The 57671-nt window shown below is 51.6% G+C and carries 53 protein-coding genes, 1 riboswitch and 1 other annotated feature (2 of these 55 running past the window's edge); of the genes, 46 read left to right on the top strand and 7 right to left on the bottom strand.

Annotated features, from left to right (window positions below):
- Positions 1-1035 carry the final stretch of an efflux RND transporter permease subunit gene (locus tag AC1DF0_RS20015; RefSeq protein ID WP_477575099.1) on the top strand. 1995 nt of this gene lie to the left of the window's left edge, so 1035 of the gene's 3030 nt are visible here — the last part of the coding sequence; its start codon lies beyond the left edge, outside the window; the stop codon is at positions 1033-1035.
- A gap of 91 nt (positions 1036-1126) precedes the next feature.
- Here AC1DF0_RS20015 and AC1DF0_RS20010 read toward each other — a convergent pair whose 3' ends face one another.
- On the bottom strand, positions 1127-1531 hold the full coding sequence (locus tag AC1DF0_RS20010) for a cupredoxin domain-containing protein (RefSeq protein WP_442050859.1): 405 nt from the start codon (positions 1529-1531) through the stop codon (positions 1127-1129).
- Between the two features lie 222 nt (positions 1532-1753).
- Between AC1DF0_RS20010 and AC1DF0_RS20005 the strand changes: the two genes are divergently transcribed.
- The 15 genes from AC1DF0_RS20005 to AC1DF0_RS19935 all read left to right on the top strand — a co-directional run bounded on the left by AC1DF0_RS20005 (position 1754) and on the right by AC1DF0_RS19935 (position 22479).
- Positions 1754-2581 (top strand): VanW family protein, encoded by an 828-nt coding sequence (locus AC1DF0_RS20005; RefSeq protein ID WP_442050858.1) that lies wholly within the window; start codon positions 1754-1756, stop codon positions 2579-2581.
- Between the two features lie 84 nt (positions 2582-2665).
- The gene (locus tag AC1DF0_RS20000) at positions 2666-3001 is read left to right on the top strand and encodes a DUF3889 domain-containing protein (protein ID WP_442050857.1); all 336 of its coding nucleotides are present in this window, start codon (positions 2666-2668) and stop codon (positions 2999-3001) included.
- 97 nt (positions 3002-3098) lie between these two features.
- Complete coding sequence (locus AC1DF0_RS19995) at positions 3099-3410, top strand: heavy metal-binding domain-containing protein (protein ID WP_442050856.1); 312 nt, start codon at positions 3099-3101, stop codon at positions 3408-3410.
- A 228-nt stretch (positions 3411-3638) separates the two neighbouring features.
- Positions 3639-6032 (top strand): DUF4350 domain-containing protein, encoded by a 2394-nt coding sequence (locus AC1DF0_RS19990; RefSeq protein ID WP_477575098.1) that lies wholly within the window; start codon positions 3639-3641, stop codon positions 6030-6032.
- A 56-nt stretch (positions 6033-6088) separates the two neighbouring features.
- The gene (locus AC1DF0_RS19985; RefSeq protein ID WP_442050896.1) at positions 6089-7021 is read left to right on the top strand and encodes an ABC transporter ATP-binding protein; all 933 of its coding nucleotides are present in this window, start codon (positions 6089-6091) and stop codon (positions 7019-7021) included.
- Entirely contained in the window at positions 7018-7914 is an 897-nt protein-coding gene (locus tag AC1DF0_RS19980) for an ABC transporter permease (RefSeq protein WP_477575097.1), read from the top strand. Before AC1DF0_RS19985 ends, AC1DF0_RS19980 begins: the two co-directional genes overlap by 4 nt.
- Before the next feature lie 82 nt (positions 7915-7996).
- Positions 7997-9754 (top strand): hypothetical protein, encoded by a 1758-nt coding sequence (locus AC1DF0_RS19975; protein WP_477575096.1) that lies wholly within the window; start codon positions 7997-7999, stop codon positions 9752-9754.
- 12 nt (positions 9755-9766) lie between these two features.
- Entirely contained in the window at positions 9767-10756 is a 990-nt protein-coding gene (locus AC1DF0_RS19970; RefSeq protein WP_477575095.1) for an AAA family ATPase, read from the top strand.
- Positions 10753-11736, top strand: a complete 984-nt coding sequence (locus AC1DF0_RS19965) for a DUF58 domain-containing protein (RefSeq protein WP_477575094.1) — start codon at positions 10753-10755, stop codon at positions 11734-11736. The genes AC1DF0_RS19970 and AC1DF0_RS19965 overlap by 4 nt, the downstream gene beginning before the upstream one ends.
- Before the next feature lie 43 nt (positions 11737-11779).
- A complete protein-coding gene (locus tag AC1DF0_RS19960) occupies positions 11780-13762 on the top strand; it encodes a VWA domain-containing protein (protein WP_477575093.1) in 1983 nt (660 codons plus the stop codon).
- Positions 13746-16634 carry a VWA domain-containing protein gene (locus AC1DF0_RS19955; protein ID WP_477575092.1) on the top strand — a complete coding sequence of 963 codons (2889 nt, stop codon included), beginning with the start codon at positions 13746-13748 and terminating at the stop codon, positions 16632-16634. Before AC1DF0_RS19960 ends, AC1DF0_RS19955 begins: the two co-directional genes overlap by 17 nt.
- A gap of 117 nt (positions 16635-16751) precedes the next feature.
- Complete coding sequence (locus tag AC1DF0_RS19950) at positions 16752-17063, top strand: rhodanese-like domain-containing protein (protein WP_442050848.1); 312 nt, start codon at positions 16752-16754, stop codon at positions 17061-17063.
- A gap of 127 nt (positions 17064-17190) precedes the next feature.
- Positions 17191-17454, top strand: a binding site (T-box leader).
- Between the two features lie 68 nt (positions 17455-17522).
- Positions 17523-19445, top strand: coding sequence for an arginine--tRNA ligase (locus AC1DF0_RS19945; protein ID WP_477575091.1), 1923 nt, complete (start codon positions 17523-17525; stop codon positions 19443-19445).
- 101 nt (positions 19446-19546) lie between these two features.
- Positions 19547-21796, top strand: coding sequence for a heavy metal translocating P-type ATPase (locus AC1DF0_RS19940; protein WP_477575090.1), 2250 nt, complete (start codon positions 19547-19549; stop codon positions 21794-21796).
- Positions 21793-22479, top strand: a complete 687-nt coding sequence (locus tag AC1DF0_RS19935) for a sulfite exporter TauE/SafE family protein (protein WP_442050845.1) — start codon at positions 21793-21795, stop codon at positions 22477-22479. Before AC1DF0_RS19940 ends, AC1DF0_RS19935 begins: the two co-directional genes overlap by 4 nt.
- Before the next feature lie 6 nt (positions 22480-22485).
- On the opposite strand, the gene AC1DF0_RS19930 is transcribed toward AC1DF0_RS19935, so the two are convergent.
- Positions 22486-22947 carry a hypothetical protein gene (locus tag AC1DF0_RS19930; protein ID WP_477575089.1) on the bottom strand — a complete coding sequence of 154 codons (462 nt, stop codon included), beginning with the start codon at positions 22945-22947 and terminating at the stop codon, positions 22486-22488.
- 182 nt (positions 22948-23129) lie between these two features.
- A riboswitch (cobalamin riboswitch) is annotated at positions 23130-23371 on the top strand.
- A gap of 413 nt (positions 23372-23784) precedes the next feature.
- Here AC1DF0_RS19930 and AC1DF0_RS19925 point away from each other — a divergent pair.
- The 23 genes from AC1DF0_RS19925 to AC1DF0_RS19815 all read left to right on the top strand — a co-directional run bounded on the left by AC1DF0_RS19925 (position 23785) and on the right by AC1DF0_RS19815 (position 46455).
- Positions 23785-24777 (top strand): ABC transporter substrate-binding protein, encoded by a 993-nt coding sequence (locus AC1DF0_RS19925; RefSeq protein WP_477575088.1) that lies wholly within the window; start codon positions 23785-23787, stop codon positions 24775-24777.
- A gap of 3 nt (positions 24778-24780) precedes the next feature.
- Positions 24781-25818: a FecCD family ABC transporter permease gene (locus tag AC1DF0_RS19920; protein ID WP_477575087.1), complete on the top strand. Its 1038-nt coding sequence runs from the start codon at positions 24781-24783 to the stop codon at positions 25816-25818.
- Positions 25819-25823: 5 nt separating this feature from the next.
- Entirely contained in the window at positions 25824-26603 is a 780-nt protein-coding gene (locus AC1DF0_RS19915) for an ABC transporter ATP-binding protein (RefSeq protein ID WP_477575086.1), read from the top strand.
- A 42-nt stretch (positions 26604-26645) separates the two neighbouring features.
- Entirely contained in the window at positions 26646-27710 is a 1065-nt protein-coding gene (gene cobT / locus AC1DF0_RS19910; RefSeq protein ID WP_477575085.1) for a nicotinate-nucleotide--dimethylbenzimidazole phosphoribosyltransferase, read from the top strand.
- A 9-nt stretch (positions 27711-27719) separates the two neighbouring features.
- A complete protein-coding gene (cobU, locus tag AC1DF0_RS19905) occupies positions 27720-28313 on the top strand; it encodes a bifunctional adenosylcobinamide kinase/adenosylcobinamide-phosphate guanylyltransferase (protein WP_477575084.1) in 594 nt (197 codons plus the stop codon).
- Entirely contained in the window at positions 28310-29290 is a 981-nt protein-coding gene (gene cbiB, locus AC1DF0_RS19900; protein WP_477575083.1) for an adenosylcobinamide-phosphate synthase CbiB, read from the top strand. Before cobU ends, cbiB begins: the two co-directional genes overlap by 4 nt.
- Entirely contained in the window at positions 29272-30099 is an 828-nt protein-coding gene (cobS, locus tag AC1DF0_RS19895; RefSeq protein WP_477575082.1) for an adenosylcobinamide-GDP ribazoletransferase, read from the top strand. The genes cbiB and cobS overlap by 19 nt, the downstream gene beginning before the upstream one ends.
- Before the next feature lie 25 nt (positions 30100-30124).
- Positions 30125-31216 carry a threonine-phosphate decarboxylase CobD gene (gene cobD, locus AC1DF0_RS19890; protein ID WP_477575081.1) on the top strand — a complete coding sequence of 364 codons (1092 nt, stop codon included), beginning with the start codon at positions 30125-30127 and terminating at the stop codon, positions 31214-31216.
- Positions 31213-31926, top strand: coding sequence for an adenosylcobinamide amidohydrolase (locus tag AC1DF0_RS19885; RefSeq protein WP_477575080.1), 714 nt, complete (start codon positions 31213-31215; stop codon positions 31924-31926). The genes cobD and AC1DF0_RS19885 overlap by 4 nt, the downstream gene beginning before the upstream one ends.
- Positions 31927-32397: 471 nt before the next feature.
- Positions 32398-32937 carry a cysteine hydrolase family protein gene (locus AC1DF0_RS19880; RefSeq protein ID WP_477575079.1) on the top strand — a complete coding sequence of 180 codons (540 nt, stop codon included), beginning with the start codon at positions 32398-32400 and terminating at the stop codon, positions 32935-32937.
- Between the two features lie 124 nt (positions 32938-33061).
- Positions 33062-33322 carry a hypothetical protein gene (locus AC1DF0_RS19875; protein ID WP_477575078.1) on the top strand — a complete coding sequence of 87 codons (261 nt, stop codon included), beginning with the start codon at positions 33062-33064 and terminating at the stop codon, positions 33320-33322.
- A gap of 44 nt (positions 33323-33366) precedes the next feature.
- The gene (locus tag AC1DF0_RS19870) at positions 33367-33678 is read left to right on the top strand and encodes a hypothetical protein (RefSeq protein ID WP_442049132.1); all 312 of its coding nucleotides are present in this window, start codon (positions 33367-33369) and stop codon (positions 33676-33678) included.
- Between the two features lie 132 nt (positions 33679-33810).
- The gene (gene corA, locus AC1DF0_RS19865) at positions 33811-34764 is read left to right on the top strand and encodes a magnesium/cobalt transporter CorA (protein WP_442049131.1); all 954 of its coding nucleotides are present in this window, start codon (positions 33811-33813) and stop codon (positions 34762-34764) included.
- 22 nt (positions 34765-34786) lie between these two features.
- Positions 34787-35617: a hypothetical protein gene (locus AC1DF0_RS19860; RefSeq protein ID WP_477575077.1), complete on the top strand. Its 831-nt coding sequence runs from the start codon at positions 34787-34789 to the stop codon at positions 35615-35617.
- Between the two features lie 82 nt (positions 35618-35699).
- The gene (gene hrpB, locus AC1DF0_RS19855; protein ID WP_477575076.1) at positions 35700-38240 is read left to right on the top strand and encodes an ATP-dependent helicase HrpB; all 2541 of its coding nucleotides are present in this window, start codon (positions 35700-35702) and stop codon (positions 38238-38240) included.
- Between the two features lie 37 nt (positions 38241-38277).
- Complete coding sequence (locus tag AC1DF0_RS19850; RefSeq protein WP_477575075.1) at positions 38278-38559, top strand: DUF1294 domain-containing protein; 282 nt, start codon at positions 38278-38280, stop codon at positions 38557-38559.
- 91 nt (positions 38560-38650) lie between these two features.
- Positions 38651-40732, top strand: a complete 2082-nt coding sequence (locus tag AC1DF0_RS19845; RefSeq protein WP_442049127.1) for a HelD family protein — start codon at positions 38651-38653, stop codon at positions 40730-40732.
- A gap of 52 nt (positions 40733-40784) precedes the next feature.
- Positions 40785-41447: a molybdate ABC transporter permease subunit gene (gene modB, locus AC1DF0_RS19840; protein ID WP_442049126.1), complete on the top strand. Its 663-nt coding sequence runs from the start codon at positions 40785-40787 to the stop codon at positions 41445-41447.
- 66 nt (positions 41448-41513) lie between these two features.
- Complete coding sequence (locus tag AC1DF0_RS19835; protein WP_477575074.1) at positions 41514-42374, top strand: EcsC family protein; 861 nt, start codon at positions 41514-41516, stop codon at positions 42372-42374.
- Entirely contained in the window at positions 42371-43465 is a 1095-nt protein-coding gene (locus AC1DF0_RS19830) for a nitric oxide synthase oxygenase (RefSeq protein ID WP_477575073.1), read from the top strand. The genes AC1DF0_RS19835 and AC1DF0_RS19830 overlap by 4 nt, the downstream gene beginning before the upstream one ends.
- Positions 43466-43542: 77 nt before the next feature.
- On the top strand, positions 43543-44700 hold the full coding sequence (locus AC1DF0_RS19825) for a DUF3900 domain-containing protein (RefSeq protein ID WP_477575072.1): 1158 nt from the start codon (positions 43543-43545) through the stop codon (positions 44698-44700).
- 53 nt (positions 44701-44753) lie between these two features.
- Positions 44754-45113, top strand: a complete 360-nt coding sequence (locus AC1DF0_RS19820; protein ID WP_477575071.1) for a Lin0512 family protein — start codon at positions 44754-44756, stop codon at positions 45111-45113.
- Positions 45114-45141: 28 nt separating this feature from the next.
- Positions 45142-46455 (top strand): hemolysin family protein, encoded by a 1314-nt coding sequence (locus AC1DF0_RS19815; protein ID WP_442049121.1) that lies wholly within the window; start codon positions 45142-45144, stop codon positions 46453-46455.
- Between the two features lie 77 nt (positions 46456-46532).
- Here the strand turns inward: AC1DF0_RS19815 and AC1DF0_RS19810 are convergent, their stop codons facing one another.
- Together AC1DF0_RS19810 and AC1DF0_RS19805 are read right to left on the bottom strand one after the other, a co-directional pair.
- Positions 46533-46826 (bottom strand): DUF3817 domain-containing protein, encoded by a 294-nt coding sequence (locus AC1DF0_RS19810; RefSeq protein ID WP_477575070.1) that lies wholly within the window; start codon positions 46824-46826, stop codon positions 46533-46535.
- 51 nt (positions 46827-46877) lie between these two features.
- Positions 46878-47495 (bottom strand): TetR/AcrR family transcriptional regulator, encoded by a 618-nt coding sequence (locus AC1DF0_RS19805; protein WP_477575069.1) that lies wholly within the window; start codon positions 47493-47495, stop codon positions 46878-46880.
- Positions 47496-47627: 132 nt separating this feature from the next.
- Between AC1DF0_RS19805 and AC1DF0_RS19800 the strand changes: the two genes are divergently transcribed.
- Together AC1DF0_RS19800 and AC1DF0_RS19795 are read left to right on the top strand one after the other, a co-directional pair.
- Positions 47628-49862, top strand: a complete 2235-nt coding sequence (locus AC1DF0_RS19800; protein ID WP_477575068.1) for an MMPL family transporter — start codon at positions 47628-47630, stop codon at positions 49860-49862.
- A gap of 160 nt (positions 49863-50022) precedes the next feature.
- Positions 50023-50619, top strand: a complete 597-nt coding sequence (locus AC1DF0_RS19795) for a hypothetical protein (RefSeq protein ID WP_477575067.1) — start codon at positions 50023-50025, stop codon at positions 50617-50619.
- Here the strand turns inward: AC1DF0_RS19795 and AC1DF0_RS19790 are convergent.
- Positions 50588-52000, bottom strand: coding sequence for a hypothetical protein (locus tag AC1DF0_RS19790; protein WP_477575066.1), 1413 nt, complete (start codon positions 51998-52000; stop codon positions 50588-50590). The genes AC1DF0_RS19795 and AC1DF0_RS19790 overlap by 32 nt on opposite strands.
- Before the next feature lie 167 nt (positions 52001-52167).
- On the opposite strand from AC1DF0_RS19790, the gene AC1DF0_RS19785 reads away from it, so the two are divergent.
- Together AC1DF0_RS19785 and AC1DF0_RS19780 are read left to right on the top strand one after the other, a co-directional pair.
- A complete protein-coding gene (locus AC1DF0_RS19785; protein ID WP_477575065.1) occupies positions 52168-52611 on the top strand; it encodes a DUF6376 family protein in 444 nt (147 codons plus the stop codon).
- A gap of 35 nt (positions 52612-52646) precedes the next feature.
- Positions 52647-52916, top strand: a complete 270-nt coding sequence (locus AC1DF0_RS19780; protein ID WP_477575064.1) for a hypothetical protein — start codon at positions 52647-52649, stop codon at positions 52914-52916.
- Positions 52917-52974: 58 nt separating this feature from the next.
- Here AC1DF0_RS19780 and AC1DF0_RS19775 read toward each other — a convergent pair whose 3' ends face one another.
- Both AC1DF0_RS19775 and AC1DF0_RS19770 read right to left on the bottom strand, forming a co-directional pair.
- A complete protein-coding gene (locus AC1DF0_RS19775; protein WP_442049113.1) occupies positions 52975-54426 on the bottom strand; it encodes a SulP family inorganic anion transporter in 1452 nt (483 codons plus the stop codon).
- 239 nt (positions 54427-54665) lie between these two features.
- Entirely contained in the window at positions 54666-55292 is a 627-nt protein-coding gene (locus tag AC1DF0_RS19770) for a DedA family protein (RefSeq protein ID WP_442049112.1), read from the bottom strand.
- Between the two features lie 220 nt (positions 55293-55512).
- On the opposite strand from AC1DF0_RS19770, the gene AC1DF0_RS19765 reads away from it, so the two are divergent.
- The 3 genes from AC1DF0_RS19765 to AC1DF0_RS19755 all read left to right on the top strand — a co-directional run.
- A complete protein-coding gene (locus AC1DF0_RS19765) occupies positions 55513-55758 on the top strand; it encodes a hypothetical protein (RefSeq protein ID WP_477575063.1) in 246 nt (81 codons plus the stop codon).
- An 81-nt stretch (positions 55759-55839) separates the two neighbouring features.
- The gene (locus AC1DF0_RS19760; RefSeq protein WP_442049110.1) at positions 55840-57243 is read left to right on the top strand and encodes an MDR family MFS transporter; all 1404 of its coding nucleotides are present in this window, start codon (positions 55840-55842) and stop codon (positions 57241-57243) included.
- Between the two features lie 18 nt (positions 57244-57261).
- Positions 57262-57671 carry the beginning of a serine hydrolase domain-containing protein gene (locus AC1DF0_RS19755; protein WP_442049109.1) on the top strand. It continues 550 nt past the right edge of the window, so 410 of the gene's 960 nt are visible here — the first part of the coding sequence; it begins with the start codon at positions 57262-57264; the stop codon falls past the right edge of the window.

Below are 57671 nucleotides of genomic sequence, written 5' to 3'. Positions count from 1 at the left end.
ATCACGCCGGTCGTTGCTGACTTAACGGCGAAGCTGAAAGAAAACCCGGATTTGAAAAAAATCGACTCCAGCTTATCGGAGACTTATGAGCAGTACCGAATTGTTGCCGATCAATCGAAGCTAAGCCAATACGGCTTAACTGCAGGCCAGATCGCGATGGCGCTGAGCCCGGTACGCGAGACGCCGCTGCTCACGACGATTGAGAAGGACGGCGAAGATGTTAACGTTTATGTGAAGGTCGAGCAGAAGACTTACAAAGAGAAGGCTGACCTTGAGAACGTGATGTTGAAATCGCCTCTGGGTACTGAAGTTGCCCTGAAAGATGTCGTTACGATCGAAGAAGGCGAATCGCCAAATACGATTACAAGCCGTGACGACCGCATTTATGCGGAAGTGTCCGCTGAACCGACAGGATCCGACATCGGCGCAGCGTCGGCTGAACTGCAAACGATGATTGATGAAATGGAGCTGCCTGCCGGTGTTAACATTGAGATGGGCGGCGTAACGGAGCAAATCAACGAGTCGTTCACACAACTCGGATTGGCGATGCTTGCAGCCATTGCAGTTGTTTACCTCGTACTCGTTATTACGTTCGGCGGCGCATTAACGCCATTCGCAATACTGTTCTCGTTGCCGTTCACCGTTATCGGTGCACTCGTCGGCTTGTTCTTGGCTGGCGAGACCTTAAGTGTTACCGCAATGATTGGCGCATTGATGCTGATMGGTATCGTCGTCACGAACGCGATCGTACTCATCGACCGCGTTATCCAGAAGGAGAAAGAAGGCTTGTCCGTTCGCGAAGCGTTGCTTGAAGCAGCAGGAACAAGACTTCGTCCGATTCTGATGACTGCAATTGCTACAATCGGTGCTTTGCTGCCGCTTGCACTCGGATTCGAATCCGGCGGCATGATTTCCAAAGGCATGGCGGTTACCGTAATCGGCGGTTTGACTAGTTCAACGCTGCTTACGCTGATCTTCGTACCGATGGTATATGAATTGGTAAACCGTAAGAAGAAAAAACAAGCTCAAGCGTAATGGAAAGACATCGCTTATAGCATAATCAACAAAAAAGCTGATCCTAGCCCTTGCGGCAGATGGATCAGCTTTTTTTGCTTGTATATGACCGCTAGGAAACCGTTAATTTGCCTACCATATCCGCATGGCCGGAGCCGCATTGGATGGAACAGTGGAAGTCGTAAGAGCCGGCTTTGTCGACCGTAAAGGTAGCGCTCTCGCCGTTTTTCAAATTAACGTTGAAATCCGGAATTTCCAGGCCATGGTTGCCGGTGTCGTTCTTTAGCGTAATCGTTACTTTATCGCCTGCGTTCAACTTGACGTCAGGCGGGTCAAATTCAAAGTTGGTAGCGTTCACGGTAATCGCTTTTGCTTCGCCGCCGCCATTACCGCCATTTCCAGCGGGAGGCGTTGTACTGCCGTTATTATTGTTGGCGTTGTTGTTGCCGCAGCCGCTTAATGCCATAACCGCTGCCAATGCAGTGACCGTGAATGTCAATGCGAGCTTCTTCTTCATGCTGTAATCCTCCTCGAATGGTGCTGATGCGTTGGCTGGTTAGCCAATTCTGTCTTCCATTAACGTTCCCTACAATACCTGCTTTTAAACGTAAAATCTCGCTTTATCGATACTGTAATGGTCGGTTGAGACCGTTCTATCGTGCAACTATTTTCGTAGCGCATTCGTTCGATATTACAACAAGCTGTATGGTATCCGAATCCATAAGGGGGAAGTCATTTTATGATTGAAGCTTCAATGCATCATCGCCCGGTTAAGCGATCGAAGGCTAGATTATTAGTCGGAAAATGGTGGTTCACAATCAAACGATATGCGACTTGGCTGTCGCCAAAGGTGAAGATGGCAAGGGAACGTTCTGAAAGCGATCTTGTCTACAATATTTTTTCTCATCGGACGCCATTATTCCGGCAGCTTAAGGAAGTTGATCGTTGGCTGCATACCAATAAGGCGATTAACTTAAAGCTGGCCGCGAACAAGCTCGACGGTTTAACGCTTAAGCCTGGCGAGACGTTCTCCTATTGGCGGACGATCGGCAAGCCTACACGTAGCAAAGGGTATGTAGAGGGAATGGTGTTATTTTATGGCGGTTTTAAGACAGGTGTTGGTGGCGGACTATGTCAAATGTCGAATTTGATTTACTGGATGACGCTGCATACGCCGCTGACCGTAACGGAGAGGCACCGTCACAGCTACGACGTATTTCCCGATGTCAATCGTACGCAGCCGTTCGGGAGCGGGGCAACATGCGCGTATAACTATCTAGATCTGCAAATTAAAAATACGACTGAAGCAACTTACCAATTACGGGTATGGGTAAGCGAAAACGAGCTTTTTGGCGAATGGCGATCTGATTTGCCTCATTATAATCGCTACGAAGTGTACGAAAAAGAACATATCATGGCATCGCAGCCATGGGGCGGTTATATTCGAAGCAATGTCATTCATCGCAAAACATTTAATCGTGAGCAACAGTTGCTTAATGATGAATATATCTCATCCAACAATGCCTTAATGATGTATGCGCCGCTGCTGGATCAGCCGGTCCGTTAACGTATAGAATATGGATGGAGAGGTGAACCTATTTCTATTGTTATGGATTTTAGACAAAGGAAATAGGAAGGTGTTGTCATACCTATGCTCCGTCATATCGTTATGAAGGCGGTATTCGTACTCTTAAGCTTTACCAATTCGGATGTGATGTCCGGAGAAGAAGCATCAGCGCTGCATGCAGAACCCAGCTATGCGAAGTGGGGAAAGCTAGCCATGGAGGAGACAGCCAAGGCGTATCGTGACGCTTCTATAATTGATTACAAATATGAAGGCAGGCACGCGATGGGCCGAGACGAAGCCGAGGAAAGTTTCCTGCTATGGGTTAAGCAAGGCGGCCGAGAATTCGGCGTTCGCGTTACGATAAAGGTCGAAGCTGCCGCCGATAAGCTTAAAGGTGTCAGTTTGGTGGAAGTAAAGTAAAATAATTGAAACAGAATCGAACGCTTGAACGTATTAGCGCTTAACAGACGACATTGCCGCAAGCGTCTAATACAAGGAAGATGAGAGGAGCAGTTTAATGTTAATCACAACAACACCGACCATAGAAGGACGTCCGATTTTGGATTATACAGGTGTAGTGACCGGAGAGGCGATCATGGGGGCCAACGTCGTACGTGACTTCTTCGCATCGATAACCGATATTGTCGGCGGTCGTTCGGGGGCCTATGAGAGCAAGCTGAAGGAGGCTCGCGATGTTGCCTTCGAAGAAATGAGGATGCAAGCGTCAAGGATCGGCGCGAATGCGATTGTTGGCATCGACATCGATTATGAGGTCATTCGGGACGGCATGCTGATGGTAGCTGTCAGCGGAACGGCAGTTCGAATCTAATTGGCGCACTCGTTCCAATAGTCATATAATTACAAAGAAAGCGACAATGCTGCGACCCTCGTAGAGTAGTTGTTGCTTTCTTTTTTGTGTGCTTTAGGATTGTACTTAGCCGTCTTTAGCATAATCTATCATTTGCAACTAAATGATTCGCTTATTCGTTATGATAGAGATGTTGATAGAGATGTGCTGCTTAGGATGAGGGGCTTATACAAAGAGAGGAGTCAGAATGTGAACCAATTGAACAAAAGGTTGATGCGATTTACGATGTTTGTCGTCGTATGCGGCTTGCTTGCCGCAATGGCATTGCAGACAGGAAGCACTGCGATTGCTGCGCCTCAGACTGAGGGAATAGCGATTCAAGCAAGCGTTGGTTATCAAGGGACGGTGAAGCAAAACGAATGGTATCCGGTCCGATTCAAGCTGATCAACCAGACGGGAGAGGACGTAAAGGGCGAGCTCGTCCTGACGGCGGTATCGTCGATGAGCAATACGTCTGTCGACTATGTAGCGTCAGCTGAGCTTCCTATGAATACGGAGGTAGAGCTGACGATACCCGTTCCGGGTGATTCGCTTTCGAAAAATACGAGCAAAATTCGGTTTTTTAAAGGTTCAGTAAAAGATGGTAAAACCATTCCGATACTCGGTAACGATTACATAGAGACAAGAGTTAGTTCAAGCTATACGATCGGTGTCATTTCCCGTGATCCCGATACGTTTAATTTCATGCCTTCGCTCAATCAGCGCGGCTACGATATTACCGTCATTCCCATCGCGGAAGACGAGCTTCCGCGGGAAGGTATTTTGCTAGAAACCTTAAATACGATCGTTATTAACGATATGGCAACGAGCAATTGGAAGCCAGAGCAAGTGGACGCTATTAATGACTGGGTCATTCAAGGAGGAACACTCGTATTGTCCGGCGGTGCAGGCTATAGCAAAACATCGCAAGCGTTCCAGGATATTGCACCGGTTATTGCCGGCGGTACAACCGAGCTAACGAGTACAACAGCGTTAACCTCGTATAGCGGAACAGCGCTCGAGAACGCCGATTCGATAACGGTTTCTACGGGACAACTAAATGAGGCACAGTCACTGCTAGAAGAGAGCGGCATAGAGCTTGCTGCATCTCGCAAGGTCGGTCTAGGCACGGTTATCTATGTGGCCTTTGATCCTTCGCTTGCCCCGCTTGCGACATGGGCGGGAAGCGCATCTTTATGGTCGAAGCTGCTTCAAGGTTCGTTATCGCCGCTCACGCAAGGGATGGTCAACGTATCCGATAATATGTTTTGGGAGTACAGCAATCTAATCGATCAGTTTCCTTCCGTTAAAGCGCCTGAATTCCTATTATTGCTCGTCATGTTCGTTATTTATATGATTATCGTTGCACCGGTACTATATATCATTTTAGCGAAATCGGACCGCAGAGAATGGGCATGGTGGCTCATTCCTTCCGTATCCATCGTAACAGGCATCATCATCTTCTATTTCGGTGCTGCCGATAAGCGGGAGATGAATGCTCATACGATTGAGATTGTAGAGCTGACCGGTCAAGGCGATGCGGTCAAGTCGGGAGCAACGGGGATTTTTGTGCCGAACGGCGGTAATATGAAGCTTGCCTACGACGAGGAACGGCATATGATCCCATACCCTTCAGACAATCAATCCAGTATGGGCGGCAATCTTGCATTGAACAACAATACTCAGCTTCAGATTGCGGAAGGTTCGTCATCTGTCCTGTGGCGATCTGTTCCCTATTGGTCGACGCGCAAAACGTTGCTTGATAAGCAGACGATTCGAAACGAAGCCGGGCAGCTGGAGCTTGCTTATTCCAATCCGAACGGAAAGGTTGAAGTCAAAGTTACTAACAAAACGGCTACGGATCTGACGAGCGTCTCTTTAATTATGAATGGCAGCGTCCAGCGGATTGGAGACTTGAAAATAGGCGAGAGCGGTTCCGTTGCACTGCCTAGTACAGCGAATAGCCAGCTCGGCTATTATCCGTACGGCGATATGGTCTTCCCTGGCACATCCGGTTATAACGGCACCGACATCGAGTATTCGCGCGAGCGCGAGCTCGTCAATATGTATATGAATCGTAACAATAGCGGACTTGCGATGGGTTCGCCGCTAATTGTAGGCTTCAGTATCAACCATGATCCGCTCTATACGGTGAACGGCGATAAAGTGAAGGCCGATAATTTGACCATGTGGGTGCAGCAGCTTGGCGAGGTGACGCTTGCGGGCAACCGGATCCAAGTGCCTGTTGGTATTATTCAGCCTATCATTACCGATAATGGCCTGCAGCGTATGGATCACTATGGCAACGGAATTATGGGTGTCGGAAGTGGCGAGCTCCAATTCGAATACACCGTTCCCAATGCAAAAGGGGTTAAATACGATAAGCTCGAAATCAGTTACAACTCGCAATATGCATCTTCTAATGGTGTGTGGAGCATATGGAATGAAGTCAGCCAGCAATGGGAGGATGCTACAATGCTTGCTTCCGATGTAGCGGAATACATGGTTAACGAGCAGTCGATTCGTATGAAGCTGACCGTCACATCGGACATGGAGACGGCATTGCCGCAAATCGCATTGGAAGGAGTGACGATTTCCAAATGACTACGAGTAATAGAGTAGATAACGATGCAATTGATGATAACGCCACTGCTGTTCCGATGATAGAAATTAAGCAGTTGGCTAAGCATTTCGGAAATTTTCATGCACTCAAAGGAATAGATCTAACGATTGCCAAAGGAACCGTATTCGGCTTCGTGGGGCCGAATGGCGCAGGCAAGTCAACGACGATGTCGATCTTAGCTACGCTGATGGCTCCGTCGTCGGGATATGCGAAGGTTGACGGCATCGACGTKACGAAGCACCCGCATGAGGTGCGTAAGCGCATCGGCTATATGCCGGATTTCTTCGGTGTATACGATCAATTCAAGACCGTAGAATATTTGCATTTCTACGGTGCGAGCTACGGCATTCCGAAGGCGGAGCGTGAGCAATTGATTCCGCAGCTGCTGGAGCTTGTTAATCTAAGCGATAAGAAGGATGCCTACGTCGACACGCTATCACGCGGTATGAAGCAGCGTCTCTGCCTCGCGCGATGCCTTGTTCATGATCCGGAGCTGCTCATTCTTGATGAGCCGGCATCGGGGCTTGATCCGCGTGCCCGCATCGAGATGCGCGAAATACTGCGAGAGCTCAAGTCAATGGGGAAGACGATCATTATTTCTTCGCATATATTGCCGGAGCTAGCGGAAATGGTCGATGAAATCGGCGTTATCGAGCATGGGCAGATGATCGCGCAAGGCAATGTCGCCGACATTCAAAATCGGATGCGCGTCAAACGGTTTCTTCATATTCGATTGCTTGAACGCGAGGACGAAGCGGAAGCTTTTCTGCGCGATCGTCCGCATGTGAACCGGTTGCTGCGCGATGAACGGGGCATACAGGTGCATTTCAGCGGACAGGACGAGGAGCAGTCGGCTCTTCTGCATGATCTAATTCATGCTGGATTTAAGCTTGTCTCCTATAGTGAAGCACAAACGAATTTGGAGGATGTGTTTCTCGAAATTACGAAAGGAGGCGACGGCGACCAATGAGAGAGCAAACGGCAGGAAAAAACGGATTAAGCTGGCGGGCCAAACTCATTAATCCGGTGCTGAACAAGGAGTTCCGGCTTCGGATGCGAACGCCCCGTTCGATGTGGACGTTGTTTTTCTATTTGTTCGCGATCGGCTTAATGGCGCTTAGCGCGATCTATTTGACGCAGGTCATATCGGGCAGCGGGCGCTCGTTCGATCCTGAAGCGAGCAAAGTTTTATTCTACTTCTTAAGTATGGCGCAGCTTGGTCTTATAGCGTTTATGGCGCCAGGCCTGACAGCAGGTGTCGTTAGCGGAGAACGGGAGAAGCAGACGCTTAATCTGCTGCTGACGACGCAGCAAAGCTCGACGACGATTATTTTGAGCAAGCTCGTGTCGTCGCTAAGCTTCATGGTGCTCATCGTTATAAGCACGATACCGATATACAGCATGGTTTTCCTATATGGCGGCATATCGCCGAAGCAATTGCTGCTTGTGTTTCTGTTTTATATTTTCATGATGCTTGTACTGGGCTCGTTCGGCATTATGTTCTCGACACTATTCAAGCGAACGATGATTTCGGTCATTGTGACGTACGGTATAACGTTGTTTATGTTCGCGGGCACGGCGTTGTTGTTCTTCGTCATGGTAGGAGTGACGGAAGGATTTTCTCAGAACGGTTCCCAAACCTGGGTCGGACATATTATAGCCTGGAATCCAGCAGCTGCGCTGTACAGCATATTGGATCCGGAAATATCGCAGCAGGTATACAATTACGGAAGCTACAGCGGTGTTGCGCCTAAGAAACCATGGCTCGCATTATGGCAGGAGTTTATCCTAATTTATTCGATTCTGTCCGCTCTAGCGCTATGGACGGCGATTGGGAAGCTGCGGCCGAGATTGAAACGCTAATCATGATCGATAGATACGGAAACCAAGAAGGTATTTAACCACATTAATGATGAACAATAACTTGAAAATAGGAGGGGCGGATATGAAGGGAAATGTGCTGTTAGAGCTGTTAAGACCGGTTAGGCGAAGGCTGACGACATTCATCGTTATCCGCTACTCGCTGCTTGGTTTGTTAAGCGGGAGCCTCGCAGGTTTACTGTTCCTGATTGCCAGCCGGATTTGGCCAATTCTCCATGTGCGCGACTATGCTGCCGCTGCAGTTGGACTTGGCCTATGCGTTGGTTTCGCTATCGGCTTGTGGAAGCGTGCTTCCACAAGAGAGGCGGCGCGGACGATGGATAAGTCGGGCACAGAGGACGCGATTCGTACGGCGCTCGATGGACTCGAGCGTCCGGATGGTGAAGTGCAGCCGATTGTGCGGCTGCAGAGGGAAGAGGCAACCGCAGCGGCGCAGCGTTATGTCGGAGAGCTGCATACGCAGTTGCCTTGGCCGGCTTGGAGCAGATGGCGCAAGCCGGTGTATGGGGTGGCAGCCGTCTGGTTCGTGACGGCTGCTTTGCTGTTATGGCCCAATCCGCAGGATGATCGGGCACAGGCGCTGGCGCAAGCGAGAGATCAGCTTGCGCAGCTGGAGCGCGAGGCGGAGAAGCTCGCCTCGCAGGCCGAGGAAGCTTCGCTGCCTGAGGCGGCGAAGCAGGAGCTGTTGCAGCCGCTTGAGCAGCTGCGAAGCAAGCTGGACGCGTTAAGCGGCGACCCGCTTGCGGCGCTCGAGCAGCTCGAGGCTGCGATGCGCGAGCTGCAAAAAGCTGCCGACCTTGCGAAGCAGGCGGCGGAGCTGCTGGAGGCTGCCGCGAGCGAGATGAGCGGCGACAGCAACTTGCGGCAATTGGCTGAAGCGATGCAGGACCGCGATGCGGAAGGCGTGAGCAAGGCGATCGACAGCTTGCGTTCGGAGCTGCAGCGGTTAACGGAGGAGCAGCGTGAAGCAATCGCGCAGATGATGGAGAAGCTCGCTGCTGAGCAGTCGAATCAGGAGGGCGAAGGCAGCGAGGGTCTGGCATCGGCGCTGAAGAAAGCGGCGGAGCAGGCACGTGAAGGCGGCGAGTCTGCAGGTGAGAAGGATGGATTAAGCGAACTTGAACAAGCGCTTAAGGAACAATTGTCACAGGAGCAGCTGGAGCAATTGGCAAGATCAATGGCGGAGCAGCTTGGGCAAGAGGGCGAGGCGCTGGCCAGCCAAGCAGCTGCCGCCGGAGCTAATGTCCCTTCCGCATGGGCTGGGGGAGCGGCAGGCAGCGGCGGCGCTTCCGGAGAGCAAAGTCCATCAGGCGGAGGTTCCAGCGGACCATCGTCAGGCCAAGGCAGCGGGTCGAATCCGAGCGGAGGCTCTAGCGCTTCACCAAGCTCGGGACAAGGAGAAGGTTCAGGGGCCGGTACCGGGCAGGGCAACGGCTCGGGGGCTGGCTCTGGGCAAGGAAGCGGGTCAGGCTCCGGCTCCGGAACGGGCCAAGGAAACGGTTCGGGTTCGGGTCAGGGTTCTGGTTCCGGCTCCGGTCAAGGAAACGGGGCAGGTGTCGGAACGGGCGGACGAACGCTCATCACGACGCCGCGCAATATGGCCGGGTCAGGCAATACGCAGCAGGACGGGGGACCATCTACAGGCGGTCAGACGGAAACGGGCGGCAAGTCGCCGATGATTGACGGCATGACACGTCCTTACGAGGAAGTGTACAACGAATACGCAGCCGAGGCGAAGGAGTCGCTAGGCAGATCGCAGCTACCGGCCAGCATGCAGGATAAGGTGAAGCAATATTTTGATCAAATTCAACCGAACCGATAATAGGAGGCTTCTATGATAGAGTCGAAATCGCAATTGGAAGAGGCAGCCTCGCGAATCTCCCAGCTGAGAGATGAGATTGGAAGAGTGATCGTCGGCCAGCAAAATGTAGTCGAGCAGCTGCTTTGGTGCTTGCTGGCAGGCGGACATGCGCTGCTTGAAGGCATTCCAGGACTCGGCAAGACGATGCTCGTAAGAACGGTAGCTGACTGCGTATCGCTGCAGTTCTCGCGAATCCAGTTCACGCCTGATCTGATGCCCTCGGATATTACAGGAACGACATTAATTGATTTCTCTGCGCAAGGAGCAGCTGTTCAGCGGTTCCAGCCGGGGCCATTGTTCGGCAATCTGGTGCTGGCCGATGAGATCAATCGCGCAACGCCGAAGACGCAGAGCGCGCTGCTCGAAGCGATGCAGGAGGGAACGGTGACGGCCGGCGGTGAAACTCATGTGCTGCCTAAACCGTTTTTCGTGCTGGCAACCCAAAATCCGATCGAGCAGGAAGGCACCTATCCGCTGCCGGAAGCGCAGCTTGACCGCTTTCTACTGAAGATCGGCGTGGACTATCCGAGCAGGGAAGAACTAAAGCAGATTGTACTGCGCACGTCATCAGTGGAGCAGCATAAGGCGTCCGTCGTCATGGACGGTGAATCGTTGTCTGCCATTCAGCTAATGGCGAAGCAAATATTGCTCGCTGACGAGCTGCTCGATGCAGCCGTGAAGATGATTATGATGACGCATCCCGGCGAGGCGGATGCGCCAGACGATGTTAAACGGTATGTCCGTTTCGGAGCCGGCCCGCGGGCGCTTCAAGCGATCGTCGGGGTAAGCAAGGTCCGGGCCTTATGCGCCGGGCGATTGCATGTTAGCTGGAACGATATCCGCGAAACGGCATTTCCGGTTCTGAGACATCGGATTGTGCTTGGTTACGAGGCGCAGGCAATGGGGCTGTCCAGCGATCGCATGACCGAGGCGATCTTACAATCGATCGAGGCAGAGCGATGAGTGAAGCTCAGAATCACTCACCGATACAAAAGCTAAACGCTGAAGAAGCTTTGAGGCTGCTATTCCCGGATATGTCGCTGCTAGGTCGTATTGAGCAGCTGCGGATTGCTTCCCGAAGCAAAGTGAAGGGGACGTTGGCAGGCAAGCGAAGATCGGTTTCCTTAGGCGGCTCTCAGGAGTTCGCCGATTACCGGCCCTATGCGCCAGGTGATGATATTAGACGAATCGATTGGAGTGTCTATGGCAGGACAAGGCGAGCTTATGTCCGTCAATATTGGGACGAGCAAGAATTAATCGTCCATATGTATGTCGATATTTCGCGTTCGATGTCGTTCGGCGAGCAGGAAACGAACAAGCTGCAGTACGCTTTAAGGCTCGCGGCGAGCGTAGGTTATGCCGCGCTATGCGGTGATGATCGAGTAGCTATGAAGCTGTTCACTGACCGCATTGTGCAGGAGCTTCCGCCCGTACACGGCAGAGCCTCATCGCCAAAATGGTTTCAGTTCATTGCGGATGCAACGCGTAGCATCGATTACGAGCAATCATCCGAGAGCGTTTTGTCTAAGCTTGATCTTTCTGCTGTGTTTCGGGCGCCAGGAGTACTTCCACGCCGAAGCGGCGTATCCTGGCTATTGACCGATGCGATGTTCGAAGAAGGAATCGAAGCGGCGATCGTATCGCTTCAAGCGGCGAAGCAGCAGGTTGTTCTATGCCATCTGTTATCGCCTTCCGAGCTGGACCCGGAGCTAAGCGGAGAGCTTAAGCTCATAGACAGCGAGCTCAAAACCGGCAAAGATATAGCGGTCGGTCACCGGCTACTCTCCGACTATCGCAAAGCTGTATCGGAATACATAGAGCGATTGAAGCACCTTTGCGCCGAACGGGGAGTAATCTATGTATTCGTGAATACAGGTATTTCACTCAACGACACGATCCATCATATTTTGCTGCCTGAACAGGCACTAGCGGGCAAGTCGTAATTAATCTTAAGCCCGGGCAACGGCTTTGGAGAGGAGGTCCAATATGCAGTTTTTGTCGCTTCCGTCGGCATGGTTTGCGATTCTGTTGCCGTTGATTGCGGCTATGTATATTTTGAAGAGAACGTACTTAGAGCAGGAAATCGCAAGTCATATGCTGTGGCGCAGAGTGCTGAACGAACAGGAAGCGAACAGGCCTTGGCAAAAGCTGCGGAGCAGACTGCTGCTGCTTCTGCAATTGTTGGCAGCGCTGCTGCTCATTTTTGCGCTTCTGCAGCCGGTTATTATGAGACCATCTACAGCTAGCGGGCATGCAGTCATCGTCATCGATCGATCAGCGTCCATGACGGCCCGCTCGGCTGACGATGGAGACGGAAGCGGAACCAAGCTGGAGCAAGCCGTATCCGAAGCGGAGCAGTGGCTGTCGGGCCAGCCTGCCAATCGGCCGATTACGTTGGTTGTGACGGGACAGCAGCCTGAAGTTCTGCTGTCGCGTACGAAGGACCGCGGAGCATTGAAGGAGAAGCTCCAGTCGATTGCGCCTGTCTATGGCAGGACAGACAATTCGGCTGCATTGTCGCTAGCACATTCTTTGCTGCTGGATGAGCGTGACGGAGAGATGGCCATATTCACTGACGGATTATGGCCAGACGCTGCGGAGGCGAATGCGATACAGCTAAATCATAATGTGTCGCTTAACATTACCGGAAATCCAAAGCAGCGTAATAATCAAGCGATTTTATATTTCGGGATTAAGGCTGATGCGAACAATGATGGGAGTTATTCAGCGGTCGTCACGATCAATAATGACAGTCAGGCTGTACGGAAAGCACAGCTCGACATTTGGGCTCAGGATGCTCAAGGCAAGTTGACGCTTGCCGCCGAGAAATCCGTCGATATTGCTGCGGGGGAATGGGAGAGCGTACAGTTGTCAGGTTTGCCGGCAGCCTCTTATTATAAAGCTGAGCTTCGTCATTCGACGGACGCTATATCGATCGATAATAGCGCCTATCAATTCCCTGATACGCCGCGTGCAAAGGAAGCGCTTCTCGTAACGGATGGCAATCTATTTCTGGAGAAGGCGCTGCAGTTGGCAGGCATTCTAACGGTTAGAGTCAGTCCCGATAGCGTTGTGCCGAGCGGAGAAATCTCCCAAAATATAGATTGGATCGTACTTGATGGCAACGATCCGCGTCTATATGGCGAGCCTGGCTGGGCATCGCTGCTGGAAGCGAAGCCGCTTTGGTTAATCGACCATCCAACGGAAGAGGATGGGCAGAGCGCAGTCCCATCGAACGCACAAACGATCGTTCAAGAGCACCCGGTAACCTCCTACATCACGTTCGCTGACACGCATATTGGAAGGCTTCTTAAGCCGCCGGCAGAGGAGCTTGGCTGGGGGAAGCCGGTATTGACCTATGGCGGCATACCAGCAATCTATGCTGGAGATGCGGGAGGTAAGCCGAAGCTGAGGTTCACCTTTAACCTTCAGGATACCGATCTGCCGCTCAGATCCGAGTTTCCGGTGCTGATCGTTCAAGCAGCCGAGTGGATGAGCGGAGGCTCGCAGCTTGAGCTTGGCATAACCTCGGCAGATCAGCTTATGGAACTATCTCTTCATTCGAATTCAATCACTGCGCAATGGGAAACCATGGAACTGCTGGACAACAGCCTGAAGCCTGAGCAATCGGTTGGAAACAGTCCCGTCATGCTCGAACGACAGGCTAAGGACATCTATGAAGCGCCTTCCGTGCCAGGCCTTTATCGGCTGGTTGAAGTCGATGCCGAAGGAGAGGTAGTCGGGAGCCGTATGCTTGCTGTTCATGCGGATGCTGCAGAGCTCGCGTCTTCACCTGAATCATCGCCTGAGCTCCGACTCACCCAAACGAACCAAGCGAATGAACCTAATCAAGCTGTCGCGCACCGGACGAATGAAACGGCTCTATCTCTTGTTGTGTGGGCTGCAGCGCTATTGCTGTTCTTGATGGCGGCGGAATGGGAGGTGTACCGACGTGGGCATTCAAGCTGAAACGCCTTGGGCACTTCTGCTGCTGTTGCCTTGGCTGCTGTATATGATTTGGATTATACGTTCCATGATTCGATTGAAGGGCGGTCGCAAGGCAGCGGCGATTACAATAAGAGGCATGATTACGCTGTTGCTCATTGCCGTCATAGCACAAGTACAACCTTACGTTATTAATCAGCAGCGAAGTATTGTCTTCGTAGCAGACCGCTCTGCCAGTATGCAGGCCGATGAGCGTATAGGTGAATGGATCACAGGCGCATGGGCTGCCAGAAACGAGGACGATAAGGCAGGCGTCGTATCGGTGGGACTGAATGCAGCTGTCGAAAGGACGATATCGAACGAGCTCATAGGTGATTCTGCTGACTTCACCTTCCGAACAACGGTTAATAATCGGTTCACCGATCTGTCCGGGGGCGTGCAGCTGGCTGCCGCAATGCTCTTGAAGGAAGGTGGAGGGAGAGTTGTTCTGCTCTCCGATGGAGCGGAAAATGCAGGCGATGTGAGGCGACAAGCGAGATTGCTCGCAGGCGCGGGGATTGCCGTTGATGTTGTTGAGATCCATACAGAGTCTATTAATGACGCTGCAATCGAATCGCTTGATTTACCTGCCACGCTTACGCAAGGGGAAACCTTCACTTTCGAGATTTCGGTATCGAGTACGACATCTCAGCAAGCCGAGCTGCGCTTATTCGCTGATAACGAGGAAATATCGGTCACTCAGGTGCAACTGGAGAAAGGGGATAATCGTTTCGTTCTGAATAGTATTGCAGTTGAACCAGGCTATCACCGCTTCAGAGCTGAATTGTATACAACTAGTGATGAGCAGGCAGCTAATAATACGGCATACGCCTTCAGCCGGGTTGCGGGACCGCCGCATGTATTGATTGTAGAAGGACAACCGCAATCGTCGGCCAATGTTGAAGCTGCACTGTCTGCTTCATTCATCGGTCATACGACGATTATGCCGGAGCAGCTCTCTGTTGAGCTGGCAGAGTATGCAAGCTACGACAGCATTATTTTAAACAATGTGCCAGCTACTCGAATTGCGGAGAAGCCGATGGAATGGCTGGGCAAAGCCGTCAGCGATTACGGTGTCGGTCTCGTCATGCTCGGCGGAGAAGACAGCTTCGGCTTAGGCGGTTATTTCAAGACGCCTGTCGAGCGGGCGCTGCCCGTCTATATGGATTTGCAAGGCAAACGCCAGATACCTTCTCTAGGTCTCGTGCTCGTGATCGACCGCTCCGGAAGTATGTCGGACGGCAAGCTGGAGCTGGCGAAGGAAGCGGCAATCAGGACKGTCGAGCTGATGAGAGACGTAGATACGGTAGGGGTTATTGCCTTCGATTCCGCACCATGGTGGGTGGTAGAGCCTGAGAAGCTGTCGAACCGCGATTCGATTATTGAGCGCATTCAAGGTATTCAATCCGAAGGCGGAACCGAAATCTATAATGCGCTCCAAGCCGGTTATGAAGGGCTTCTAGAAGTGGATGCGCAGCGCAAACATTTGATTTTGCTTACGGACGGTCAGTCGGCGACGAATCCTGGTTATGAGGCGTTAACCGATGCCATTGTAGAGGATCAAATGACGCTCTCTACGGTCGCGGTAGGCGATGGAGCAGATCAAGCGTTGCTTGAACGGTTGGCGAAGGCTGCCAAAGGGCGATTTTACTTCACCAAAGACCAAAGCACGCTTCCTGCCATCTTCAGTCGCGAGACGGTAATGATGTCTCGTACTTATATTGTGGAGCAGTCGTTTACGCCAGCAGTCGCTAGGGCCGCTGATTGGGGGAAGCTGTGGAACGGCGGCGTGCCAAAGATTAACGCTTATATCGCCGCAACAGCGAAAGAAGCGGCGGAAGTCGCTCTATTGACGCCGGATGGCGATCCGCTGCTAGCCCGCTGGCAATACGGCTCTGGACGATCCGTCGCATGGACAAGCGACGTTACGGGCAAGTGGGCACGCGAATGGGTGCAGTGGCCTGCATTTCCAACCGTGCTTACCGAATTGGTGAAGTGGACGTTCCCTCAGTTTGTGAACAATCCGTATTCGATAACGACCGAGCAAGACGGCGGCCAAGCCACTTTGAAGGTACGCTCAGAAGCTGATGCGGGCTCATTCGACAGTGCGCTGTCCGCGGGGATTGAGGACGAATCAGGCAGCTATTCCGTTCGCCGCTTAATGCCGATCGGGCCGGGAGAGTATGAAACGACCTTGCCTGCGACAGAACCTGGCGTTTATTTGGCTCAAATCGGACAGAAGTCGAACGGAAACGCAATTGAAGGCGGTACGACATCGGCTTTCGTCATTCCTTATTCGCCTGAATACCGATTATCGAACACGGGCGGTCCAGAGACGATGGCTCAGATCGCCGCCACGACCGGCGGGCGCAAATTGCTTTTGGACGATCCTCAATCGGCATTTGATTTCAAGCCGCTGGAGGCTCGCAAGCCGATCGATTTGACGAATAAACTGCTCGTCGCCGCTTTGCTCCTTTGGTTGCTGGATATCGCGCTGCGTAGGCTGTCATTGCCTTACGGACGGATGCTCGAATGGGCGGGAACTTTGTTACGGCAACGCAATGGACGTAATAGCAGTCATACGAATGAAGTTTTAGAGTCAACCAATGCGGTATCGAGGCTAAAGAGAAGGACAACCGAAGCGAGCCGCTTCTACGGCGGCGTGTCTGGAATATCTCCATTCAAAGAGAGCGACAATCGAACAAAGCCGAGTGAATTGTCACCTTCAGCGAATGCGACTGCATCTGTGACGAACACGAATCAACCCGGCCCGAGCGCTGCTCGGCTAGAGCGGGATACTGCAATGGACGGAACGATCAACCGTCTGCTCGCAGCCAAAAACAAAAAGCGGAGATAGCCGYAGATATGGCTTCCAATAGCAACCGTTCTCCTTCATATGGACACGAGCGATAGGACGCGATACAATTCATATCAACGACTATAATAAGCAGCTACGCTTGAAGGAGATGTCTATATGGCTCAAGAACTGACGACGCAGGAACTGGAACAAAAGCTTAAAAACGGCGAGACTATCAATTTGATTGACGTTCGCGAGGTCGATGAATGGGAAGCCGGCCATATTAAAGAGGCACGCAACATTCCATTATCGGAAATCGTTCAGCGTGTTGACGAGTTCCCGCAGGAAGAGATGGAGATCGTCATCATCTGCCGCAGCGGCGGACGAAGCGGCAAAGCATGCGACTATTTGGGCGCGCTGGGCCATACCGTTATTAACGTGTCGGGCGGTATGCTTGCTTGGAACGGCGAAGTTGTAACCGGCGAATAATCGCATAATGAGGAATATGGCGGCACTAGGCTTCTTAGCTTAGTGCCGCTATTTATTATCCCCCTTGACAATGCTAAGCGGCATCGTGTATAAATACGTTTAAGATATATTCAGAATTTTCACAAATCTAACATTAACGAACGGGACAGTAATCTTAGGACGGATAGTCGCAGCGAGCCGGGACAGTGGAAGCCGGTACGGATGTCTATGATGAAGCGGGCCCGGGAAATGGTTTGTCGAAGCGATTCCGCGCAGTCAAGGTCAATGCAAAGGCGGCTATCAGAGTAGACAAATCCGGTCAATGACCGTTATCAAATCGAGTGATTGAACCTCATTGCAGGTTCAATACTTAGAGTGGTACCGCGGGAATCAGCAAGCTCTCGTCTCTTTATTATAGGAGACGAGGGCTTTTTTGGCGTTCGGACTCGATTTGACGATAACAAGGAGGAGGAATATAAAGTGTTGAAAGAAAAATTATTAACCGCATTAACTAATGTCGTAAATCAGATCGCAACGGAAGAAGGGTTGGTGCTCCAGGACAAAGTCAATGTCGTAGTGGAACATCCGGCTAACGAGGCAAACGGCGAGTTCAGCAGCGGCATAGCGATGCAATTGGCAAAGCATCTAAAGCGTGCTCCTCTCGTTATTGCAGCTCAGGTTAAAGAAAAGCTGCAATCTAATAACGCGATTAATCAGCTATTCGCAACCATCGATATCGCTCCGCCAGGCTTTATTAATTTCTATGTCAATTGGGAGCAGTGGGCGAAGCTAAATGAGGATGGAGCAGCAATAAAAGCCAAGAAGCAGCAAAAGCATAAGCACAAGGTACTCATTGAACATACGTCGATTAACCCGAACAAGTCTGCCCATATCGGTCATTTAAGAAATTCTTGTATCGGTGATACGCTAGCAAGATTGATGAAGCAAGCCGGACATCTTGTAGAGGTGCATAATTACATCGACGACCTTGGCAATCAATTAGCCGATACGGTCGTTGGCATTCTGAACACGTGGGCCGCTMAGTCGCATGCGAGATTTGGCGATTTCTGTTGGGAGACGTATGCGAAGGTGAATCAAGCGTATAAGGAACAGCCCGAATTGCTGCAAGAGCGTTCACGCGTACTTGCTCACTTGGAAGAAGGGGGCAACAACATTGCTTGGATGGGGCTGCTTATCGCTGAGCGCATCGTAAGCGAACATGTCGAGGAGATGAAGCAGTTCGGGATCGATTATGATGTGCTCGTATGGGAAAGCAGTATCGTTAGCGGAGGATTCTGGGAGCGCACCTTCGAGCTGCTGCAGCAAACGAACGTCTTCAGACAGGAGCAGCAGGGGAAGCTTGCAGGCTGTTGGGTGCTTGGAAGCGGGCAGCCGGCACATGAAGCTGACAACCTGTCAGAGCCTTTAGAAGCCGAACAATCCGAGCAGCAGCAAGGCGAACATCAAGCAGACAAGGTGCTTGTTCGCTCGAATGGAATTTTGACGTATACGGCTAAGGATATCGCTTATCATCTGTGGAAGTTCGGCTTGCTGGACAAAGATTTTCGTTATCGCAAGTTCGGCAGCGGTCTATGGTCTACGCAAGCAGGAGACGTGAAGAAGAAGATCGGCAAGGCAGATGCCGTTATTAATGTGATCGACCAGAGGCAGCAGTACCCGCAGGCCATGGTGAAGCAAGCGCTGTTAGCGTTAGGTTACACAAGTCAAGCCGAGCAGCTCAAGCATGTCAGCTATGGGGTCGTGTCATTAAGCCCATCTACAGCTGCCGGACTAGGCGTAGACACCACAGCTGGCAAACATGCTTATCCGATGTCCGGCCGCCAAGGTATCGGGATCAAAGTGTCGGAACTGCTCGACAGAATGGAGGGCATTATCGATGCCAAACGTTCAAGAAAGCAAGGTCTTACGAGTCGAACAATAGCGGCTGCTTCCATTCGTTACTACTTGCTGCGCTTCCATCTGCAGACAGAGATTGTGTTCGATCTGGAGCAGGCGACCGAAATATCGGGCAATACAGGCGTGTATCTGCTTTATGCCTACGCTCGGGCTTGCAGCATTATGGAGAAAGCCGCGCAAGCAGGCGTTCATGTGTCGGAGGTCCAGGTCGATCAGTCGCTCGACAAGCAGGAGCATGCCGTTCTAAGACAGCTATGCTACTGGCCGGAGGTATTGCAGGCGGCGGAGCTCGAGCTTGCGCCGAACATCATCTGCAATTACACCTATGAGCTGGCAACGTTGTTTAATCATTTTTATGCGACATGTCCAATACTGAAGGCATCTCCTGCTCAGCGCCAGCTGCGCTTATGGCTTACGCAACGTTACAAGCAGACGCTTGGCGAGGCGCTCGATATTCTTGGATTACCTGCTCCCGAAAGCATGTAACCTCACATTCCATTCATGCAAACGACTGGTCCCACATATAAATGAACCCAGATGGGTACAGGCATCGGTCGTTTAATGCGGAATGGAAGGAGGCGGGTTCAATGAATTCGCCGGATAACGGAATAATGATCGACTTTGCCGTGCAGGGAATGAGCTGTTCCGCTTGCGCGGCACGAATAGAGAAGTCGGTAGGGAAGATGGAAGGCGTCTATGAAGCGGCAGTAAGCTTCCCGCTGCGCACCGCTTGGGTGCAATTCTCGCCAGAGCGGGTAAGTCCCGAGCAAATCGCCGAGCGCGTAAGCCAGCTTGGCTTCACGGCTTCATTAAGCGAGCATGGCGATACGGGTCTGCGCAAGGAGCATGCGATACTAAAGCTTCGATTAATCGTCTCGCTCCTGCTGACACTGCCTCTGCTGCTTACTATGGTTCACCATTTGCCAATCTTATCGCCGCTTGCTGCTTATATACCTGCATGGCTGACATTGCCTTGGCTGCAGCTGGTGCTAGCGACGGTGCTTCAATTCGTTATCGGCATGCCCTTCTACTTCGGCGCTTATTATGCGCTTAGGCAGAAGAGCGCCAATATGGACGTGCTCGTTGCCGTAGGCACGACTGCAGCTTATCTGTACAGCCATTACATCGTGTTCCAGCAGGATCTGTTAAGCGCTTCGAGCTTTGGGGCAGAGATGCCCGCGCTATATTTCGAGACGTCTGCGGTTGTCATTACCGCCGTGTTGCTTGGCAAATACATCGAAGCTTCCGCTTCGTTAAAGGCGAACCTCAATACAGCCGGCTATGCCACCCTTCAAAGCCAGACGGCTGCCGTTGAGCGCGCCGGCCTAGTGACGCAGCTTCGTACGGAGTTCGTGCGAGCGGGCGATACGGTTATCGTCGAAGCCGGCGAACTTGTGCCGGTTGACGGAACGGTTATCTCGGGTGACTCATCTGCCGATGAAGCGCTGTTGACAGGGGAGAGTACGCCCGTTGCGAAACGTGAGGGCGATTCCATCTGGGCAGGCACGCGCAATGTCGGCGGCCGGCTCCGCATATGGACGAAGGCTGCCGGCCATGATACGCTGCTGAGCCGAATCGGCGAGCTTGTCAGGCAAGCACAGCGGTCCAAGTCGTCGATCCAACGCAATGTGGATGCGGCCGCTGGCTGGTTCGTACCGCTAATGCTGCTGCTAGCTGCACTTACCTTCATCCTATGGAGCGCTGTGCTTGATCCAGGCAATTGGAGCCGGGCGTTCGTCAGCTCCATCGCCGTGTTGCTGGCTGCTTGTCCGTGTGCGCTMGGGCTGGCTGCTCCGATCTCGCTCGTGCTGGCCTCGGGCCGTCTGGCGAAGCAAGGCATCGTCGCGAAGGAAGCGGGAGCGCTGGAGCGTCTTGCTCTGATCGATACCGTTATATTCGACAAGACGGGTACATTGACCGAGGGCAAGCCGAGAGTAAGCGCGCTCCAACCGCTCAAGGGCAGCCGCTCTTCGGCGCTCCGTCTTGCAGCGGCCGCGGAATCGGCATCTTCGCATCCGCTAGCGGCTGCAATCCGTCAAGAAGCGGCGAAGACAGGTCTTGTCATACCTATGCCCGAGAGCCAAGTGTATACGCCCGGCGGCGGAGTTGTTGCCATGGTCAATAAGCAGCAGGTCGGCGTCGGCAATGCGGGCTTCGCGAAGTCGCGGGGCTGGCTGGTCAGCGAAGAGGGAGAGAAGTTCGCGAAGAGCAAGGAAGCAGCTGGGGAGACGGTACTGTTCATCGCTATTAATGATGAATGCGTAGCTATGATTGCCCTTATTGATTCGGTGAAATCCGACGCCAGATCGGTCGTCAGGGATTTACGATCGCTTGGCGTTTCGATTCTGCTGGCGACAGGGGATCGGGAAGCGCCTGCCCGGGCTGCGGCAAAGGCAGCTGGGATTACCGAGGTGCACGCTTCCATGCTGCCCGAAGCAAAGCAGTCGCTTGTCGAGCGGTTGAAGGATCGGGGCAAGCGAGTCGCTATGGCCGGAGACGGCTGGAATGATGCGCCGGCGCTCGCATCCTCCGATGTCGGCATCGCGATGGGCAACGGGACGGATGCGGCGCTCGCAGCCGGACATCTGTCGCTGCTTAATTCGCGATTGCTCGCCATTCCTGGAGCCATTCGAATTAGCAGATTAACGCTTCGCAACGTGCGGCAAAATCTCGCTTTCGCCTTCCTCTATAACGGCATCATCATTCCGTTCGCGGCGCTCGGCATGCTTAAGCCTTGGATGGCCGGAACGGCGATGGCGCTGAGCTCCGTATCGGTCGTCGGCAACGCGCTTCGGCTAGGCGGCCAAATTAAGCGCGAGGAACGGAGACGTCGATGACGCTTACGTGGAATCTGATCGGCTTAATCGTGCTGACAGGACTGTTCAGCGCACCGCATTGCATCGGCATGTGCGGAGGCATCGTGTCGACCGTATCGCTTCAATCGACAGTGTCAGCCCGCCGTTCCATGCTGCTGTACAATGCAGGTCGCATCACGTCTTATACGGTGCTTGGCGCAGTTATGGGCGCAGTCGGCTCATTCGTCGATCTCGCCGGCAAGCTTGCGGGCATTCAAGGCATTGCTTCAATCGTAGGCGGCTGCTTCGTATTATTATGGTTATGGCGCAGGTTTCAACTGCCGCTTATGGGCAAGCTGTCTGCTTTGCTGCATAAGCGGTTGGTCGGCAGAACAGGGAAGTCACCTGCCAGCGAAACTACGCATTTGCTTGCGACGGGCATTGCTTTCGGCTTCCTGCCTTGCGGCTTGACCTATGCGATGCAGATGAACGCTGCGGCCAGCGGCTCGCCATTGGAAGGCGCGGCCATCATGGCTATCTTCGGACTATCTACGTTCCCGGCGCTAGCTGCCGCGGCTTCTATCGCTGCTTTCGCCGGCAGGCGCTGGAGAAGATTCATGCGCAAGGCAGGCGTAGTAACGGCAATTGCTGTAGGGCTATTGTCCATTATGCGGGGATTGGCCGTGAACGGCGTCATTCCGAGCATTTCGCCGTGGTTATGGTAACGATCATCAGTGGACGGCAGAGAGCCGCCTTGCAAGGATATAGTTGCCATCCGCCGTATCCAGCGTCAACGTTGCTTTCCACGTTCCAGCCATCAACGGCATGCCTTCGCCCTCGTAGACGCCGGGAGCGGTCTCGGTTAACTTGAAGCTGTAATTGCCGCAGTTCATTCCGATCATATCTAACACGATGGATAACTCAGCGTTACGTAACGGCGCTCCCTCGGAATTTCTAAGACTGAGGCGAAAATCATTCAGATCGAGCACTTTGGCCGGATAGCGGCCGATCTCCCACGTCAATGAGCCTTCTTCGAAGGAATGCTCCGTGACGGCAGGTGGGGCAGCTTCCGTCGTTTGCAGCCACGCGAACGCAGCGGTGATGATGACGGCAGCGGCAAGCAAGGCGAGCGACCACTTAAGAAGTGGCGTTCGTGCTCGGGTCGTTACTATTGATTCGTCAGAGTTTATCATAAGCGCACCTTTCTGTATCTTTTTTTGTAGGCAAGAAACCAATTAACAGCGTCTTTAGTTACCTATGCGGCGCAGCGGGATGAAAGAACGCCGGCGACGTTCAACAATAGTCTGACTTTGGCGATAGGGATAGACAAAAGATTGGAAGATGTGTATAGTTACATCTGACAATTTCATAGAAAATAACTAGGTGTCGAGAAGGTTTATATGAACAGCTTGAATGCTGCTTAAACAACCACTCCGACTTAATAGGGAAGCCGGTGAGAATCCGGCGCGGACCCGCCACTGTAAGGAATGGCCGGAGAGCGACTGCTCTCGTTGCAAGGCCGATGCCGCGGCATATTGTCACTGAGCTTGGACGCTCGGGAAGACGCCGATGGCATATATTCCAAGTCAGGAGACCTGCCTGCTTATTAACGCTGAATCCTACGAGGAACTAGGAGGTGTTGCACACGAGTAGTAGCTATTTGCCGCTTTGGAAGCGGAATTCGCGCAGCATTTCTGACAAGACGTCGGAAATGCTTTTTTTGATGTTTAAATCTTATCAAGTAGTGCCTTTTGATTGGATTTTATACAAGTAAAAGGCTTGTAACGCGTCCATATCTAAGTTTGATTGGATATTGTGCAGCCAAATGGACGGGGAAGCGCGACAAGGGGCCAAAATGTCGATTTTGACTAAATGCTTTACAATCAAGCGTCAAGTAAAGGTCGATTGTTCCCGATTAGGCTGTATGAAATACAGGCTAAAAGTAACATCATGTTTTATTCGAATGTAACAGCTATAACGAGTAATACCGATTTGCTAGATAAATAGAACGTTTAGGAGTGTGTTAATTAATGAATAAGATGAACAAAGCTTGGATTGGGCTGCTGCTGGCGATGATGCTCGTCATCATGACTGCTTGCGGAGCGAACACCAATAATGAGGGGCAAGCATCGAATCAGCCATCGAATGCTGCTACGAAAGCGCCGACGAACGCGCCTGACAACGAACAGGAAAACGCAGCAACTACGGAATATCCGCTTACGGTGAAGGACGATACGGGAACGGAAATTACATTCGCGCAAGCACCTACGAAGATCGTTTCGCTGGCGCCAAGCGAGACGGAAACGATCTATGCGATCGGATCCGGAGAGCAGGTCGTTGGTGTGGACAGCTATAGCAACTATCCGGAAGCGGCAGTAGCTAAGCAACTCGTAGGCGATATGACGACGAATATTGAGGTGGTTACGGGTCTCAATCCGGATCTGGTCATTGCTTCATCATCGATGAACGTGGATGCGATTAAGCAGCTTCGCGAGCTTAATATCCCTGTATACGCAACGGATCCGCTAACTTATGACGCAGTAGTTGCCAAAATCGATACTTTAGGTAAAATTATGAATAGACAAGCGGAAGCTGCCACAGTTGCTGACCATATGATTCAAGTGAAGCAGCAGGTAACGGACGCAGTGAAAGACGCAGAGAAGAAAAATGTGTATTTGGAATTCTCGCCCGGCTGGACGGTGGGTTCTGGCACGTTCCTCGATGAACTGCTGACGCTAGCTGGCGGAACGAATGTGGCAGCCGGAAGTCAAGGGTGGTTCGAGGTGAACGCGGAAGAGGTCGTTGCCAAAAATCCGCAACTGATTGTGTACCCAGCGTGGAAGGAGGAGCCGAATCCGATTGTAGCCGGTATTGAGAGCCGTCCTGGTTGGGACGTTATCGATGCAGTGAAGAACAAGCAAATGTTCGCCGTGACAGAAGACCCGCTCGTACGCGTAGGTCCGCGTCTCGCCGATGGATTGCTTGAGCTAGCGAAGGTTATTCACCCGGATCTCGTCAAATAAGCAATGAAACATAAAGGTATCATTTATGGAGGAGCAGCTTTGCTCCTTCTTGCCGTTTCTATGATCATAAGTCTTTCTATTGGTACGTCGGGTCTTACGGTAAGCAAGGTATGGGGCATTCTTATTCACGAGCTTCCGTGGGTGAAAGGGGGCGAAGACCTCTATACCAAAGGCGAAGTAGCCATTGTTACGCAGGTAAGGCTGTCCCGCGTGCTGCTTGCCGTCCTCGTCGGCGCTTGTCTAGCGCTTGCGGGTACGGGTTTCCAAGGCGTGCTGCGCAATCCGCTTGCCGATCCGTATACGTTAGGCGTCGCCTCAGGAAGCTCGGTAGGCGCTGCCTTTATTATTTTGTTCGGACTCCAGATGGCTTTAGGCATGTGGACGATTCCTCTTGTCGCGTTTCTGACGGGAAGCATCACGTTGTTTGGCGTATTCTGGCTATCGCGAAGCAAAGGGGCGATGCATATTGAAACGCTTATTTTATCCGGTGTCATCATTCAAGCCTTCTTAGGCGCTTTCGTATCGTTCATGGTGTCGCTGTCTGAAGGCGTCGTCAATCAAATTTTGTTCTGGTTAATGGGTTCGCTTGCGATGCGCAACTGGGACAATGTATATATGCTCATTCCGTTTCTTGTCATCGGATTCCCTATTATTCTCATCTATAGCCAATCGCTCAATTTATTCGTTCTAGGCGAACGCCACGCCGCCCATGCCGGCGTTCGCGTGGAGCGTACGAAGCTGATCGTGCTGATCGCATCTACGCTGCTTACGGCAGCTGCCGTATCCGTTTCAGGCGTTATCGGCTTCGTCGGGCTCGTAGTACCCCACTTGATCCGTTTGCTCGTGGGTCCGGATTATAGGCTGATTACGCCGCTTGCGGCTATTGGAGGCGGCATATTCGTTTTGTGGGCGGATACGCTCGCGCGCAATGCGCTTAGCCCGAGGGAAATTCCGCTAGGCGTCGTGACGGCGCTGATCGGCGCGCCGTTCTTTGCCTATCTGCTCCATCGGCGCAAGATGAATGGAGGCGGTCAGCTATAGCTATCTTGGAGGCAAAAGGAATTGTACAGACAATTCAGGGCCGAACGGTGCTTCATGAGCTCGACTGCTCATTCGCGGAAGGCAAGATCTATGGCATTATAGGGCCTAACGGGGTCGGCAAGTCAACGCTGCTTCATCTGCTGTCCGGCGTTGATAGGGCAGCGAAAGGCGAAGTGCTGCTGGCAGGCGAGCCAATCGTATCGTTGCCGCGCAAAACATTGGCACGCAAGATGGCCGTATTGCAGCAGGGCGGATTGCCCCCGGTCGGGTTTACGGTGCGTGAGGTCGTTGGCATGGGGCGTTATCCGTATCAGAGCTGGCTTGGCAATGAGGAGAGTGATCCGGCGGATATCATCGATAAGGCGCTCGAGGCTATGGGTCTGACTGGACTGCAGGGACGCAGGATGGATCAACTAAGCGGCGGAGAACGGCAGCGTGTTGCGCTTGCGAAGCTGATGGTGCAGGAACCGTCGATCATATTGCTTGATGAGCCGACAACGTATTTGGATATCGGGTACCAAGTGCAATTGCTGGATACCGTGAGGTCATGGCAGCGGGAGCGCGGATTAACCGTTATTGCCGTATTGCATGATCTTAACTTGGCTTCGTTATATTGCGATGAGCTCGTCGTCCTGCATGAAGGGAAGATTGCTGCCGTCGGAACGCCTAAGGAAGTGCTGACAACGTCGTTAATTGAAAAGGTATATGAAACAACAACAACTATCGTGCCGCATCCGGTAACGGGCATGCCGCAAATTATGCTGCAGCCTAGCGCTTCGGTCTAACGAATATATGCGGATTTCGGAAATAAAGAGGGGAGCAAGAACATGAATAACAAATGGCAGGATACGCTGGAATCAGCGGTCTCCCGCATACGGGAATTCGATCACAAAGCTGCAGAGCAGGCACAGCAACATTCGGACAGCTTGACGAAACCTCCCGGCAGTCTTGGCAAGCTGGAAGCCATCGCTTGTCAGCTTGCTGGCATATCGGGTCAACTATGGCCGGATATGACCCGCAAGACGGTCATTGTTATGGCGGGCGATCATGGTGTATGCGAGGAAGGGGTTAGCGCATTTCCTCCTGCAGTGACGCCGCAGATGGTGCTCAACTTTCTGAATGGCGGCGCTGCCGTTAATGTGCTCGCACGGCAAGCCGGCGCGGATGTGATTTGCGTTGATATAGGCGTCAACGCCGATCTGGAGCATCCGAAGCTCGTTAGCCGCAAAGTCGTTCACGGAACGGCTAATATGGCGAAGGGGCCGGCAATGACGAGAGAGCAAGCGCTTCAAGCGATAGCGGCAGGTATCGAGCTCGTCGATGAGCAGGCAGCGGCAGGTGTTCGGGTATTCGCAACGGGCGAGATGGGCATCGGCAATACGACGGCTAGCTCGGCAATCGCGAGTGTGCTGACGGGTCTTTCGCCGGAGCAGTCTGTAGGAAGAGGAACAGGCATTAACGATGAGGCGAGAGTACGCAAGATCGAGGTTGTAAAATGTTCGATCGCGGTTAATAACCCCGATTCTTCCGATCCGATTGATGTGCTTGCCAAAGTCGGCGGCGCTGAGATTGCCGGCTTGGTTGGCGTAATTATCGGAGCTGCGGCTAACGGCTGTCCTGTCGTGATAGACGGCTTCATCTCTTCTGCGGCGGCGCTTGTAGCTTCGCGGATCACGGAACAGGCGAAGCCGTATATGCTTGCATCACATCTTTCACACGAGCAAGGACATTTAAAGCTGTTGGCAGCTATTGGTTTGTCGCCGATGATTCAGCTGGAGATGCGTCTTGGCGAGGGAACGGGCGCCGTATTAAGCTTTCATTTCATAGACGCTGCGCTGAAGCTGATGCAAGAGATGGCGACATTCGAGAGCGCCGGCGTGTCCAAAGGGTAGGTGAATGATGTGGCCATACTCGTAACGGGCGGCGCTCGCAGCGGCAAGAGCAGCTTCGCCGAGCAATATGCAATGAGAACCGGCAATCATGGTGTCTATATTGCGACCTGCCAATCGTATGACGAAGAGATGAATGATCGTATCGCGAGGCATCAGCAAGACCGTGAAGGCACGGGCTACGCTTGGACGACGCTCGAGGAACCGTATGAAGCAGCGGATCTGATCGATAAGCTTCGGACTGAATTCGGGGAATACGAGCAGGACGCTGCACAGACTGTCCCTGCGCTCCTGCTGGATTGTTTGACGCTTTGGCTCACGAATTGGATGCTTCGCGTCGATTACGAAATGCTTGGCGATCAGCGACTAGAGCAGGAGATAACGAAGCTCGTAGCTGCAATCGAGAGGTATCCTTATCCGCTCATCATTGTGACGAATGAGGTCGGTGACGGTATCGTGCCGGAGTATCCGCTGGGCAGAGCGTTCCGGGACGAAGCCGGACGGATGAACCAACGTATTGCCGCGGTGTGCGAGCGCGTATTTCTCGTAACAGCAGGCATTCCGGTTGACTTGAAAACGATAGCGTTCAGATGGGAGCAGCTATGAGCTTCTATTCCATGCCGGAGCTGCTTGCTCTGGTTGCTGCGGCGATTGTGATCGATTGGATCGTCGGCGATCCGAAATGGCCGACGCACCCAGTCATATGGATCGGCCGTCTTATTCGGCTGCTGGAGCGATGGCTCGCGCCTGAGCGATACTCCAATCGGCCAACTAGGGTCAAGATGCTCGGCATTGTGTTAACCGTTGCCGTTCTCGCTGCTAGTTGGCTAATCATGGCGATCATCGTAGAGGTAGCCGATGCGATCCATCTTTGGTTCGGATATGCGGTTAGCGCATGGTTCATCTCGACAACGATTGCAGTAAAAGGGCTCAAGGAGGCGGCTATGCTTGTCTATAAGCCGTTAGTCGCCGGCAGATTGGATGAAGCCCGGAAATATGTCGGTTATATCGTTGGGCGGGATACGACGCAGTTGGATGAAGGCGAAGCGTCCAGGGCCGCTATTGAGACGGTAGCCGAAAATACGGTCGATGCTCTAGTGTCGCCTCTCGTATTTGCTTTGTTGGGAGGCGCGCCGCTAGCTATGCTTTATCGCGCGGCGAATACACTCGATTCCATGGTCGGCTATCGGAACGATAAATACCGGCATTTCGGCTGGTGCTCGGCTCGTACCGACGATGTGTTGAATTATATACCTGCTCGGCTTACGGGAGCTTTGATGGCGTTATCGGCGCTGCTCCTGCCTAAGATGAAGGCAATTAGGGCCGTGAAGTCGATGCTCGTCTTCGCTCGCCGGCACCCGAGTCCGAACAGCGGCATTCCGGAGTCTGCTGCAGCCGGAGCCATAGGCGTTGAGCTCGGCGGGACGAACGTCTACTTCGGGGTGACCAGCGAACGCGCGCGAATGGGCTGGCCGCTGCGCCCGTTGAAGCCAGACGATATTGTGCTGACGATACGTTTGTTGTACGGTGTCAGCGTTATTCTATTGGCAGGAGTGATCACAGCATGGCTGCTCATAAGCTGAAGCTGCACGGGCAGGCGCTTGTTGCGGCTTTTCAATTTCTGACACGGTTTCCTATCCCCATACAAATACCCTTTACTTCCCCGGTGTTGACGCGAAGTGTCCTCTACTTTCCGATTGCGGGAGCTTTTATTGGCATCATTGTTGCGGGAGTTGCGTGGCTGCTGCAGCTCTTTCTGCCTCCTTGGCCGTCAGCGGTGCTGCTGCTGGCACTATGGACGGCGTTGAGTGGCGGGCTTCATATGGACGGATGGATGGATACGGCCGATGGCGTGCTCAGCCACCGCTCGCGCGAGCGAATGCTGGAAATTATGAAGGATAGCCGCGTAGGAGCGATGGGGGTGCTCGCTGCTGTATTGCTGCTGCTTCTCAAAGCATCGCTTCTGGCGGAGCTGATAGGGGATGACGGTCGACTTGAGATTGTGCTTCCGATCATTGCCGCTTCACCGATATGGGGACGTGCTTGGATGGGCATAGCGATTGCAGGTTGGCCGAATGCTCGGCAAGGCGATGGAATCGGAGCGCTCTTCGCCGGGGTAAGAAAGTCGGCGGCTGGCTTATCGTTGATTATAGGCGGACTCATTACCTTCTTCATCGTTGCTGTGTGTCAGAATTCGATTGAGACGTCCATCGTCATCACGTTAGCCTGCTTATTGTCTACGTTCGTTTCAGGGGGCATATTGGCCATTTGGCTAGCAAATAAGCTCGGAGGATTAACGGGAGATACATATGGTGCAATGAATGAAGCGGTAGAGGCTGTTATTTTATTAATGGCAGTAATTATATTAGGCTCGAATTATTTATTTTCATGATGTGGTAGGAAAGGGGGGGAAAGGGATGTTGGAGAGATACGGCCATGGCGGTGACCTGCATACAGCTGAGGAAGCGTTCGGCAGAGCAGCGGATACATTCCTTGATTACAGCTCCAATATGAATCCGCTAGGACCGCCGCCCTCGGTGAAGACAGTGCTTATTGAATACGCGACGCTTATCGATCGTTATCCCGACCCGGCTGTTCGCGGCCTGCGCAAGAAGCTGTCGCAGCTGCACGGAATCGATGAGCATAATATCGTAATCGGGAACGGAGCGGCGGAGCTTATCGATCTCGTCGTTCGCTCACTTCATCCGCAGGTAACGGCTCTCGCTATTCCGTGCTTCGACGAATATGGGGATGCGGTTCGCAAGATCGGCGGATCGATCTATGAAATCGCGTTGTCCGGCGACAATCAATTCAAGCTCGATTCGGAAGCTGTCGGCAATGCGATCGATGCCAGCAACGCTTCCTTATATATGTTAGGATCGCCTAATAATCCGACAGGTCAATTAGTGGATCCAAAGCTCATTAAGGCATTGCTTGACAGCGGCGCTTACGTCGTTGTTGACGAAGCGTTCATGGATTTTGTCCCTGAGGAGGAGCAGTTCAGCCTTGTGCGGGAAGCGGCCGTGAATGAACGTCTGTTCGTCATCCGTTCGATGACGAAGTTTTATTCCATACCAGGCATTCGGCTCGGCTATATCGTCGGCGTTCCGAAATCGCTTAGCGCATTGAAGCGCCTGCAAGTGCCATGGAGCGTCAATTCGCTTGCGCAGATGATCGGCGAAGCGGTTCTAGAAGAGCGGGAGTTCGCGAAGCAAACGCATAACTGGCTTGCAGAAGAGCGTCCATGGCTAGTTCAGCAATTGCAGGAGCTTGGCTTCGAGGTGAATGACGGCGTAACGAATTATTTGCTGCTTCGAATCCCGCAACAGCTGCGTTTAAGCGCCAGCATGCTGCAGCTTGCCATGGGCAAGGAAGGTGTTCTCATTAGAGATGCTTCGCGATTCCCTGGACTAGATCATACGTATGTGCGAGTAGCCGTCAAACGAAGATTCCAAAATGAAGCGCTCGTGGCAGCCTTCAAACACTGTTTAGCGCAGGTGAGGTCATGAGTCAGCCGTTTCGCAGCGGCTCCACCGTCTACGATTCTTTCATCTGGAGCGGATTGCGTCTGGAGCTGCTGGACGATCGAATTGTAGCGAGCCTGCAAGAACCGGTTCAGGCGTTAAGCAGCGCCATTCATCCTGGCGGTTTCTCCCGGGCCGATCATATCGTGAACTGGAAGGTGCCGCTTGATTATCGCTGTGACGATCCGATCGCGGACTTTGTTCACCGCTGTGAAGGTTGGGGAAGCAAGGCTGAGCATACGATCGGCATGTTGACTGCGGCGAAGTTGACCCATGCGTCTGTGAAGGAGCTGGAGGGCGATCGGTTTAAGCTGCTGTGCATCACGACGTCGGGCACGCGCAACGCTGCACGGGCCGGGTTGCCGCGCCAAACCTTCTCGGCATATGAGCCAGGTACGATTAATACGGTACTGCTCATTGACGGACAGATGACCGAGTCGGCAATGGTCAATGCGGTTATTACGGCAACCGAAGCAAAAGCGGCGGCACTGCATGAACTTGGTATCGTAGAGACGGCGAATGGCCGGCTTGCGACGGGGACGACGACCGATGCGATCGTCATTGGCGTCAGCCAGCGAGCGAGTTGGCAAGCGATTCATGCCTATGCTGGAGTGGCGACGACGATCGGCTGCGCAATTGGCGAGGCGGTATACGAGACCGTGTTAGAAGCTACCCGGACGCAGCATGAGGAGTAGCCGGGTGGAAGCAGGTAAGCTCCTACACGGCCTGAGGCGATACGCTCCAAAAGCCTGCTAATCCGCAATAGTGTCATTCTAGGCAACTAATTAGTCTTGTACCAAGCGTGCGGCCTGTTTAGTTCGATATCAGGCAACTAAACGGGCTAGTTTGGTGAGTTGGTGGCGAATCGGCACAATTAGTTCGATGAAAGGCAACTATTGAGCTCACAACCGTGTGGCAATTGAGATTAGTTCGACGAAATGCACCTATTGAGCCTTGTACCCGGCGGTGAACTCCTGCACGGCATGAAGCAATAAGTTCCAGAAGCCAGCTATCCGCTATCGTGTCGTTCTAGAGTTACTACTTAAGTCTCCTGAGAATCAGGAGATTTTTTTGGTTTCAAAAATGTTCAATCGAGCTGAGCTGGAAGGAAATGTGAGCTGCAATCAAGAATTTATTTCTAATCACAATAAAGGACGGTGGAATAAATGAAGGCGCTATTAGTCATTGACGTGCAAAACGGGATCGTTGAATGGGGTGATTTTACAAACGAGTTGTTACGGATGGAGCATATCATTAAGGATTTCAAAGCTAGCGGTAATCCCGTCATCTTCATGAGGCATATCGACGCTTCTGAGGAAAGTCCTTTATGCAGGAGTTCCGTTGGTTCCGAACTGCATCCTTCGTTAAAAGACTATGCGGATATGGTTATTGAGAAATCGACACCAAGCTCGTTTTATCAAACAAATCTGTCCCAGACGCTAGATCGATTAGGTGTAAAGCAGCTGTTTCTAGTTGGCTTCGAGACGGAATTTTGTTGCATGTTCACAGCGATAGCTGCTTTTGACAGAGGTTATGAAGTAACGCTGATCAGGGATGCGGTTGGCACAACGAATACGGAACGGTCGTACGATATGCCCGGCTTGAGCATTAACGATTTTGTAAGCAAAGTGCTTGGATGGTCAAGTGTAATTAAAGTAATAAACCACGTTAAATATATGGAGTCATACAAAGCACATGGGCTGTAGTCGCTTAGCTGCCATGTTGGATTTCCGCTTTAACTTTCAAATTAGGAAGAAACCTCCAATTTTATGATGCGTATAGGTAATATGGTCTTGATACTACGCATTTCCGTGAAGAGGAGGAGTTCTTATGAATTCATATAAGATTTATTTTGCTAGCGCGATCTTTTGTATTGTTATGCCGATTGTCGTTTTATGGTATGGCTATTGGGATGCGGCACAGCCGAAGGTGGGGCCTGTCGGCAACGGGATCAAGCCGCCTACTTTTCAACAAACGTTTCCTCTTTACATCGCAATGCTCATAGGAATCAGGTACTTAATAATGTCGATCTTACGTTATCGGCAATACAAAAAATCGCAACAGAAGTCTAACAATGAAGAGATAGATTAATGTTCCCAGCAGGCGCAATTGTCAGAAAGGGGAATAACGTAAAGATGGGATTTTTAATTGAAGGGCTGTTCGAATTGATTTTGGAATTGTTATTCAATGATCGGTTTGAGAAGAGAGGAAGTTATCGACAGAGGCGATATCTACTGAAGCTCAAGCGATATGCGAGAGAGTCTGAATGGTTCGAGCATCTGTATCGAAATCCGCATTATACGGGGATCATTGAGAATAACGACGAATTCAAAATCGTGCTTAGGAAGAGAGCGGCATTCCGGTCTATCGAGCTTAGTTTGGAGGAGCGGCAACGATTCGAACAACGGTTGGCAAGCAAGTGCGATTCGCTTACGGAAAGAGTCTGAAACGACTTCATGTTGTTAATATGATATTGCCATTCAGAATGATCTACCTTGTACGGATGTGGTAGAATAAAACGAGCCTATACGTTATAGGAAAAAGTTTAAGTTTGATATTGTTCGGCAGGAGGTTTCAAGTTGATTCGCATTGTAGGTTTTTCGAAAGATAAAAAATGGTGTACGGATCTAACGTTGGAGGAAGTAAGCGAGTCGACCGAGCTTGCCTGGTACTGGGTGGATTTCGATCAGCCCAGTGAAGAGGAAAGCAGGCTGCTGAGCACGCATTTCAAATTTCATCCACTTGCGATTGAAGATTGCTACCACTTGTTGCAGCGTCCGAAAATGGATCATTTTGACGATATTCATTTCCTCATTCTGCATGCGTTCAACGGTTCGAAGACGATGGTCGATGAAGTGAATATGTTCATCGGTCCCCGGTTTCTGGTAACGTACCATCAAGGGCAATCGCAAGAAATCGAGTCGGCTAGATTGAAGCTGATGCATAATCCGAAGCCAGGCCAATACGGTCACATTTGTGCGGCGTACCATGTTATTGACAAGCTGGTGGATGAATATTTCCCAGCCGTTCAGGAGCTAGAAGAGCTGCTCATCGATATGGATCTCAGCAGCGGCACGGTTGCCGGCGATGGAGCAATAGCAGATATATTCAACATTCGGTCACGGTTGCTGCGGCTTCGCAAGACGATTATTCCAATGAGGGATTTGCTCTATCGATTGGTTAATAGTGATCGAATCGAGGGTCTTAACCATCACTTGGCCTTCTATCGCGACATCTACGATCATTTGTTGAAGCTGTCGGAGATGCTTGATAATTGCCGCGAAATGACGGCCGATCTGCGCGATAGCTACATCTCGTACAACTCCAATAGAATGAATTCGATTATGAAGACGTTAACGGTCATTACGACTATATTTATGCCATTAACTTTCCTGGCTGGCATTTATGGCATGAATTTTGATAGGATGCCGGAGTTGGATTGGCGCTGGGGGTATTTTGGGCTGCTCGGCTTTATGCTGCTGATCGCTTTATCGATGTTTGCGTGGTTTAATAAGAAAGGCTGGTTCAAATAATGGCATCCAAGGAGATTCAGACATGGTAACGAATAAGGCTTCAGAAGAAGTCGGGGGAAAGAAAAGGACATTAGCTGTTGTCGGCATCATGCTGGCGATATTGATCGTGCTCGGTGTTTTATTTGCATTAATGATCTACGCGCTGCGTGCGGACAAGCCTTCTGCTGAAGCAGGTAAGAATGAAGCTTCGCAATATGCTTATGCAATGGCCGAAGCCGCGAACGGGATGAAGATTCATTATTTGGCTACAAAGCCATCGAACGTTCGACCTGAGCTCATACATAACAATGTGACTTTAACCGAAAATACGGGCATTAACGGCGGTTTCTTCTATGGCGAGCAATTGCTAAGCATAGCTGTTGTCGACTCCTTGCCGGTTGGAAGATCGCATGGGAAATACGGCGACGGCTCGGAAAATGTCAGGTATGCTCGCGGCACTCTCGTCTGGGACGGAGCGCTTGATGAACTTAATATACAAATCGTAAGCAAAGCCTCTGAGCTTAAAGTCAAGGATAATACGCGCTTCTGGGCGCAGGGCGGCATAAGCATGAGCATTGGAGACGATGCGGGTTGGGAAGGGCGGGCAATCGCCGAGAATGCGCCTTTTCCGAATGATGACCGTCTGCGCTCGGCGGTTGTGTACGATTCGCAAGGCAGACTGTACTTAATCGTCAGTGAGACGAAAGGGACGCTTGCAGCGTTTCGTGAAGCGATCATCGAGAAGGTCGGAGACGGCAAGCTTGCAGGCGGCATCTTCCTCGATGGGGATGGATCATCGCAGCTTCGCAGCAGTGAAGCTATGCTCGCGGGCGATAATCGACCTGTGGTACAGATGCTGCGCGTATTGAAATAATGGAAGTGTGTGTTTGCTACGCAAACACTAAGCATAATCTTACGAAGTGTGTTTGCTACGCAAACACTTAAGGAGAATCACCATGAATCAACAGCAACAGCCTTTGCCTATCGATGCCGTATTGCCTGAACTGCTCGAAGCGCTCCGGAACGGCGCTAATGCGGTGCTGATCGCCGAGCCGGGGGCTGGCAAGACGACAAGAGTGCCGCTCGCTATGCTTCATGAGCCTTGGCTGAACGGCAAGCGCATCGTTATGCTTGAGCCGAGAAGACTTGCGGCTCGCTCAGCAGCGCAATATATGGCTCGCTCGCTTGGCGAACAAGCGGGGGAGACGGTCGGCTATCGCGTAAGGCTTGAAACGAAGGTCAGCGCCAAGACACGAATTGAAGTCGTGACGGAAGGCGTATTGACCCGGATGCTGCAGGAGGATGCCGCGCTTGAGCAAGTTGGCGCGATCCTGTTCGATGAATTTCATGAACGCCATCTGCATGGCGATCTAGGTCTGGCGCTTAGCCTGCAATCACAGTCGCTGCTCCGTGAGGAGCTGCGGCTTCTTGTTATGTCCGCAACACTCGATGTGGAGCCTATTGCCGCACTATTAGGCGCTGCGCCTATTATTCGCTCGGAGGGAACAGTATTCCCTGTTGATACTCATTATGCGGCCGCACGTCCCTCGCGGGAGGCGCGGATTGAACAGACCGTCGGCAGCACGATCGTGAGCGCGCTTCATGCCCATGATGGCGATGTGCTCGCTTTCTTGCCCGGCGCGCTCGAGATTCGTCGTACCGCAAGCTGGCTTGCAGCGGCAGGATTGCCTTCCGGCGTGCGCATAGCGGAGCTCTACGGCACGATGCCGCTATCGATGCAGGATGCTGCAGTCGCGCCATGCTTACCTAACGAACGCAAGATCGTGCTTGCGACATCAATCGCCGAATCAAGCTTGACGGTTCAAGGGGTGACGATTGTTGTCGACAGCGGACTTATGCGCGTGCCGCGGTTCTCGCCGCGGACGGGCATGACTCGGCTGGAGACGGTCGCGGTCTCGCAAGCTTCCGCGGACCAGCGCCGCGGCCGTGCTGGCCGTCTTGCTCCGGGCCACTGCTACAGGCTGTGGACGGAGCAGGAGCATCCGTACCTGCCTGCACAGAGCATGCCGGAGATTATGGATGCTGATCTTGCGCCGTTAGCGCTTGAACTTGCGGTATGGGGGATCCAAGACCCCGCCGAGCTGGATTGGCTTACGCCGCCGCCGCAGTCGGCATACGCGCAGGCGATTGAACTGCTGAAGAAGCTGCGCGCGCTTGACACGAACGGCAAACCTACGCCGGAGGGGCTTAAGCTGGCACGCTTCGGCATGCATCCCCGCCTTGGCGCAATGGTAATGCGCGCTGCGGAATGGGGCTGTGCAAGCGAAGGCTGCGAGCTGGCAGCACTGCTCAGCGAGCGAGATTTGCTTCCAAATGAGCGAAGCGTGGATATGAGGCTTCGTCTTGACGCGTTGAATGGAAAGAGTGCTTCAGCGGATGCCGCCGCTGTAAGACGAATGACACAGCAAGCTGAGCAATGGAAACGCTCGGTTGCCGAGCATGGAACAGGCAACGACGTGACTTCACAAGGCTCGATTCCTTCGTCATCGCGATCGACCTCTCTATCCGTACGGCCAAGTCTTGGCGTTCTTCTTGCTGCGGCCTACCCGGATCGAATCGCACAGCGGCGAAGCGATGGCCGATATTTGCTGGCTAGTGGAAGAGGGGCCGTGCTTCCCGACGTACAACCGCTGTCTCGAAGCGAGATGTTGGCAACTTGCGAATTAGATGACACGGGTACAGAGAGCAGAATCAGGCTTGCGGCAGATTTGTCGATGACTGATATTGAAGCGTTTATGTCTCCATACATTACGATTGAAGAAGTGATTGAGTGGGATCACGGTGCGCTAGCCGTTCGTTCCCGCAGAAGAAGGAAGCTAGGCGCAATCGTGCTCGGAGAAGTGCCGATATCCGGTCCTGACGAAGAGAAGGTTGCCGATGCGCTGATCGCTGGAATCCGTATGGAGGGTATGGGTTTGCTTCCTATGACTAAGCCGGCGCTTGCGCTCCAAGCTAGAATAAAGCTGATGGCGCTTGGCGGGAAGGATTGGCCTGAGGCGACCGACGAGGCGCTGCTAAGCACGCTCGAGGAGTGGTTGAAGCCGCATCTCTACGGCATGAAGAGCCGTAATGATCTTCAGCGGCTGAATATGGCGCAACTGCTTGGAGGCATGCTGTCATGGGCGCAGATGCAAGAGCTGGACGAGCAGGTGCCGACCCATTATTCAGTGCCAAGCGGATCTCGTATTCCGATCGATTACAGTGATCCATCGGCGCCTGTGCTAGCAGTCAGACTGCAGGAAATGTTCGGCCTCCAGGATACGCCAAGGCTCGCGAGAGGCAAGCTGCCGCTTACGCTGCATTTGCTGTCCCCCTCTCAACGTCCCGTTCAGGTGACGCAGGATTTGCGCAGTTTCTGGGAATCGGCTTATTTTGAGGTGAAAAAGGATTTGAAGGGGCGGTATCCGAAACATTATTGGCCGGATGATCCATACGGCGCAGCACCGACGAACCGCGCTAAGCCGCGCGGCACTTGAGGAAAAAGAATCGTTAGTAGAAGAGTGGAGGTAAACTATGGATATAAGTTACATCATCGTATTGTCTTATTTGCTGATCATCAATTTGTATACCTTCGCTTTAATGGGTAGAGACAAGAAGCTGGCAGTCAAGCAGCGTCGTCGCGTTCCAGAGAAACGACTGTTCACGCTGAGTGCCATTGGGGGCAGCATCGGAACTTGGCTTGGTATGCGTACCTGGCGGCATAAGACGAAGCATAATAGTTTTGTATTCGGAATTCCGGCTATATTCGTACTGCAAGTAGCCCTTGTAGTCGCACTCTATCGTTTTGTCGTTTAATCCAAGCGAAATGGGCATTGCATCGAGAAAGCTTCCTATGGTATATTTGACACTCGTTTTTTATTGACTACTTTTAGGAGGTAACTGACTAATGACCGTTCAAAGTGCCTTACAAGAGGAAAAGGATCGGCTCTTTGCTTCGATTCAAGATATTGAAGATCAGCTGGGAGCCATCGGTCCGCGATATACGGGAGACGATTTTACCGAGCAAATGCTCGACCTGCAGCGCGAAGAGAGGAGACAGCGGCTGGAGATCGCGCACCGCGAGCCGTACTTTGGCCGCATCGACTTCGAGGAGCTGCCGAATGGTAAGCAGATGCCGCTCTACATAGGCAAAGCAGGCGTCGCCAAGCAGGGCAGCAACGAGCTGCTCGTTATCGACTGGAGAGCGCCGGCAGCCAGCTTATTCTATTCATTCACGGGCGGAGATGCACCCGGAACGTTCGAATCGCCCGATGGCGAAGTGTCGGGTTATATTCATTTAAAGCGCAACTTCATGATTCGTCAGGGCGAGCTTGTAAGATTGGTCGACAGCTATGTGCGAGGCCAAGAAGAAGAAGCGGTCACTGACGAATTTCTTTTATATCGCTTGGGCGAGAACAAGGATAATAAGCTTCGTGACATCGTTTCTACCATTCAAGGCGAGCAGGACCGTATCATACGCGCGGATCGCGCGAAGGCACTATTCATTCAGGGGGTAGCGGGCAGCGGTAAAACGACCGTTGCGCTCCATCGTCTCGCATTTCTGCTCTATCAATACGCGGATCGGATGCGGGCGGAGAGAATGATTATTTTCGCGCCAAACCGGATGTTCCTCGACTATATTTCCGGCGTTCTGCCGGAGCTCGGCGTTGGAGACATCCAGCAGACGACGTTCTCGGACTGGGCGATCGAGCTGCTGGAGCACACCGTTAGGCAAAGCGATCCGTCTGAGACGATGGCATATTGGTTCGAACAACGCAGAACGGCATCTGAGATTGAGTCTGCTTCCGGAAGATGGAAGGGCAGCTTGGCTTTCAAGGAAATGGTAGATAAGCGAATTGCAGCGTTCGAGCAAAACATCGTACCTACCGTTCCGTTCAGTCCGCTTGATCGTCTTGAGCTGTCGCCTGCGCAAATGCGCGAGTGGTACGACACCGATTATGGCGAAGAGACGGTTATGAAGAAGCGCGACCGGCTAGCCAGCCGAATTCGGCGTTGGTTCGAATCCGAGCTGAAGCAGCGCGGCGTTGTCGATAAGAAAGTAAGAGCAAAGGCGCTGACGAAATTTAATGCCTTTGTGAAAAAGATACCGTCGTTTACTGCGGTTCAGCTTTATGCCTCGCTGTTCCAAGGCAAGCAGGCCGATCCAGCCGTGCCCAAAGCGATCGCCGCAGAAACAGCGGCTCGGCTTAAGCAAGGAATCGCCGCTGCCGAAGACCTCGCGCCGCTCGTCTATATCCATCTGCAGCTATACGGACTGGATAAGCCGTCCTTCGACCATATCGTCATTGACGAAGCGCAAGATTATTCGCCGTTCCAGCTTGAAGCGCTTAAGCTATGCCAACGAACGCCGTCGATGACGGTACTCGGCGACTTGCAGCAAGGTATTCATGCTTACACGGGAATCCAGCACTGGTCTCAGCTGATGGGACTATTCCCTGAAGAACAATCCGGATTCCACGAGCTTAACCGGAGCTATCGCTCAACGATGGAGATTATCGAATTCGCCAACCTGATCTTAGGCGAGATGTCGGGCGGGGTAAAGCCAGCCGTGCCTGTATTCAGGAGCGGCGACCCGGTCGAGACGATCGGGACAGAGGAGAGCGAATGGCTTGCTTCGATTGAACAAACGGTACGCGAATGGAAGGCGAAGGGCATTTACGAGACGATATCGGTCATCGGAAGAACCGCGCATGAATGCGAACAAATTCATAGTTACTTGATCGACAAAGGAATTGAAGCCTCCCTTGTGCAAAGCAAGCAACCATCTTATGGAGGCGGCCTGACGGTCGTTCCCGTCTACTTATCGAAGGGACTGGAGTTCGACGCCGTGCTCGTTGCTGATGCGGGAGAAGCGGCATACGGACCGCTCGACGCGAAGCTTCTTTATGTAGGTTGTACACGCGCGCTTCATATGTTGAAGCTGCTCTACCTGGGACAACGAACTTCTTTGCTGGGCGAGGGCGCTTAATTCGTTTATAATGGGAAGGTATCTCACATATGCACGGGAGGCCTTTGCAATTATGAATGGGAATGAGCTGCTGCCACCGCTTTGGCTATCGCTGAAGGTTTCGGTGACGGCTAGTATATTGGTAGCTATCATCGGCATTATTGTCGCGCACTTCATGGCGCGGCGATCGTTCAGGGGCAAGAGCGTCGTTGAGACGGTTTTCATGCTTCCTCTCGTATTGCCTCCGACCGTCGTCGGGTTTATATTGCTTGTGGCGCTTGGCCGCAGAAGCTGGATCGGGAAAAGCTATGAATGGCTTTTCAATCAACCTATCGTTTTCTCTTGGACCGCAGCGGTTATCGCTGCGGTCATTGTTGCATTCCCGCTTGTCTACCAGTCCATGAAGGTCGGATTTCTGACCATCGATAAAAGTCTGGTAGAATCGGCACGTTCCGCAGGTGCCAGCGAGAGGCAGGTTATGCGCTATATTACGCTGCCGCTAGCCAAGCATTCGCTGCTAACGGCATTCGTGCTCGGCTTTGCCAGATGCTTAGGCGAGTTCGGAGCGACGCTTATGCTTGCCGGCAACATACCAGGCAAGACGCAGACCGTGCCGACAGCCATTTATGTGGCGGTCGATTCCGGGCATACGGCGATGGCTTGGGCATGGACGATCAGCATCGTCTTATTTTCTTTCCTGCTCCTCTCATTTACCGGCCGCAAAATGGAACAATAATGTGAACGGCGCATCCGCTTTCCGCAATGTTTCGTATAACACTCCAGAGAAGGAGGCAGAGCGCGTATGCCAATCGAAACGGATTCTAATGAGCGATTATTGGAAGCCTTGAGAGAAATAGAAGCATGGGAGAATGATCAGAAGGACCTATGGTTCTGGGAGAAGCTTGGACGATTGCCGTTCATGCTGCTCGATAAATTAACGCCGAAGTTTATTCAAGCGAAGCTCGGACAGGCTGTCGATGAAATCGGCGGCTTTATTCAGAACGGGGGCAAATACCTCGTATCGGAGAAAACGATAACAAGCAAGCTTACGCGAAATGCGGAGGCTGTCACGATGGACGCATCATTACCCAGCGACAACATCTTTCTGACCTTGGAAGACTGCGCGTCACTGCCGCTTGCCGTTATGGACAGGACGGCTGCGGAGCTGAAGAGCAGCCGTACAAACATGGCGACCGTTCAAGGCGCGACAACGGGAATCGGGGGAATCTTTACGCTCGCAATCGACATTCCAGCCATTCTTGGCCTATCGCTAAAGATCATACAAGAGATTGCCATATGTTATGGATATGACCCAAAGCTGAAGGAAGAGCGCATCTTCGCTGTGAAGGTCATGCAATTCGCTTCATCGGACATTGTCGGCAAAAAAGCCATATTAGATGAATTAAGCGCATATGGAACTGAGAGCGAGGGGCGCGGAACGCATATGCTGTCGCAGCTGCAAGGCTGGCGTGAAGTCGTTACCGTATACCGAGACAACTTCGGCTTGAAGAAGCTGTTCCAGCTCATCCCGATTGCCGGAATTGTGTTCGGGGCTTTCATTAATCGCAGCACGCTGAATGATGTCGCTGAAGCGGCGACGATGTTATACCGAAAACGAAGAGTACTGGTTAAGCTGAAGGAAGGCGGAGGAAGCGCAACATGATTACAGCACATAGAGCGTTAATGGAAGAGGCAGCCTCCTTTATCCGCGCCTGCTATTCGGAGCTTGGCAAGTCAGTCCAGGAAACCGAAAGCAGGCTGCGGCAGATCGATGAACATATTGAAGCAAGAGGGACTTATTCGCATACATCGGAAGAGCTTAAGCATGGCGCGAAGATGGCATGGCGCAATAGCAATCGCTGCATCGGCAGACTGTTCTGGCAGGCGCTTGAAGTGTTTGATGCAAGAGAGGCTGAAGATGAAGATACAATCGCCGGGCATCTATTTAACCATATGAAATATGCCACGAACGGCGGGAGAATCAGACCGGCGATTACGGTATTTGCGCCGAGTGAGACGCATACTGGCAGCGGTATTCGGATATGGAATCATCAGCTTGTCCGATACGCAGGTTATCAGCTGGAGGACGGTATGGTCGGCGATCCGGCTTCCCTTGCTTTGACTGAAGCTTGCGAGAAGCTAGGCTGGCGCGGGGCAGGAACGTCGTTTGACCTATTGCCGCTTGTTATCCAACGAGGCGATCATGAGCCGAGATGGTACGAGTTGCCGGCGGAGACGACGCTTGAAGTGAAGCTTACACATCCGGAGAATGATGGCTTCGAGCAGCTAGGACTGCGGTGGTATGCGGTTCCGTTCGTATCCGATATGGAGCTAGAGATCGGCGGCATCCGCTATTCGGCAGCTCCCTTCAACGGATGGTATATGGGGACGGAGATTGGTGCGCGCAATCTGGCAGACAGTAACCGCTACAACCAGCTTCCGCAAGTTGCACGGCTGTTCGGCTTAGACACTTCTACGAACCTTTCCTTATGGAAAGACCGTTCATTAACGGAGTTAAATATCGCGGTGCTGCACTCGTTTAAGAAAAACGGCGTCAGTATTGTCGATCATCATACGGCCGCCGAGCAATTCGCCAGATTCGAGAAACAGGAGCAAGAGAACGGCAGAACCGTGACCGGAAGATGGTCATGGTTGATACCTCCGATGTCTCCGGCAACGACGGCTATCTGGCATCGCAGCTATGACGATACGGAGCGGAGTCCTCAGTTCCGCTATCAACAGCCGCTTTATTGAGCAAAGCGTATAGCCTATTGTTTCTGTAAATGCGTGCAATCAATTCCTAATCAGAGAAATAGGGGGGAGCAGCAGACGTGGATTTTCATATGCAATATTTATCGTTTTTCGTTATTCATACAGACGGCGAAGAGAGTGCCTCATCGTCAGGCAAGCGGTTCAAGCATTATCAGACGCTGGACGAGGATACGTACGAGGACAGTGAGATTAAGAAGTTTCTAGACGATGAGTTCACGAGGGTCGTCAAGCGCAAGGTCGAGCGCAATCCGAATACGGCGAACGCACCGACGAAGATCGGCCGCTTCGCAGTTGAACCGGGTTATGAGCTCGGCAGCAATCAGAACTATAATCTGTTCCAGAGGCTGCGCGATGCAGATACGAAGGAGCGATTCTTTGGCATCGCCGACGAGCTTGTGCGTATTTATATGGATACTAGCGCGGTGCGCGGAGGAGCGTTCATTATTGCTCTATCCAAGCTGAACACGTATTTTGACGAGCCTTTTTTATTTTTGCTTAAATGCGACTTCGAGCCGAAGATTGCGCGAATTGCGGATGAACTCAGCTTAATCTCGCAGGTCGAGATGGCCATCAGCTCCCGCAGCATCAAGTCGATTCAGTATCCGCATATGCCGGAGGAAGGCATGCTCGAGCATTGGGAGCTGAAGATTCATCAATCGTCGCATGCCCGGTATTTCGAAGATTTCTTGAAATACGTTACTTACGAGAAGCCATTGCCTGAGGTTATGGGCGAGCAGGTTATTGAGATGGTACAGCAATACATATCGGACAAGTGGCAGGATGATGAGAGCACGGAGCGCCGCGAAGAGGAGAATGCGGTGGAAGTATGGGCAGCCAGCGAGAAACGCGACATTCAAGAATGGTGGCCGCAGGAGCAGGTGGCTGTCGCATCGGCGGCGCTCGTCGAGCAGAAGCCGGACTTGCCGTTCACGTTCAAGCTGGACAGCATTACGATAAAGGGCTTGCTCGCAGATTTCGGCGAATCGCTCCATATCGCGAAGCATAACGGACGTTATGTTGTCGTGATCGAAGGCGATGCGTTCCAATTCGATAAAGGGATGTCGCCGGTCGAGCTGCTGCAGCCGCCCGATCTAACCGACGTATTGCCAATCATCGGAAGCAAACAGCCGAAAGATGAATTTGACGGTTCAGGCTATAGCTATAACGACAATAGCGGCGGCACGACTAACGTGAGCGACGACGATGTGCCCTGGTAAAGTTATGCATGCTCGCATGTATCTATTTGACAATTAAAGGAGAGGCTGTATAAGTGGACAAGTTATTTTTCATAGAAATTGGCATGGGTTGCGATCTGCACGGTCAAAATATTACAAAAGCATCGGTGCGCGCCGTTCAAAACGCGATTCACCATAATTCGATGCCCGGTCTGCGCTCTGTATTGCCAGGCGGCACGCTTGATAACATGAAGGTTCATGTGAAGCTTGCTATTCCTTGCGATCGCGACCTGCTCGACGTGGAGCAGGTAAAGGCCGCGCTGCCTTACGGCCAAGTAACCGTCGAGCTTATCGATGGCGGCATGGTTACGACGAGCGGCGTCGTACTGCCGGACAAAGAGGACAAAAACGATCTCATCTACATCGTGAACGCGTCGGTGGAGGTCGGTTACTAGCCACATTACCTAGCAAAGGAAGAAGACGATGGTTTTAAAGCTTGTCATATTTGTGCTGCTGCTTGTGTTTACCGCTTTTTTCGTTGCAACGGAATTCTCGATCATCCGAATGCGTTCAAGCCGCGTCAGTCAGATGGTTGCGGAAGGGGTGAAAAATGCTAGGGCGGTTGAACAGGTTACCTTGAAGTTGGATGGATACTTATCCGCTTGTCAGCTAGGGATCACGATTACGGCTCTCGGTCTCGGTTGGTTAGGGGAACCTACGGTTGAACTCATATTGCATCCTATATTCCATCGACTAGAGCTGGGGGATGAGGTAAGCTCGGTTTTGTCATTCCTCATTGCCTTCGTGCTCGTTACCTACTTGCATGTCGTTCTTGGCGAACTGGCGCCAAAGACGGTGGCTATCATTATGTCAGAGCGTATCAGCCAATTGACTGCACCGATCATTATTATTTTCTATAAGGTTATGTATCCGTTCATCTGGGTGCTTAACGGCTCGGCTAACAGCCTCGTTAGGCTGCTCGGCTTCAAGCCGGCCCAAGAGCATGAAGCCCATTCGGAGGAAGAGATTCGGATCATCCTATCGGAGAGCTATGAGAGCGGCAAAATCAACAAAAGCGAATACGGATATGTGAATCGTATCTTCCAATTCGACGAGCGGCTCGCGCGTGAAATCATGGTACCGCGAACGGATATGGTATGTCTGTTCGCTGAGCATTCTCACGACGAGAACCTCGCAGTCATCAAGAAGGAGCAATATACGCGGTTTCCGTATGCAAGCGGAAGCAAGGACAATATTATTGGCATCGTGAACACGAAGCAGTTTTTTCTGCGCTATGATAGCGACCGTGCGCTGGACGTCAAATCGCTGCTGCAGCCGGTGATGTCCGTGCCCGATGTGATGCCGATTAACAAGCTGCTGCGCAAAATGCAACTGGAGCGCGTACATATTGTTATTTTGCTCGACGAGTACGGCGGTACTTCGGGTCTTATTACGATTGAGGATATTATAGAGGAAATTGTCGGCGAGATTCGCGACGAATTCGACGCCGATGAAGTGAAGGAGATCGAGATGCTGAACGAGCACCGTTATATGGTGGACGGCAAAGCATTGATCGTCGAATTCAACGATACGGCCGGCACGGATCTGGATAGCGAGGAAGTGGACTCCATCGGCGGTTGGTTATTCAATCGGAAGCCCGATCTGCCAGTCGGCGAATCGTGGAGTTATCATAATATGACGTTTACGATTAGGGAGCGGGACGATAACCGGATTCGCAAGGTAGAGATCGAGATCGCCATGAATGAGTCGGATGCCGAAGCGTTCGGTCATGCTTAATTCGTTAGCTTTGAACATATAGAAGCGCCGTCTGGGTCATCGATTGATGACGGGACGGCGCTTCTTTATAGCGTTAATTAAGGATGATTGCGAAGCAGCTTAGCATCGGATACGAACGTCCCGAAGGGAAGGAATGCGGCGATAAACGCAGCAACAACCTTCAAGAATGACCAACGGTGCTTGATCCATACGTGAAGCAGGGCAAGCCCGTAAAGAGTGAACAGCAAACCATGCAGACTGCCGACGATGGTAACCATATGAGGCAGGTTAGCCCAATATTTGAGCGGCATCGCGATCAGCAATAATACCAAAAACGAGATTCCCTCATAAAATCCGACAATTCTTAAACGGCCGATAGCGGTTTTGAACAAAATAACACCTCCTATTACATAATCGCAGTATCGATGAAACTAACCATTGCCTTAAGATCGAGGCTGTAATCCGTTCCAAAGTAATTGTACGATTTCGGCGGAAGCTTGTTTCACCGATTTTTGATCATTTAATAATTGTTTGTGATTGCGTACCGTCATCATGGCTGTGAACGTATGGGAGAGCAGCAGGGGGTCTGACTTCGTGATTACGCCTTCCTCCATCGCTTGCGCGAAAATTTCACTCAAAAGAATGTGAAGCTGTGCTTCTCCATCCCGAATCTGCTTAATCTGTTCCTCCGACAAGCCGGGAGCGGCTTCGCGCATCATGGTCTCGAACTCGACATGCGCGTTATTCATATGACGTTCCGCAACAATGAGCAGACGTTCCTTAAGCGTTCCTGGTCCACGCATGATTAGAGCGGTCTGGTCGTAAGCAATCTTAAGCACGAATAACAGACATTCCGTGAAGAGCTTCGCTTTGTTGTCGAAATAATAATAGACGCTTGCTTTCGTTATCCGGCATGCTTTCGCAACGCCTTCAAGCGACACCTTCTCGAAGCCGTGCTCCATGAACAGCATGGCGGCGGTGCGCAAAATAAGCAGATTGGGCTGCATCGTTTCGGAACGCTTAGGCCGTCCCGGTTTGCGTCTTGGCTGTTCTTCTTTCAATCTTTGCACCTCATTCAATAATTCGTAATAATTATAGGTTGATTAATTAACCTTCGGGTATATATAATTAATTTGAGCTCGTAATACTATATTAAACGATTTGAATGTAGATGTGAAATGGAGGATGGAGTCATGATTGAGAAAATAGGCGCAATCGTTGCCGGGCGCCGTACGAGGTGGATAACGCTCGCGATTTGGATTGTACTTGCGGCCGTACTGACACTTACGCTGCCAGCTGTTGGTGACAAAGAGCAGAACAACGCGCAAAATCTGGAAGAAGACAGTCCATCATTACTGGCTGATCGGCTTATTAAAGAGAAGTTCCCTAACGCCTCCGGCGTGCCTGCTCTTATTGTATGGCATCGCGAAGGCGGATTAACGAATGACGATTTAACTTACATTGGGCAAACCTCCCAAGCTTTAACGGATCATCCGCTTGAAGCGCAAGGCGAGCTTATTCCGCTCCACACGATGCCGCTGCCGGCATTGCAGCAATTCGTATCCGAGGATCAAACGACTTTCGTGCAGCCGGTCTCGTTCGCCGAGCAGACAGAAACGGAAGTGCTGAAAGAAAACTTGGAAGAAATCAAGACGATTATTCGCGACGTTTCGGGCCAAGACCCGTTCGCTGCATCGATCGACGATCCCGGGCAGCTTACGGTTCGCCTTAGCGGACCGGTAGGCATATCGGTAGACGCCACGGACTTGTTCAAGGGCGCAGACGTATCGTTGATGATCGCTACCGTATTGCTCGTCCTCATCCTATTGCTGCTCATCTACCGGTCGCCGATTCTAGCTATTATCCCGCTTGTCGGCGTTGGATTCGCTTATTTGGTAACAAGCCCGTTGCTCGGCTGGATGGCAGGCGAAGGATATATCACGGTTGACGCGCAAGCGATCTCTATAATGACCGTACTCCTGTTCGGGGCAGGCACAGATTATTGTTTATTCCTCATTTCGCATTACCGTCAGGAGTTGACGCGCGAGAAGGATAAGGGGCTGGCATTGAAGCGTGCCTTCAAGGATGCGTCCGGCGCTATAGCAATGAGCGGTTTCACGGTCGTCTTGTCCCTGTTCGCGCTACTGGCTGCCAGGTACGGCGCTTATGACCGCTTTGCGGTTCCGTTCAGCTTATCGATTCTCATTATGGGCATCGCCAGCTTGACGCTAGTACCCGCGCTGCTCGCGATTTTCGGCCGCGCTTCCTTCTATCCGTTCGTTCCGCGCACCGAGGAGGAGCATCAAGCTCGCGCTGCAAGACGCGGCAAAACTTACATCAAGCCGGATGCAAATAAGAAGCTTGGCATGAAGGTCGGCAAGCTCGTCGTCACGAAGCCGTGGACAGTCGTCCTCGTATGTATTATTTTGCTTGGCGCGTTAGCAACGTTCTCGACTCAGATCAAGTATACGTATGATTTGCTGTCATCTTTTCCAAAGGATATGCAATCGAGGGAAGGCTTCGACGTCATCTCCGCTTCGTTCACGCCAGGCGATCTTGCTCCCGTCACCGTAGTCGTGAATACKGATGGCAAGCAGGTCGATGTCGCTTCCAAGCTGCAGTCGCTTGAGCATATCGATCATGTTGCAGAGCCGCAGGTTAGTTCGGAAGATCCGAATCTGCTTGCCTACTCGGTGGTGCTCGATATTAATCCGTATTCGCAAGAAGCGATGGCGCTCATTCCGGCCATCAAGGAAGCGGCAAGCGATGCTCTTTCCGATGCCAGTATTGGGGATTCGGGCGAAAAAGTATGGGTCGGCGGTCAGACGGCTGCCCAGCATGATTCGAAGGTGCTGACCGATCGTGATAACACGGTTATCATCCCGCTTGTGACGATCCTAATCATGATTTTGCTCCTGATCTACTTACGCTCTATAACCGCAACGCTATATCTGATTGCTACAGTACTCCTATCCTATGGAGCGGCATTAGGTCTCGGGTGGATCATCTTGCATTATTTCATGGGCGTCGACGCCATACAAGGCGCAATTCCGCTATACGCCTTCGTATTCCTTATCGCGCTTGGCGAGGATTACAATATCTTCATGATCTCGAGCATTTGGCAGAAGCGCAAGATAATGCCGCTTAAGCAAGCGATTCAAGAAGGGGTTGGCGAGACAGGGGGCGTTATTACTTCGGCTGGCCTCATACTGGCTGCAACGTTTGCTGTTCTTGCGACGCTTCCGATTCAAGTGCTTGTCCAATTTGGACTGATCACTGCAATCGGTGTGCTCATGGATACGTTCATCGTTCGTCCGTTCCTTGTTCCCGCAATTACGGCGTTGCTTGGCAAAAAAGCATTTTGGCCGGGTAAAGCAGAACTGATCGAAGAGCCGAAGACAAAATCGGCTGCGGCAACACGTCCATAAAACATATTGATGCCTCGGCAGACATTTGGTGTCGCCGGGGCATTTTCTTTTGCCAAATTCCCACTAAGAAATAGGAGCACTTGAAACAATTTTCCATACTCAAACGTTATATAGGGAATAGAGAATTGGTTTAGAGACACTAGAAAACGGGGGAGTAAAGATGAAGAGAACAAAATGGGTTTGGTTGATGTTGGTAGCAGCAATGCTTGTATCCGGCGGATTATTGTCCGCTCCGCAGATGACGTATGCCTGTTCATGCGCGGAAATTGGTGATGTAAGGGCCGCAAGTGACCGTAATGACGCCGTGTTTGAAGGAACAGCTGTGTCGGTTAAGCAATCCGGCTTGCCGTTGTTCCAATCGTCTGCAGATGCTGTCAAAACAAATTTTCATGTCAACGAGGTATGGAAAGGACTTGTAACATCCAATATTGCGGTCGTATCCGCTAACGGCAGCGATAGCTGCGGATTCGAATTCAAGAGCGGGCAGCGGTACGTCGTATATGCCCGCGATACGGGCAAATCATTGGAGGTAAGCTTATGCAGCCGAACAGCGCTGTACAGTGATGCAGGTGATGACTTAGCTGCGCTGGGCAAAGGCTCTATACCGCCAGCACCTCAGAATGGGCTTAATAACGAAGGAAGCAGCAGCTATATGATCCCGCTCATACTGCTGCTGCTCACTATAGGGACGATAGCTTTACTATACGTTAGGAAGAAGAAACGATTTAAATCAAGAACATCGCAACAATCGTCGTAACGGTAAGTCCGAGCAGTACCGGCTTTAAGTTGCGGCGAGCGAGCTCGAAGGGGCTTACGCCGCAGATGGCCGCTGCCGGAATGAGCGCCCAAGGAATGATCGTACCGCCGCCGACCCAGATGGCGGCGACTTGCCCAAGCGCGGTCAGAGTCGCTAGACCTGATCCGATCGCGTGGCCGAACAGCTGGGCGATAGAGCCGGCAAGCGAAATGCCGGAGAAGCCTGAGCCGTCGAGTCCGGTAATCGCGCCAACGACAGTCAACGTTACAGATCCCACTGCGCCATTAACGGGCATGACGTGCGCGAGAGCAAGGCCAAGGTCATTGACGATGCCTAGAGAGCCGTCAGGCAGCTTCTCGCCGAACAAGGACAGGAAGCCCGAATCGCCAAGATAGAAGAATGCGGCAATCGGAATGACAGGGCCKAATACCTTGAAGCCGAACAAGAAACCTTCTATTAAATAGCTGGTCGTCTTCTCAAGCCCTTTGCCACGATGCGACAGCATCGTGATCAGCAGCATGATCAGGATGGAGGTGCCGCCGATCAGCGCAGTAGCTTCACCGCCTTGGAGATCTAACAGGAACATCGTTATGACATCAATCGCGAACAAAACGGGAATAAGGACAGCGAGCACTTGCTTCGTACGCAGCGACAGACTGGCAGCCCCTTCGGCCTGGTCCTTGCTGTCTGCCTTGATCTCCTCCGGTGTCGCGGCGACAAGCCCGTCATTCCACTTGCCGAGCCGCTGATCGCGACGCATCATCCAATAGGCTGCAACGGTCGTCACGACGCCCATTACGATAACAAGCGGTATGCTCGCCTGCATCACTTCGCTGACTGGCAATCCTGCAGCGTCAGCTGTCAGCTTAGGCGCGCCTTGAATAATATAGTCGCCTGACAAGGCAATACCATGCCCGAACAGGTTCATAGCTACGGCAGCGCCGAGAGCCGGCAATCCGACGCGAATGGCGACTGGCAGAAGCACTGCCCCAACCAACGCGACGGCTGGTGACGGCCAGAAAAACCATGACGTCACCATCATGATGATGCCGATTCCCCAGAAAGCAAGCGCCGGCGTTTTCATGAACCAAGTGAATGGCGAGATCATGATCTCATTTATTCCGGTGCGTATAAGCACGCGGCTCATGGCAACGATGATAGATATGATGAGTATCGTGCCTATTAATTCTTTGATGGCAAAAATAAAGCTATCGAAAATACCGCTTACCGAGCCGCTTGCCGATGTGGTTGCAAGCAAACCGATGCCGAGTATGCCCGCGATACAGATTAACGTCGTATCGCGTCTCATTAGCATGAATCCAATAATGGCGACTATGAAACCTAGATATACCCAGTGCAGCGCCGTTAATTGAATAACCATCCAAACCACCCTCTCATGGGATACACGAAACCGAGCTGTGCCGAAATCGTATTGTAATGTATGCAAGGGGCTGGATAGGCGTTCATCATGAATCTCCTATACGGTTGCAAGCTGATTAGAGGCTATGCTATTCTACTTAAGCATGGTGAATAAGGAGAGGTTTACTGATGATGAGAAGAAGCTTAATGCTGATTGTAGTCGCAGCTATGGTATTTGCCGCTGGATGCGGCATTATCGAGGAAGCAACCCAAACCGTCAATTTCGCCGCAGAAACAACGACCTATTTGCAGTCGATTACGAACTTCGGACAAAACATGCAGACGATGGCAGAACAAGCAGTGACCGATTTGAATGCAAGAACCGATCTGAAGGAGCAATTGCTGGCGCTCAAGCAGCAGATCAAGGAATACGGGGCATTGACCGTTCCGGATTATGCGAAGGATCTGCATCAGTCGATTACCGAATATAATGCGCAATTGAATCTGAGCATCGATAAGGCGCTGACGAATATCGAGCAAGGCCGGGCAGCGTTCGAAGCGACAGGAATTCCAGATACGATTAATAAGATCAATGAGCTGCTCAATCAATTAAATCAACTAACACCGCAATAATGACAGTTACAATGCCGAGAGGAAGACATTTGAACATGCAAATTACGATTTTGAACGCGGAGATGACGTACTCGAAGGAAGATGGGTATGTCGGCAAAGTACAGTTTGAAGCAGAAGGGCATAGCAATCAATACGAGATCGCTCTTGCGAGCAAGCGCGGTACTAGAGATTGGGGCTACGGATTGTTCTTCCTTCATGAATCGGGCAAGGAAGAAGAGCTTCTGGCCCTGGAGGATCAGCTTGAAGAAGACGATGAGCTGTTCGATCTGTTAGTAGATACGGCGAAGGCGAAGCTGGTAAAATAAAGGTATTAAAAAAGCGTGCACTCTGAAATCTTGATATCAGAGTGCACGCTTTTTTTATTTAATGATCACTTGATGAGGTTAAGCCCGTCCTATGAATGATCGTTTGGCTTTCTTCGTTAAGTCCGATAAACGATACTTGCTTACCCAGCAGCTCATACTTTGCTTTCACCTTCGTCATCGCGGTTACGGCTGATTGGTCCCAAACATGCGAGCCGCTGAAGTCCAGCACAATCGCTTGCGGGTCATTCATGTAATCGAATAGGTTGACGAAGCTGGTCGTCGTACCGAAAAACAACTGACCGCGGAGCGTGTATGTCTTAACGTTCGCTCCATCCAATTTGACTGATGCTTTAATCTTAGCGATCTTCCAGGCGAAGAACAGGGCGCTAAGCACAACGCCGGCCATAACGCCTTTGGACAGATCATGTGTCACTAATACGATAATGACGGTCACGATCATAGTGAACGCATCCGTTCGCGGTGCACGATGAAGATGAAGCACCGACTTCCAATCGAAAGTGCTGATCGCTACCATGATCATGACGCCGACAAGGGCTGCCATTGGGATCGCGCGAACCATATCACTAAGCGCGAGAATGAGGAACAGCAGGAATGCCCCGGCAACAAGCGTTGACAGCCTTGTCCGACCGCCGGATTTCATGTTGACGACCGATTGCCCGATTAATGCGCAGCCTGCCATGCCCCCGAAGAAACCTGTGACGATATTCGCAATCCCTTGTCCTCTTACTTCACGGTTTTTATTACTGGTCGTATCCGTGATCTCATCGATAACCGAAGCCGTTAACAATGACTCAAGAATGCCGACAATGGCTAACGAGAACGAATATGGGAATAGGATGGCTAACGTATCGAAGGAGAGTAGGACGTCAGGCAAATGAAAGAACGGCATGACGCTCTCGATTTTGCCCATATCGCCAACGGTCTTCAGATCTGCGCCTATCGCAATCGCGATCAACGATACGATAATGATCGCCGCAAGCGGCGACGGAATGGCTTTCGTATACTTCGGTAAAATATAAATGATGAGCAGCGTCAAGCCGACGAGCGCGTACATGATCCAGCTTGCGCCTACAAAGTGAACGAGCTGCGTCGTAAATATAAGAATGCCTAATGCGTTCACGAATCCGAGCATGACGGAATGCGGAACGAACTGAATGAAGCGGCCAAGCTTAAGCGCACCCATGATGAACTGCAGCACACCTGCTAATATGGTTGCGGCGAACATATACTCGATGCCATGCTTATCAACAAGGCTAACCATAATAAGCGCCATTGCGCCAGTCGCTGCTGAGATCATGCCGGGACGGCCGCCTGCGAAAGCCGTAATAACGGCAATGCAGAACGATGCGTAAATACCAACCATCGGATCGACGCCAACCATAAGAGAGAAGGCGATCGACTCTGGAATAAGTGCGAGAGCGACTGTAATACCGGATAAAATATCGTTGCGGGTATTGGAAAACCAGGTTTGTCTAAGGTTGAAAAGCAAAACAAATATACCTCCTAGGAAAATGATAGGACTTTCCACTTTCAGAAAAGTCGGGGCCGATGTGCACTAATCGTTATTATACTTGATCGCATGAGTAGGAATCTTTGATCGCGATCATCAAATAAGCGCTTACATTAGACTAAATCTCCCTAATCCTTCTCTTTGCTTCGTAATAGGCAACAATTAAAAAAAGCATCGCTTATTTGCGATGCTTCTCCTGTGTACCACGATATTCATGCTCACATCGTACGTTCGACGTTCTCTTTGCTCATTCTGCGCTGCTTCGTAATCCGGAATCCAAGGTAGACAGCTGCGGCTGCCGCAAGCGCAATAACAATCCATATACCATATTGATAAATCGCATTGGCGATATTTTGGACTTGCTCGCCGACTAAAGTGCCGATAATGAAATAAATGAGCGTCCAGACAAACGCCGAAGGATAAGCGAACAAGATGAAACGTTTGAACGGCATTTTGTTAATACCCATTACGTAAGGCGTCACATGTCTTAGGAATGGCAGACAGAGGCTTAGACTGATTGCATAACCGCCGTACTTGCCGCTCAGCTCTTCCGCTCGCGTAACGAAGCGATTAATATTTTTTTTGCTGCTGAACCAGTTGGACAACCGGCTGCCGGCGAACCTTCCGATACTATAACCGAAGCTCATCGCGGAGCATATGCCAAGGCAAGTCATAATAAAGGCTGGAATCGGAGAAAGGACTCCGGAAGCTGCTAATGCGCCGCCGGTCATAACAACCGCCTCGTTCGGAATAGGCAGTCCGATTAGTCCAAGACATAATACAAGAAATAAGGCCGCATAGCCAACCTGTTCAATAATTGATAATAATAAGTCATAGGCACCCATTATAAACGCATCCTATCGTTCATATATTTGTTCCAAATAATTACATCCGAATTATTCATCTAACCGTTAGCTTATCATAATGACTCATGAATGGATACCTATTATACGTTGGCAATAGAGGCAGGATTCAACTTTAACCTTTTCGTAACTAATTCCTTTCAAGACTGAGCTACAATAGTTGCAGAAGATTTTGGCAATAGGTCGAAAGGCGGCTGTTAGGATGCTTGGTTTTGAGCAAAAGGTTGAATATTTACGGCGATACGAGACGCTCGTATTTACGATATGCATCAAGCTGCTCGCTGATGAGCTTGCAGCATGCAAGGCAGCGGAGCTTCTGATGTGCCGCTTATTCCGCGATACAAGCTTCTGGGCGGCTTGCGAAGCGGAACGGGACGATTATTTGATAAAGGCAACGAAAGCGGAATGTCTGCGCTTCTGGAGAGAGAACCTTCTGCAAACTTCGTAATGACCATTCATATTTACGCACGGTAAAGAACAGAATAGATTATAGTATAGAGAGACGACTGGTAGAAGGAAAGGGTGAAGCATGCAAGCACAACAAAATCGAAAGCAAGTGACGATCGCTTTGTTCGTCGCTACTTTCCTTGCCGCAATTGAAGGAACGATTGTCAGTACCGCAATGCCAAGCATTACAAGCGAGCTTGAAGGGATTAGGCAGTATAGCTGGATTATTTCTATTTATTTGCTGGCAACGGTTATTACAACTCCGGTATACGGCAAGCTATCCGATCTATATGGACGCAAAAAGATTTTTATAATTGGAGCGCTTATTTTTCTAGCCGGCTCCATGCTGTCGGGCGTGGCGCAATCGATGAACCAGCTCATTTGGTTTCGCGCGCTGCAAGGACTTGGCGCCGGGGCGTTAACGACGATACCCTATACGATTATAGGCGATCTGTACCCGTATGAGATGCGGGCCAAGGTACAGGGCTGGATGTCCAGCGTATGGGGAATAGCAGGCATATCGGGACCTTTGCTTGGCGGATTGCTCGTTGATTACGTCTCTTGGAGAGCGATCTTCTACATGAACTTGCCGTTTGGTATCGCAGCGATTTATTTGCTTTCTGCAGCGCTTCGCGAATCATTCGTAAAAAAGAGACGCCATATCGATTACATAGGCATTGTATTATTCACGATTGGCATGTTCGCCTTCCTATATGGGATGACGCTGCTGCGCGATCAAGATGCAAACGGCATTTCCACGCTTGCTATCGGCATGCTGTTCGCAGCTTCGGTTGTGTTCCTGGCTTTATTCGTTGCGGCATCAAGAAGGTCGCCAGAGCCGATTATTCCCTTCGAATTGTTCAGAAGCCGCATTATTAGCGTTGCGAACTTGGCTGGCTTTCTAATTTGCGTMGTAAACGTCGTTATTATTTTTTATTTGCCGTTATGGATTCAAGGGGTATATAACAAGCCGGCAACTTATTCGGGATTAGTTATGATTCCGCTTTCTATTGCTTGGCCGCTAGGTGCTATATTGGCAGGCAATTGGATTGCAAAGCTAGGTGTCCGCCTCATTACGGTTACAGGTGCTATCTTGTTGCTTATAAGCGGGATTGGCCTGGCGTTGATGAACGCGGAGACGCCGTTCTTTTGGTTCATCGTTTACACGCTGTTGTCAGGCTTGTCATTCGGTTTGTCGCTGACTTCGTTGACCGTTACCGTATCTTCTGCCGTCGGGTGGGAGCTGCGCGGCTCGGCGGTTGCCAGCAATAATTTCATACGTACGCTAGGTCAGACGATTGGCATTACCGTATTCGGCATGCTTCTTAATACCGGCAGTACGAATAGCATCGATGCCCATCTTCTTGAAAGCAGCCTGCATACGATCTTTATTTGGGTAGCACTAATTTCGGTTGTTATATTGCTTGTCTCGACGGTATTGCCTAATCGACAATCGGCCGCAGAGCAGCAAAGCAGCGTTTCGTAGAGGAGAGTCTGAAGCAGCATGAGCATGAAATTACATAGCAGGCTTGAGTCGTTGGACGATCAGCTTCGCGCTTGGAAAATGAATACGGTCATCGTTCTTCATAACGGCGAGGCAGCAGCGGAATGGTATGAGCACGGAACGGATACAATGGGCAGTCTCTATTCATGTACCAAGAGCGTATTGTCATGTTTGATTGGCATGGCCATTGATGAAGGTCAGATTGGCAGTGTTGACGATCCAATCGCAGATTATTTGGACCATCCAGCTGCGGCGCGATTGGCGGCTTCAAGCGAGGCGGCAATACGGATTAAGCATCTGCTGTCGATGACGCCGGGATTTCAGTGGCCGGACTTCGATAAGCCGTACCGGGCTTTGCGGGCAGCCAGTGATCCGATCGGGTTTGTGCTGGAGAAAGCGATCATTTCGCC

The sequence above is a fragment of the Paenibacillus sp. 05T425 genome, from assembly GCF_056396205.1.
This window is presented reverse-complemented; position numbering and strand designations above follow the sequence as displayed.

Excerpts from the sequence above, each read along its gene's own strand:
- AC1DF0_RS20005 (WP_442050858.1), top strand. The coding sequence starts at position 1,754 with ATGATTGAAGCTTCAATGCATCATCGCCCGGTTAAGCGATCGAAGGCT.
- hrpB (WP_477575076.1), top strand. The coding sequence starts at position 35,700 with ATGAATCAACAGCAACAGCCTTTGCCTATCGATGCCGTATTGCCTGAA.
- AC1DF0_RS19830 (WP_477575073.1), top strand. The coding sequence starts at position 42,371 with ATGATTACAGCACATAGAGCGTTAATGGAAGAGGCAGCCTCCTTTATC.
- AC1DF0_RS19765 (WP_477575063.1), top strand. The coding sequence starts at position 55,513 with ATGCTTGGTTTTGAGCAAAAGGTTGAATATTTACGGCGATACGAGACG.
- AC1DF0_RS19925 (WP_477575088.1), top strand. The coding sequence starts at position 23,785 with ATGAATAAGATGAACAAAGCTTGGATTGGGCTGCTGCTGGCGATGATG.
- AC1DF0_RS19935 (WP_442050845.1), top strand. The coding sequence starts at position 21,793 with ATGACGCTTACGTGGAATCTGATCGGCTTAATCGTGCTGACAGGACTG.
- AC1DF0_RS19920 (WP_477575087.1), top strand. The coding sequence starts at position 24,781 with ATGAAACATAAAGGTATCATTTATGGAGGAGCAGCTTTGCTCCTTCTT.
- AC1DF0_RS19770 (WP_442049112.1), bottom strand. The coding sequence starts at position 55,292 with ATGGGTGCCTATGACTTATTATTATCAATTATTGAACAGGTTGGCTAT.
- modB (WP_442049126.1), top strand. The coding sequence starts at position 40,785 with ATGAATGGGAATGAGCTGCTGCCACCGCTTTGGCTATCGCTGAAGGTT.
- AC1DF0_RS19815 (WP_442049121.1), top strand. The coding sequence starts at position 45,142 with ATGGTTTTAAAGCTTGTCATATTTGTGCTGCTGCTTGTGTTTACCGCT.
- AC1DF0_RS19845 (WP_442049127.1), top strand. The coding sequence starts at position 38,651 with ATGACCGTTCAAAGTGCCTTACAAGAGGAAAAGGATCGGCTCTTTGCT.
- AC1DF0_RS19875 (WP_477575078.1), top strand. The coding sequence starts at position 33,062 with ATGAATTCATATAAGATTTATTTTGCTAGCGCGATCTTTTGTATTGTT.
- AC1DF0_RS19975 (WP_477575096.1), top strand. The coding sequence starts at position 7,997 with ATGAAGGGAAATGTGCTGTTAGAGCTGTTAAGACCGGTTAGGCGAAGG.
- AC1DF0_RS19930 (WP_477575089.1), bottom strand. The coding sequence starts at position 22,947 with ATGATAAACTCTGACGAATCAATAGTAACGACCCGAGCACGAACGCCA.
- AC1DF0_RS19960 (WP_477575093.1), top strand. The coding sequence starts at position 11,780 with ATGCAGTTTTTGTCGCTTCCGTCGGCATGGTTTGCGATTCTGTTGCCG.
- AC1DF0_RS19870 (WP_442049132.1), top strand. The coding sequence starts at position 33,367 with ATGGGATTTTTAATTGAAGGGCTGTTCGAATTGATTTTGGAATTGTTA.
- cobS (WP_477575082.1), top strand. The coding sequence starts at position 29,272 with ATGGCTGCTCATAAGCTGAAGCTGCACGGGCAGGCGCTTGTTGCGGCT.
- AC1DF0_RS19880 (WP_477575079.1), top strand. The coding sequence starts at position 32,398 with ATGAAGGCGCTATTAGTCATTGACGTGCAAAACGGGATCGTTGAATGG.
- AC1DF0_RS20010 (WP_442050859.1), bottom strand. The coding sequence starts at position 1,531 with ATGAAGAAGAAGCTCGCATTGACATTCACGGTCACTGCATTGGCAGCG.
- cobT (WP_477575085.1), top strand. The coding sequence starts at position 26,646 with ATGAATAACAAATGGCAGGATACGCTGGAATCAGCGGTCTCCCGCATA.
- AC1DF0_RS19970 (WP_477575095.1), top strand. The coding sequence starts at position 9,767 with ATGATAGAGTCGAAATCGCAATTGGAAGAGGCAGCCTCGCGAATCTCC.
- AC1DF0_RS19860 (WP_477575077.1), top strand. The coding sequence starts at position 34,787 with ATGGTAACGAATAAGGCTTCAGAAGAAGTCGGGGGAAAGAAAAGGACA.
- AC1DF0_RS19995 (WP_442050856.1), top strand. The coding sequence starts at position 3,099 with ATGTTAATCACAACAACACCGACCATAGAAGGACGTCCGATTTTGGAT.
- AC1DF0_RS20000 (WP_442050857.1), top strand. The coding sequence starts at position 2,666 with ATGCTCCGTCATATCGTTATGAAGGCGGTATTCGTACTCTTAAGCTTT.
- cbiB (WP_477575083.1), top strand. The coding sequence starts at position 28,310 with ATGAGCTTCTATTCCATGCCGGAGCTGCTTGCTCTGGTTGCTGCGGCG.
- AC1DF0_RS19835 (WP_477575074.1), top strand. The coding sequence starts at position 41,514 with ATGCCAATCGAAACGGATTCTAATGAGCGATTATTGGAAGCCTTGAGA.
- AC1DF0_RS19950 (WP_442050848.1), top strand. The coding sequence starts at position 16,752 with ATGGCTCAAGAACTGACGACGCAGGAACTGGAACAAAAGCTTAAAAAC.
- AC1DF0_RS19795 (WP_477575067.1), top strand. The coding sequence starts at position 50,023 with ATGAAGAGAACAAAATGGGTTTGGTTGATGTTGGTAGCAGCAATGCTT.
- AC1DF0_RS19850 (WP_477575075.1), top strand. The coding sequence starts at position 38,278 with ATGGATATAAGTTACATCATCGTATTGTCTTATTTGCTGATCATCAAT.
- AC1DF0_RS19965 (WP_477575094.1), top strand. The coding sequence starts at position 10,753 with ATGAGTGAAGCTCAGAATCACTCACCGATACAAAAGCTAAACGCTGAA.
- AC1DF0_RS19980 (WP_477575097.1), top strand. The coding sequence starts at position 7,018 with ATGAGAGAGCAAACGGCAGGAAAAAACGGATTAAGCTGGCGGGCCAAA.
- AC1DF0_RS19785 (WP_477575065.1), top strand. The coding sequence starts at position 52,168 with ATGATGAGAAGAAGCTTAATGCTGATTGTAGTCGCAGCTATGGTATTT.
- AC1DF0_RS19885 (WP_477575080.1), top strand. The coding sequence starts at position 31,213 with ATGAGTCAGCCGTTTCGCAGCGGCTCCACCGTCTACGATTCTTTCATC.
- cobD (WP_477575081.1), top strand. The coding sequence starts at position 30,125 with ATGTTGGAGAGATACGGCCATGGCGGTGACCTGCATACAGCTGAGGAA.
- AC1DF0_RS19780 (WP_477575064.1), top strand. The coding sequence starts at position 52,647 with ATGCAAATTACGATTTTGAACGCGGAGATGACGTACTCGAAGGAAGAT.